Origin of the sequence: Salinibacterium sp. SWN167 (genome assembly GCF_015864665.1) — a bacterium.
In the GTDB taxonomy this organism is placed as follows: Bacteria; Actinomycetota; Actinomycetes; order Actinomycetales; family Microbacteriaceae; genus Rhodoglobus.
Map to the genome: position 1 here is coordinate 799,997 of NZ_JADYWU010000001.1, position 55,216 is coordinate 855,212.

The 55,216-nt window shown below is 59.3% G+C and carries 64 protein-coding genes and 1 pseudogene (2 of these 65 cut by a window edge); 54 read left to right on the top strand and 11 right to left on the bottom strand.

Features of this window, described 5'->3' with window-relative positions; translation table 11 throughout:
- The 15 genes and pseudogenes from rpsC to I6E60_RS03815 form a co-directional block, all read left to right on the top strand.
- Positions 1–337: the final stretch of a 30S ribosomal protein S3 gene (gene rpsC / locus I6E60_RS03745; protein WP_197106458.1), read on the top strand. 479 nt of this gene lie to the left of the window's left edge; 337 of the gene's 816 nt are visible here — the last part of the coding sequence; its start codon lies off the left edge, out of view; the stop codon is at positions 335–337.
- 2 nt (positions 338–339) lie between these two features.
- Positions 340–759, top strand: a complete 420-nt coding sequence (gene rplP, locus I6E60_RS03750) for a 50S ribosomal protein L16 (protein ID WP_009773124.1) — start codon at positions 340–342, stop codon at positions 757–759.
- Entirely contained in the window at positions 759–1,091 is a 333-nt protein-coding gene (gene rpmC, locus I6E60_RS14605) for a 50S ribosomal protein L29 (protein WP_197178965.1), read from the top strand. The genes rplP and rpmC overlap by 1 nt, the downstream gene beginning before the upstream one ends.
- A gap of 2 nt (positions 1,092–1,093) precedes the next feature.
- The gene (rpsQ, locus tag I6E60_RS03760; protein WP_197106456.1) at positions 1,094–1,393 is read left to right on the top strand and encodes a 30S ribosomal protein S17; all 300 of its coding nucleotides are present in this window, start codon (positions 1,094–1,096) and stop codon (positions 1,391–1,393) included.
- Complete coding sequence (rplN, locus tag I6E60_RS03765; protein ID WP_100388198.1) at positions 1,393–1,764, top strand: 50S ribosomal protein L14; 372 nt, start codon at positions 1,393–1,395, stop codon at positions 1,762–1,764. Before rpsQ ends, rplN begins: the two co-directional genes overlap by 1 nt.
- Before the next feature lie 2 nt (positions 1,765–1,766).
- Positions 1,767–2,102, top strand: a pseudogene (gene rplX, locus I6E60_RS03770) (50S ribosomal protein L24); the annotation flags it as partial.
- A 95-nt stretch (positions 2,103–2,197) separates the two neighbouring features.
- Complete coding sequence (rplE, locus tag I6E60_RS03775) at positions 2,198–2,788, top strand: 50S ribosomal protein L5 (protein WP_197123105.1); 591 nt, start codon at positions 2,198–2,200, stop codon at positions 2,786–2,788.
- Between the two features lie 73 nt (positions 2,789–2,861).
- Positions 2,862–3,260 (top strand): 30S ribosomal protein S8, encoded by a 399-nt coding sequence (gene rpsH / locus I6E60_RS03780; RefSeq protein ID WP_197123108.1) that lies wholly within the window; start codon positions 2,862–2,864, stop codon positions 3,258–3,260.
- Between the two features lie 6 nt (positions 3,261–3,266).
- Entirely contained in the window at positions 3,267–3,803 is a 537-nt protein-coding gene (gene rplF, locus I6E60_RS03785; protein ID WP_197106452.1) for a 50S ribosomal protein L6, read from the top strand.
- Between the two features lie 2 nt (positions 3,804–3,805).
- Complete coding sequence (gene rplR / locus I6E60_RS03790) at positions 3,806–4,177, top strand: 50S ribosomal protein L18 (RefSeq protein ID WP_197123110.1); 372 nt, start codon at positions 3,806–3,808, stop codon at positions 4,175–4,177.
- The gene (gene rpsE / locus I6E60_RS03795) at positions 4,174–4,899 is read left to right on the top strand and encodes a 30S ribosomal protein S5 (RefSeq protein ID WP_197123112.1); all 726 of its coding nucleotides are present in this window, start codon (positions 4,174–4,176) and stop codon (positions 4,897–4,899) included. The genes rplR and rpsE overlap by 4 nt, the downstream gene beginning before the upstream one ends.
- On the top strand, positions 4,899–5,084 hold the full coding sequence (gene rpmD / locus I6E60_RS03800) for a 50S ribosomal protein L30 (protein ID WP_009773114.1): 186 nt from the start codon (positions 4,899–4,901) through the stop codon (positions 5,082–5,084). Before rpsE ends, rpmD begins: the two co-directional genes overlap by 1 nt.
- Positions 5,084–5,686, top strand: a complete 603-nt coding sequence (gene rplO / locus I6E60_RS03805) for a 50S ribosomal protein L15 (RefSeq protein WP_197123113.1) — start codon at positions 5,084–5,086, stop codon at positions 5,684–5,686. Before rpmD ends, rplO begins: the two co-directional genes overlap by 1 nt.
- Before the next feature lie 124 nt (positions 5,687–5,810).
- A complete protein-coding gene (gene secY, locus I6E60_RS03810) occupies positions 5,811–7,133 on the top strand; it encodes a preprotein translocase subunit SecY (protein ID WP_197123115.1) in 1,323 nt (440 codons plus the stop codon).
- Positions 7,130–7,729, top strand: coding sequence for an adenylate kinase (locus I6E60_RS03815; protein ID WP_197123117.1), 600 nt, complete (start codon positions 7,130–7,132; stop codon positions 7,727–7,729). The genes secY and I6E60_RS03815 overlap by 4 nt, the downstream gene beginning before the upstream one ends.
- Positions 7,730–8,516: 787 nt before the next feature.
- Here I6E60_RS03815 and I6E60_RS03820 read toward each other — a convergent pair.
- Complete coding sequence (locus tag I6E60_RS03820) at positions 8,517–10,451, bottom strand: transcription antiterminator (RefSeq protein ID WP_197123119.1); 1,935 nt, start codon at positions 10,449–10,451, stop codon at positions 8,517–8,519.
- A gap of 23 nt (positions 10,452–10,474) precedes the next feature.
- On the opposite strand from I6E60_RS03820, the gene I6E60_RS03825 reads away from it, so the two are divergent.
- The 12 genes from I6E60_RS03825 (at position 10,475) to I6E60_RS03880 (ending at position 18,620) form a co-directional block, all read left to right on the top strand.
- Entirely contained in the window at positions 10,475–10,912 is a 438-nt protein-coding gene (locus I6E60_RS03825; RefSeq protein WP_231601117.1) for a PTS sugar transporter subunit IIB, read from the top strand.
- The gene (locus tag I6E60_RS03830) at positions 10,905–11,171 is read left to right on the top strand and encodes an HPr family phosphocarrier protein (protein WP_197123123.1); all 267 of its coding nucleotides are present in this window, start codon (positions 10,905–10,907) and stop codon (positions 11,169–11,171) included. The genes I6E60_RS03825 and I6E60_RS03830 overlap by 8 nt, the downstream gene beginning before the upstream one ends.
- 57 nt (positions 11,172–11,228) lie before the next feature.
- Positions 11,229–12,758: a PTS mannitol transporter subunit IICB gene (locus I6E60_RS03835; protein ID WP_197123125.1), complete on the top strand. Its 1,530-nt coding sequence runs from the start codon at positions 11,229–11,231 to the stop codon at positions 12,756–12,758.
- Between the two features lie 11 nt (positions 12,759–12,769).
- Positions 12,770–13,207, top strand: coding sequence for a PTS sugar transporter subunit IIA (locus I6E60_RS03840; protein WP_197123127.1), 438 nt, complete (start codon positions 12,770–12,772; stop codon positions 13,205–13,207).
- Complete coding sequence (locus I6E60_RS03845; protein ID WP_197178969.1) at positions 13,204–14,337, top strand: mannitol-1-phosphate 5-dehydrogenase; 1,134 nt, start codon at positions 13,204–13,206, stop codon at positions 14,335–14,337. The genes I6E60_RS03840 and I6E60_RS03845 overlap by 4 nt, the downstream gene beginning before the upstream one ends.
- 144 nt (positions 14,338–14,481) lie before the next feature.
- Positions 14,482–14,703, top strand: coding sequence for a translation initiation factor IF-1 (gene infA / locus I6E60_RS03850; protein WP_010203795.1), 222 nt, complete (start codon positions 14,482–14,484; stop codon positions 14,701–14,703).
- A 75-nt stretch (positions 14,704–14,778) separates the two neighbouring features.
- On the top strand, positions 14,779–14,895 hold the full coding sequence (gene rpmJ, locus I6E60_RS03855; protein ID WP_197106440.1) for a 50S ribosomal protein L36: 117 nt from the start codon (positions 14,779–14,781) through the stop codon (positions 14,893–14,895).
- A gap of 196 nt (positions 14,896–15,091) precedes the next feature.
- The gene (gene rpsM / locus I6E60_RS03860; RefSeq protein ID WP_197106439.1) at positions 15,092–15,466 is read left to right on the top strand and encodes a 30S ribosomal protein S13; all 375 of its coding nucleotides are present in this window, start codon (positions 15,092–15,094) and stop codon (positions 15,464–15,466) included.
- 51 nt (positions 15,467–15,517) lie between these two features.
- Positions 15,518–15,916 (top strand): 30S ribosomal protein S11, encoded by a 399-nt coding sequence (rpsK, locus tag I6E60_RS03865; protein ID WP_197106438.1) that lies wholly within the window; start codon positions 15,518–15,520, stop codon positions 15,914–15,916.
- A 163-nt stretch (positions 15,917–16,079) separates the two neighbouring features.
- The gene (locus I6E60_RS03870; RefSeq protein WP_129072180.1) at positions 16,080–17,075 is read left to right on the top strand and encodes a DNA-directed RNA polymerase subunit alpha; all 996 of its coding nucleotides are present in this window, start codon (positions 16,080–16,082) and stop codon (positions 17,073–17,075) included.
- Between the two features lie 38 nt (positions 17,076–17,113).
- Positions 17,114–17,626, top strand: a complete 513-nt coding sequence (gene rplQ, locus I6E60_RS03875; RefSeq protein WP_197123131.1) for a 50S ribosomal protein L17 — start codon at positions 17,114–17,116, stop codon at positions 17,624–17,626.
- A 73-nt stretch (positions 17,627–17,699) separates the two neighbouring features.
- Positions 17,700–18,620 carry a tRNA pseudouridine(38-40) synthase TruA gene (locus I6E60_RS03880; RefSeq protein ID WP_197106436.1) on the top strand — a complete coding sequence of 307 codons (921 nt, stop codon included), beginning with the start codon at positions 17,700–17,702 and terminating at the stop codon, positions 18,618–18,620.
- A gap of 45 nt (positions 18,621–18,665) precedes the next feature.
- Here the strand turns inward: I6E60_RS03880 and I6E60_RS03885 are convergent, their stop codons facing one another.
- Positions 18,666–19,718: a LacI family DNA-binding transcriptional regulator gene (locus I6E60_RS03885; RefSeq protein WP_197123133.1), complete on the bottom strand. Its 1,053-nt coding sequence runs from the start codon at positions 19,716–19,718 to the stop codon at positions 18,666–18,668.
- Positions 19,719–20,000: 282 nt separating this feature from the next.
- Between I6E60_RS03885 and I6E60_RS03890 the strand changes: the two genes are divergently transcribed.
- The 11 genes from I6E60_RS03890 to glmM all read left to right on the top strand — a co-directional run bounded on the left by I6E60_RS03890 (position 20,001) and on the right by glmM (position 30,854).
- Positions 20,001–21,032: an autoinducer 2 ABC transporter substrate-binding protein gene (locus tag I6E60_RS03890; protein WP_197123135.1), complete on the top strand. Its 1,032-nt coding sequence runs from the start codon at positions 20,001–20,003 to the stop codon at positions 21,030–21,032.
- Between the two features lie 91 nt (positions 21,033–21,123).
- The gene (locus tag I6E60_RS03895; RefSeq protein WP_197178971.1) at positions 21,124–22,638 is read left to right on the top strand and encodes a sugar ABC transporter ATP-binding protein; all 1,515 of its coding nucleotides are present in this window, start codon (positions 21,124–21,126) and stop codon (positions 22,636–22,638) included.
- Between the two features lies 1 nt (position 22,639).
- Positions 22,640–23,656 carry an ABC transporter permease gene (locus I6E60_RS03900; RefSeq protein ID WP_197155504.1) on the top strand — a complete coding sequence of 339 codons (1,017 nt, stop codon included), beginning with the start codon at positions 22,640–22,642 and terminating at the stop codon, positions 23,654–23,656.
- Between the two features lie 8 nt (positions 23,657–23,664).
- Positions 23,665–24,708 (top strand): ABC transporter permease, encoded by a 1,044-nt coding sequence (locus tag I6E60_RS03905; RefSeq protein ID WP_197123140.1) that lies wholly within the window; start codon positions 23,665–23,667, stop codon positions 24,706–24,708.
- Positions 24,705–25,268 (top strand): RpiB/LacA/LacB family sugar-phosphate isomerase, encoded by a 564-nt coding sequence (locus I6E60_RS03910; RefSeq protein ID WP_197123142.1) that lies wholly within the window; start codon positions 24,705–24,707, stop codon positions 25,266–25,268. Before I6E60_RS03905 ends, I6E60_RS03910 begins: the two co-directional genes overlap by 4 nt.
- A 25-nt stretch (positions 25,269–25,293) precedes the next feature.
- Entirely contained in the window at positions 25,294–26,043 is a 750-nt protein-coding gene (locus I6E60_RS03915) for a glutamine amidotransferase (RefSeq protein ID WP_197123144.1), read from the top strand.
- A 20-nt stretch (positions 26,044–26,063) separates the two neighbouring features.
- The gene (locus I6E60_RS03920; RefSeq protein ID WP_197178973.1) at positions 26,064–27,479 is read left to right on the top strand and encodes a rhamnulokinase family protein; all 1,416 of its coding nucleotides are present in this window, start codon (positions 26,064–26,066) and stop codon (positions 27,477–27,479) included.
- A 61-nt stretch (positions 27,480–27,540) separates the two neighbouring features.
- Positions 27,541–28,317 (top strand): class II aldolase/adducin family protein, encoded by a 777-nt coding sequence (locus tag I6E60_RS03925; RefSeq protein ID WP_197178975.1) that lies wholly within the window; start codon positions 27,541–27,543, stop codon positions 28,315–28,317.
- A gap of 172 nt (positions 28,318–28,489) precedes the next feature.
- Entirely contained in the window at positions 28,490–28,936 is a 447-nt protein-coding gene (gene rplM / locus I6E60_RS03930) for a 50S ribosomal protein L13 (protein WP_010203785.1), read from the top strand.
- A 41-nt stretch (positions 28,937–28,977) separates the two neighbouring features.
- Positions 28,978–29,466: a 30S ribosomal protein S9 gene (rpsI, locus tag I6E60_RS03935; protein ID WP_197123150.1), complete on the top strand. Its 489-nt coding sequence runs from the start codon at positions 28,978–28,980 to the stop codon at positions 29,464–29,466.
- A 26-nt stretch (positions 29,467–29,492) separates the two neighbouring features.
- Positions 29,493–30,854: a phosphoglucosamine mutase gene (gene glmM, locus I6E60_RS03940; protein ID WP_197178978.1), complete on the top strand. Its 1,362-nt coding sequence runs from the start codon at positions 29,493–29,495 to the stop codon at positions 30,852–30,854.
- Positions 30,855–30,919: 65 nt separating this feature from the next.
- Here glmM and coaA read toward each other — a convergent pair whose 3' ends face one another.
- The gene (gene coaA, locus I6E60_RS03945; RefSeq protein ID WP_231601775.1) at positions 30,920–31,867 is read right to left on the bottom strand and encodes a type I pantothenate kinase; all 948 of its coding nucleotides are present in this window, start codon (positions 31,865–31,867) and stop codon (positions 30,920–30,922) included.
- Between the two features lie 55 nt (positions 31,868–31,922).
- Between coaA and glmS the strand changes: the two genes are divergently transcribed.
- From glmS to I6E60_RS14345, 9 genes are all read left to right on the top strand, one after another.
- Complete coding sequence (glmS, locus tag I6E60_RS03950) at positions 31,923–33,773, top strand: glutamine--fructose-6-phosphate transaminase (isomerizing) (RefSeq protein WP_197123156.1); 1,851 nt, start codon at positions 31,923–31,925, stop codon at positions 33,771–33,773.
- An 8-nt stretch (positions 33,774–33,781) separates the two neighbouring features.
- Positions 33,782–34,156 (top strand): holo-ACP synthase, encoded by a 375-nt coding sequence (locus I6E60_RS03955; protein WP_197178980.1) that lies wholly within the window; start codon positions 33,782–33,784, stop codon positions 34,154–34,156.
- Complete coding sequence (gene alr, locus I6E60_RS03960; protein ID WP_197123160.1) at positions 34,149–35,249, top strand: alanine racemase; 1,101 nt, start codon at positions 34,149–34,151, stop codon at positions 35,247–35,249. Before I6E60_RS03955 ends, alr begins: the two co-directional genes overlap by 8 nt.
- Complete coding sequence (gene tsaE / locus I6E60_RS03965) at positions 35,246–35,818, top strand: tRNA (adenosine(37)-N6)-threonylcarbamoyltransferase complex ATPase subunit type 1 TsaE (RefSeq protein ID WP_307784372.1); 573 nt, start codon at positions 35,246–35,248, stop codon at positions 35,816–35,818. Before alr ends, tsaE begins: the two co-directional genes overlap by 4 nt.
- Positions 35,802–36,422 carry a tRNA (adenosine(37)-N6)-threonylcarbamoyltransferase complex dimerization subunit type 1 TsaB gene (gene tsaB / locus I6E60_RS03970; RefSeq protein ID WP_197178981.1) on the top strand — a complete coding sequence of 207 codons (621 nt, stop codon included), beginning with the start codon at positions 35,802–35,804 and terminating at the stop codon, positions 36,420–36,422. The genes tsaE and tsaB overlap by 17 nt, the downstream gene beginning before the upstream one ends.
- A complete protein-coding gene (gene rimI / locus I6E60_RS03975) occupies positions 36,419–36,910 on the top strand; it encodes a ribosomal protein S18-alanine N-acetyltransferase (RefSeq protein WP_197123164.1) in 492 nt (163 codons plus the stop codon). Before tsaB ends, rimI begins: the two co-directional genes overlap by 4 nt.
- Entirely contained in the window at positions 36,910–38,031 is a 1,122-nt protein-coding gene (tsaD, locus tag I6E60_RS03980) for a tRNA (adenosine(37)-N6)-threonylcarbamoyltransferase complex transferase subunit TsaD (protein WP_231601118.1), read from the top strand. The genes rimI and tsaD overlap by 1 nt, the downstream gene beginning before the upstream one ends.
- A 99-nt stretch (positions 38,032–38,130) precedes the next feature.
- Positions 38,131–38,409 carry a DUF4190 domain-containing protein gene (locus tag I6E60_RS03985; RefSeq protein WP_197123166.1) on the top strand — a complete coding sequence of 93 codons (279 nt, stop codon included), beginning with the start codon at positions 38,131–38,133 and terminating at the stop codon, positions 38,407–38,409.
- 75 nt (positions 38,410–38,484) lie between these two features.
- Complete coding sequence (locus I6E60_RS14345; protein WP_231601119.1) at positions 38,485–39,456, top strand: DUF4190 domain-containing protein; 972 nt, start codon at positions 38,485–38,487, stop codon at positions 39,454–39,456.
- 53 nt (positions 39,457–39,509) lie between these two features.
- Here I6E60_RS14345 and I6E60_RS03995 read toward each other — a convergent pair whose 3' ends face one another.
- Positions 39,510–40,700 (bottom strand): class I SAM-dependent methyltransferase, encoded by a 1,191-nt coding sequence (locus I6E60_RS03995; RefSeq protein WP_197123168.1) that lies wholly within the window; start codon positions 40,698–40,700, stop codon positions 39,510–39,512.
- A 124-nt stretch (positions 40,701–40,824) separates the two neighbouring features.
- On the opposite strand from I6E60_RS03995, the gene groES reads away from it, so the two are divergent.
- The 5 genes from groES to I6E60_RS04020 all read left to right on the top strand — a co-directional run bounded on the left by groES (position 40,825) and on the right by I6E60_RS04020 (position 46,379).
- Positions 40,825–41,121, top strand: coding sequence for a co-chaperone GroES (groES, locus tag I6E60_RS04000; RefSeq protein WP_197123170.1), 297 nt, complete (start codon positions 40,825–40,827; stop codon positions 41,119–41,121).
- 138 nt (positions 41,122–41,259) lie between these two features.
- Positions 41,260–42,204 (top strand): EamA family transporter RarD, encoded by a 945-nt coding sequence (gene rarD, locus I6E60_RS04005; protein ID WP_197155487.1) that lies wholly within the window; start codon positions 41,260–41,262, stop codon positions 42,202–42,204.
- Positions 42,205–42,260: 56 nt separating this feature from the next.
- A complete protein-coding gene (locus I6E60_RS04010; protein WP_197178982.1) occupies positions 42,261–43,547 on the top strand; it encodes an ABC transporter substrate-binding protein in 1,287 nt (428 codons plus the stop codon).
- 130 nt (positions 43,548–43,677) lie between these two features.
- Positions 43,678–44,937 (top strand): ABC transporter substrate-binding protein, encoded by a 1,260-nt coding sequence (locus tag I6E60_RS04015; RefSeq protein WP_197178983.1) that lies wholly within the window; start codon positions 43,678–43,680, stop codon positions 44,935–44,937.
- Positions 44,938–45,107: 170 nt separating this feature from the next.
- Positions 45,108–46,379: an ABC transporter substrate-binding protein gene (locus tag I6E60_RS04020; protein WP_197123178.1), complete on the top strand. Its 1,272-nt coding sequence runs from the start codon at positions 45,108–45,110 to the stop codon at positions 46,377–46,379.
- Positions 46,380–46,836: 457 nt separating this feature from the next.
- Here the strand turns inward: I6E60_RS04020 and I6E60_RS04025 are convergent, their stop codons facing one another.
- The 4 genes from I6E60_RS04025 to I6E60_RS04040 are packed head-to-tail and all read right to left on the bottom strand — an operon-like array spanning position 46,837 to position 50,805.
- On the bottom strand, positions 46,837–47,574 hold the full coding sequence (locus I6E60_RS04025; protein ID WP_197123180.1) for an ABC transporter ATP-binding protein: 738 nt from the start codon (positions 47,572–47,574) through the stop codon (positions 46,837–46,839).
- Positions 47,571–48,515 carry an ABC transporter ATP-binding protein gene (locus I6E60_RS04030; protein ID WP_374189214.1) on the bottom strand — a complete coding sequence of 315 codons (945 nt, stop codon included), beginning with the start codon at positions 48,513–48,515 and terminating at the stop codon, positions 47,571–47,573. The genes I6E60_RS04025 and I6E60_RS04030 overlap by 4 nt, the downstream gene beginning before the upstream one ends.
- A 19-nt stretch (positions 48,516–48,534) precedes the next feature.
- The gene (locus I6E60_RS04035; protein WP_197123184.1) at positions 48,535–49,515 is read right to left on the bottom strand and encodes a branched-chain amino acid ABC transporter permease; all 981 of its coding nucleotides are present in this window, start codon (positions 49,513–49,515) and stop codon (positions 48,535–48,537) included.
- A 9-nt stretch (positions 49,516–49,524) separates the two neighbouring features.
- Positions 49,525–50,805, bottom strand: a complete 1,281-nt coding sequence (locus tag I6E60_RS04040; protein ID WP_197123186.1) for a branched-chain amino acid ABC transporter permease — start codon at positions 50,803–50,805, stop codon at positions 49,525–49,527.
- Positions 50,806–51,085: 280 nt separating this feature from the next.
- Here I6E60_RS04040 and guaB point away from each other — a divergent pair, with 280 nt between their 5' ends.
- Complete coding sequence (guaB, locus tag I6E60_RS04045) at positions 51,086–52,588, top strand: IMP dehydrogenase (protein ID WP_197123188.1); 1,503 nt, start codon at positions 51,086–51,088, stop codon at positions 52,586–52,588.
- Between the two features lie 88 nt (positions 52,589–52,676).
- Here the strand turns inward: guaB and I6E60_RS04050 are convergent, their stop codons facing one another.
- From I6E60_RS04050 to I6E60_RS04060, 3 genes are read right to left on the bottom strand one after another with little or no spacing between them, the layout of a single operon-like run.
- The gene (locus I6E60_RS04050; protein WP_197123190.1) at positions 52,677–53,495 is read right to left on the bottom strand and encodes an ABC transporter permease subunit; all 819 of its coding nucleotides are present in this window, start codon (positions 53,493–53,495) and stop codon (positions 52,677–52,679) included.
- Positions 53,492–54,406 carry an ABC transporter ATP-binding protein gene (locus I6E60_RS04055; protein WP_197123192.1) on the bottom strand — a complete coding sequence of 305 codons (915 nt, stop codon included), beginning with the start codon at positions 54,404–54,406 and terminating at the stop codon, positions 53,492–53,494. The genes I6E60_RS04050 and I6E60_RS04055 overlap by 4 nt, the downstream gene beginning before the upstream one ends.
- Positions 54,390–55,034, bottom strand: a complete 645-nt coding sequence (locus I6E60_RS04060) for a TetR family transcriptional regulator (RefSeq protein ID WP_197178984.1) — start codon at positions 55,032–55,034, stop codon at positions 54,390–54,392. Before I6E60_RS04060 ends, I6E60_RS04055 begins: the two co-directional genes overlap by 17 nt.
- Positions 55,035–55,158: 124 nt before the next feature.
- Between I6E60_RS04060 and I6E60_RS04065 the strand changes: the two genes are divergently transcribed.
- Positions 55,159–55,216 carry the beginning of a GuaB3 family IMP dehydrogenase-related protein gene (locus I6E60_RS04065; RefSeq protein ID WP_197178985.1) on the top strand. 1,064 nt of this gene lie beyond the right edge of the window, so 58 of the gene's 1,122 nt are visible here — the first part of the coding sequence; its start codon is at positions 55,159–55,161; its stop codon lies off the right edge, out of view.

Genomic DNA, 55,216 nt, shown 5'->3' on the forward strand with positions numbered 1-55,216 from the left:
TCGTTTGGGTGGCGCAGAAATGAGCCGCTCAGAGTACTACCGCGAAGGTCGCGTTCCGCTGCACACGCTGCGCGCAAACATCGACTACGGCTTCTACGAGGCTAAGACCACGTTCGGTCGTATCGGTGTCAAGGTGTGGGTCTACAAGGGCGACATCACCAACAAGGAGCTCGCTCGCGAGCAGGCTAACCAGAAGTCGTCGCGTCCAGAGCGTCGCGATGGTGGCGACCGTGGCGGTCGTCGCACCGGTGGCCCTTCGTCCGCACCGAAAGCTGAAGCACCCAAGGCAGAAGCCCCCAAGGCCGACGCACCGGTTGCAGCAGGAGTTGAGGCATAACAATGTTGATTCCGCGTAAGGTCAAGTACCGCAAGCAGCACCACCCCTCCCGTAGCGGCCACGCTACTGGTGGAACCACGGTGTCGTTTGGCGAGTACGGTATTCAGGCTCTGACGCCCGCATACGTTACGAACCGCCAGATTGAGGCAGCTCGTATCGCAATGACGCGTCACATCAAGCGTGGTGGAAAGGTGTGGATCAACATCTACCCCGACCGCCCGCTCACCAAAAAGCCCGCTGAAACCCGCATGGGTTCCGGTAAGGGCTCGCCCGAGTGGTGGGTCGCCAACGTCAAGCCAGGTCGCGTGCTCTTCGAGCTCAGCGGCGTGGACGAGACGACTGCGCGCGAAGCACTCACTCGTGCAATTCACAAGCTGCCCCTCAAGGCACGCATCATCAAGCGCGAGGAGGGCGACGCATAATGGCGATCGGATCCAAGGAGCTAGCCCCTGTCGAGCTAGACACTTTTGAAGACGAACGACTCGTTGACGAGCTGAAGAAGTCGAAGGAAGAACTTTTCAACCTTCGTTTCCAGGCCGCAACTGGTCAACTGGAAAGCCACGGACGTATCCGCGCTGTAAAGCGCGACATCTCCCGCATCTACACGGTTATCCGTGAGCGCGAGCTGGGCATCCGTGCAACCCCCGCTGCTGTCGAGGCTCCCGCCAAGGAGACCAAGAAGCGCAGCACCAAGAAGGCGGATGCAGCGGCTGAGACCGCAGCAGACTCCACTGACGAGACGAAGGAGGCGTAGTCATGGCCAAGGTTGAAGACAAGAAGACCGCGGAGACGACCGCCGAGGTCGCTCGTGGGTACCGTAAGACCCGTCGCGGACTGGTTACGAGCGACAAGATGGATAAGACCATCGTTGTCATCGTTGAAGACCGCGTAAAGCACCCGTTGTACGGCAAGGTTGTTCGCCGTAACTCCAAGGTGAAGGTTCACGACGAGGCCAACACGGCCGGCGTCGGTGACTCCGTACTTATCAGCGAGACCCGTCCGCTCAGCGCTACGAAGCGCTGGCGTCTGGTCGAGATCCTCGAAAAGGCTAAGTAATGCTTCAGCAGGAATCCCGAGTAAAGGTTGCCGATAACACCGGCGCCAAGGAGCTCCTCACGATTCGCGTTCTCGGTGGCTCAGGCCGTCGCTACGCAGGTCTCGGCGATGTCATCGTGGCAACCGTCAAAGACGCAATTCCTGGCGGCAACGTCAAGAAGGGTGAGGTCGTCAAGGCCGTCATCGTTCGCGTCATCAAGCAGACTCGTCGTCCAGACGGCTCATACATCAAGTTCGATGAGAACGCGGCTGTAATCCTCAAGTCCGATGGCGGAGACCCCCGTGGTACTCGCATCTTCGGGCCGGTTGGCCGCGAACTTCGTGACAAGAAGTTCATGAAGATCATCTCGCTCGCACCGGAGGTGCTGTAGATATGGCAAAGATTCGCAAGGGTGACCTCGTACAGGTCATCAGCGGCCCGACCGAAGAGCGTGGCGGAAGCCGCGGCAAGCAGGGTCGCGTTATCAGTGTTATCGCTGGAAAAGACCGCATTGTCGTGGAGGGTGTCAACTTCGTCACCAAGCACGTCAAGGTTGGCCAGACTCAGCGTGGAACCAAGACCGGTGGCATCGAGACGATGGAGGCACCGATTCACGTGTCGAACGTCGCCCTCGTTGACCCCGAGACCAAGCTCCCGGCTCGTGTTGGCTTCACTGTCGGCACCGATGACCGTGGCAAGACCACGCGCGAGCGCTTCTTCAAGAAGTCGCGCCGCGTAGAGACCAAGAAGTCCAAGGCAGCTAAGGCTGAGCCCAAGGCTTCGAAGAAGGATGCCGAGAAGGCAACCGAGAAGGACGCAGACTAATGACGACGACTGCACCTGCTGCTGGCAAAATCCAGCCGCGCCTCAAGCAGAAGTACCGCGATGAACTCGCGGCTCAGCTCAAGAAGGACCTTGGACTTTCCAACGTCCACCAGGTTCCGGGGATCGTCAAGGTCGTCGTCAACACTGGTGTCGGTGAAGCTGCTCGCGACGGAAAGATCATCGATGGGGCCGTCAAGGACCTCACCGCGATCACTGGTCAGAAGCCTTACGTAACTAGCGCTCGCAAGTCGATTGCTCAGTTCAAGCTTCGTGAAGGACAGCCCATTGGCGCACACGTTACCCTCCGTGGTGACCGCGCTTGGGAGTTCCTCGACCGTCTGATCACGCTGGCGCTTCCGCGTATCCGTGACTTCCGCGGTCTGTCGGACAAGCAGTTCGATGGCAACGGTAACTACACCTTCGGCCTCACGGAACAGTCCATGTTCCACGAGATCGACCAGGACAAGATTGACCGCGTTCGTGGTTTCGATATCACTATCGTCACCACCGGTAAGAACAACGAAGAAGGTCGCGCATTGCTTAAGGCTCTGGGCTTCCCCTTCCGCACCGCTGAGAACGCATCTAACTAACCAAGTAACACCGATCGACCAGGTCGGCCTTCGTGTAACGGATGCCGAAACCAGTTGAGACAGGAAACACATAATGACAATGACAGATCCGGTCGCTGACATGCTGACCAGACTGCGCAACGCCAATTCGGCGCACCACGACAGCGTTTCAATGCCTAACAGCAAGCTGAAGTCGCGCCTGGCTGAAATGCTCAAGGCCGAGGGATACATCCTCAGCTGGAGCACCGAGGACGCTCGCGTGGGTTCGACCCTCACGATCGAACTCAAGTACAGCCCCACTCGCGAGCGTTCCATCAAGGGAATCAAGCGCGTCTCGAAGCCTGGTCTTCGTGTATACGCTCGCTCGACCGAAATCCCCAAGGTTCTTGGCGGACTCGGTGTGGCTATTTTGTCCACCTCCTCAGGTCTTTTGACCGACAAAGAGGCGACTCAGAAGGGCGTAGGTGGGGAAGTCCTCGCCTACGTGTGGTAACCCAAAATGTCACGTATCGGAAGACTTCCTATTGATGTCCCCGCTGGTGTCACACTCACCATCAACGGCCAGGACGTCACTGTAAAGGGCCCGAAGGGTGAGCTCGCGCTCACCGTCAAGGCACCTATCGCTGTAGCACTCGAAGAGGGTCAGGTTCTCGTAACCCGTCCCGATGACGAGCGCGAATCGCGTTCACTGCACGGCTTGACTCGTACGCTCATCGCTAACCAGATCATCGGTGTTACCGACGGTTACACCAAGGGCCTTGAGGTCGTTGGTACTGGTTACCGCGTCACCGCAAAGGGCAGCTCAATCGAGTTCGCTCTCGGGTACTCGCACTCGATCACCGTTGACCCGCCCGCAGGCATCAGCTTCGCGGTCGAGGGCAATAACAAACTAGTTGTCAGCGGCATCGACAAGCAGGCGGTTGGCGAAGTAGCAGCCAACATTCGTAAATTGCGCAAGCCAGAGCCCTACAAGGGCAAGGGTGTGCGCTACGCCGGCGAAGTTGTTCGTCGCAAGGCCGGAAAGAGTGGTAAGTAGACATGGCTCTCGGAACCAGAGGTAAGAGCAAGTCGGCCGCTAAGGGCCGTCGTCACGCACGTCTCCGCAAGAAGGTCGTGGGCACCGAAGTGCGCCCCCGTCTCGTGGTTACGCGTTCAGCACGTCACGTATTCGTCCAGGTTGTCGATGACTCCAAGGGCGTTACCGTCGCTTCGGCGTCGACTATGGAGTCGAGCATGCGTACGTTCGATGGTGACAAGACCGCCAAGGCACGCAAGATCGGTGAGTTGGTGGCCGAGCGTGCCAAGGACGCCGGTGTTGAAGCCGTCGTATTTGATCGTGGTGGAAGCCGCTACGCAGGTCGCGTTGCAGCAATCGCCGACGGAGCGCGAGAGGGTGGATTGAACCTGTGAGCGACAACGTGGACAACAAGACAACTAACAAGGAGCAGGCCGTGGCCGCTGAGGCGACTACCGCCATCTCCGTACCCGAGGTCGTCGTAGACGCCCCCGCGACCGACGTAACGAGCGAGCCCCGCGAGGCTCGTCGTGGCGGTCGCGAGCGTGGACCCGACCGTGGTGGACGTGGTGGCAACAACAGCCGCGACAACGACAAGAACCAGTTCCTGGAGCGCGTCGTCACCATCAACCGTGTATCGAAGGTCGTCAAGGGTGGTCGTCGCTTTAGCTTCACCGCTCTCGTCGTCGTCGGTGACGGCAACGGAATGGTCGGAGTCGGATACGGCAAGGCTCGTGAAGTTCCTCTCGCGATCTCCAAGGGTGTCGAAGAGGCGAAGAAGAACTTCTTCCGCGTTCCTCGCGTCGGCGCTACCATCCCTCACTCGGTCCAGGGCGAGGCAGCCGCAGGTGTAGTCCTGCTGCGTCCCGCATCCGCTGGTACCGGTGTTATCGCTGGTGGACCCGTTCGTGCCGTACTCGAGTGCGCCGGTATCCACGATGTACTGAGCAAGTCGCTCGGTTCCTCGAACACGATCAACATCGTTCACGCAACGGTTGAGGCACTCAAGCAGCTCGAAGAGCCGCGTTCGGTTGCCGCTCGTCGTGGGCTCGATGCAGAACACGTAATCCCGGCACGCTTGCTGCGCGCCGAGGCTGAAGCTAAGGCAGGTGTCTGATGGCTGGTCGCCTGAAGGTAACCCAGATCAAGTCCAAAATTAGTGAGAAGCAGAACCAACGCGACACGCTGCGCAGCCTTGGGCTCAAGCGCATCGGTTCCGTGGTTGTGCGCGAGGACAACTCGCAGAACCGTGGTTACGTCAACACGGTTGCTCACCTTGTCAAGGTCGAGGAGATTGACTAATGGCTGACGAGAAAGAAACCCCAAAAAAGGCTGCAGCTGCGAAAGCTCCTGCTGCCAAAAAGGCTCCTGCTGCGAAGGCATCCGCCACGAAGGCTCCTGCGAAGTCGACCGCCGCTAAGGCATCGACCACCACGAAGTCCTCGAGCGACGATGTTGCAAGCCGCCCGCAGGTTCTGAAGATGCACCACCTCCGTCCCGCTGCCGGTGCTAAGAAAGACCGCATGCGTGTTGGTCGTGGTGAAGGCTCCAAGGGTAAGACCGCGGGCCGTGGAACCAAGGGAACCAAGGCGCGTTACAACATGCGCGTTGGTTTCGAAGGTGGAAACATCAACTTCGTAATGCGTGCACCTAAGCTGCGCGGATTCAAGAACCCATTCCGCGTCGAGTACCAGGTTGTAAACCTCGAAAAGCTCGCGGAACTGTACCCCAAGGGAGGCGACGTAACCGTTGCTGACCTCGTGTCGAAGGGCGCGGTTCGCAAGAACGAAAAGGTCAAGGTTCTTGGTCAGGGTGATATTGCGGTTAAGCTGAACGTTGTAGTTGACAAGGTCTCCGGCTCTGCCGAGCAGAAGATCGTTGCGGCCGGCGGTTCGGTTCAGTAACTGTCACTACGACAAACGTTAGTGTCGCGTTAGTCACACCGGTGACAAACGCAGGCAGGTTGAGTGGGGAATCCCGCAGGGGGTTCCCCACTCGCCCGTAGTACATAGATAAATCGGAGGCCTTGTGTTTAAAGCTGTCGCGCGGATCATACGGACGCCTGACCTTCGCAGGAAGATCGGGTTCACGCTAGGCATCATTGCGCTGTTTAGACTTGGCTCCTTCATCCCCGCGCCGTTCGTTGACTTCGCCAACGTTCAGGCATGTCTCGCCTACAACTCATCGAGTGGCGGACTGTACGACCTCATCAACCTCTTTAGCGGTGGGGCACTCCTTCAACTTTCCGTATTTGCACTCGGAATCATGCCGTACATCACGGCCTCGATCATTGTGCAACTACTTCGTGTGGTCATCCCACACTTTGAAACTCTTCACAAAGAGGGCCAGTCTGGCCAGGCAACGCTGACTCAGTACACGCGTTACCTCACAATCGCTCTCGCGATTCTCCAGTCCACGACATTGATCACTGTCGCGCGAAGTGGTGCACTGTTCCAGTCGGCTGGTGCTCCCGAATGTAGCCAACTCATCACCAACGATGCGTGGTACGCGATCTTGCTCATGGTCATCACCATGACCGCAGGAACCGGCCTCATCATGTGGATGGGAGAGCTCGTCACTGAGCGCGGTATCGGTAACGGTATGTCGCTGTTGATCTTCACCTCGATCGCTGCAACGTTCCCGAGCGCACTCTGGGGCATCTACGTGGCTAGCGGCATCGAGACGTTCGTTCTTGTGCTGCTCATGGGCATCCTAATCATGGCGGCCGTTGTATTTGTCGAGCAGTCGCAACGGCGCATCCCTGTGCAGTACGCCAAGCGCATGGTGGGCCGTCGTACCTACGGTGGTAACAACACCTACATTCCGATCAAGGTCAATATGGCCGGCGTGATCCCCGTGATCTTCGCTTCGTCGTTGCTCTACCTCCCCGCCTTGATTGCACAGTTCAACCAGCCACAAGCTGGCGAAACCTCTGCAGCATGGGTTGTCTGGGTCCAGAACAATCTGGTTTCAGGCGATAGCCCGATCTACATGATCGGTTACTTCCTGCTGATTGTGGGCTTCACCTACTTCTACGTTGCGATTACCTTCAACCCTGAAGAAGTCGCAGATAACATGAAGAAGTACGGTGGCTTCATTCCTGGTATCCGTGCCGGTCGACCGACCGCCGAATACCTCGATTACGTCTTGACTCGCGTCACCTTGCCTGGTTCTTTGTACCTAGGCCTCGTGGCAATGATCCCTTTGATTGCATTCGTAGTCATCGGGGCCAACCAGAATTTCCCATTCGGCGGAGCTAGCATCCTGATTATCGTTGGCGTCGGTCTTGAGACCGTCAAGCAAATCGATTCGCAGCTGCAGCAGCGCCATTACGAAGGTTTGTTGCGTTGACACGACTTCTCTTGATTGGTCCCCCTGGTGCTGGAAAAGGCACCCAGGCCGCTCGTCTTGCCGAGATCTACGGCGTTCCTGCAATTTCTACTGGTGACATTTTTCGCAGCAATGTGAAGAACGGCACGGAGCTCGGGAACAAAGCCAAAGCATTTATGGATGCCGGCGACAATGTTCCTGACTCGCTCACGAACGCATTGATTCGTGATCGTCTCGAAGAGCCAGACGCCAAGCAGGGCTTCCTGCTCGACGGCTACCCTCGCACGACCGATCAGGTCCGCGAGCTTGACGAATTTCTGGCAAGCCACGGTGCTGCGCTTGATGTTGTCGTCGAACTCGAAGCGGATCCTGATGTCGTTGTGGACCGCCTTCGTAAGCGCGCGCTCGAACAGGGCCGCAGCGATGATACCGAAGAGGTAGTTCGTCACCGTCTTGAGGTCTACAGCGAACAGACTGCTCCGCTCGTGAAGGTCTACGCGGACCGCGGCGTGCTTGTCACGATCGATGCTCTTGGCGAAATTGACGCGGTCACTGCGCGAATCACCGAAGCTCTTTTCGATCGCGGTATTTCTGCCACTGATGCGGGTTCTCGCTAAAACTCTGATTGGTGGCTAGCGCCGTTAGCAGCGTGTTCTGCGCCGTGAGTTGTTATCCATCCTGACGATTAGGGGATAGCGGTCGCTATCCACAGCGTCGGGAAACCGGCTGAGCGGCGCGATTTCATCATCGCGATCGTCGTTCTGGCCCTAGCTTTCGTCATCGCCGCAGAGCTTCATCAGGCTTGAGCAGGCTACGGACACATCGAACAGAAGGATCGAGTGATCGGGGCGCGAGTCGAGCTCATCGTTGAAAGTTGGGCCTGAAAGCGCGGGCGGGAGGCGCGCGAGGTGCGTGAGGATTCCCTCTGCCTCGAAACAACAAGCGCCGAACTAACAGAGGTGTTCGCCGTGGCGGCAACAATCACCGCGACAAATAGTGCCGGCACGACAATGGAATCCGTTGCCAACTCTCTCTCGGCATGTGCTTCGCGTTTTATACTCTCGACGACGCAGACGCCCTTTGCGGTCAAGATGTTGCGGGATGCGTGACATTCGTCGATCTCTCCACGGCGCGCTACGACGCCCAGACAAATCAAAAGCCCTATATGAACGAATGGCAGCGCACTGGGCTGGAGTAGGAGATCGTGGCGGTTTGCTTCGCTCTTACAAATCTCGAGGGCTGGGCAGTCGAACAGACGGTGTGGGGTGACGAATACGAATACTGGGAGCTCGCCGCCTACTGATTCGCCTGCACAGGCGGACGAAAAAAAGACGGTTCGCGACTGGCGCATCGCAATCGGGTTCACTCCGCGCACGATCTCGCAGAAATTATTGCCCCTGATCGCTAGCTTTCGATGCCTCGAACTAGTTCATCGATAAATGTGGGAAAGTCGACCGCTTTCTTGACGAGTTGCTGCACATACTCACGGTCAGAAAAGACCGTTACGAATTGGTCGAACACTGTTTGGAACGTTGTGCGACCGGCAGCGCTGAAGGCGATCAAGGCGATCACGTTGACCTTGTTTTCACCCCATGGCATCGGCGTTTCATTGATGACGATGCTGATTGCCGTGCGGTGAGCGTTCATGGTCATCGCATGGGGAACAGCCAGGGTGTCGGTGAAGGCCGTGGATGACATGCGTTCGCGTTCGATCGCGCCTGTGATGTAGCCGTGGTCAATAACGCCGGCTTCGATCATCCGATGTCCAAGGGCGGCGATCATCGCTTCCTCGCTCGGGGCGGTAAAGTTGCGCAAGAACAGCGCGGGGTCAAAGAAGCGCAGGAGTTCATCGGTGAGTTCACGCCGGCGACGCAGCCGACGGATGCGACCGATCGTGCGACGGATCGCATCCACATCGGTTTCGGTCAAGAACGGTTGAATCAGCACAACGTTGTCAGCGAACGACCGCAGATCGATGGTGGTCAAAACGAGATCGGTGGAGAGCTCAGCGAGGTCGACATCGGTTCGAGTGATCACGATGCGAAGTTGCAGCTCGTCGCCGAGCACGGCTTCGATTCGCTCTCGCAAGATGACGTGGAGGTCATGGTAGTTGGGGCATACGAGCGCGGCTGTCAGTCGCACCTCGCGCTTCGCCTGACGCTCGAGGTGCGAGCCAACGTGAAGGGCAATGTAGGAAATCTCGTCGTCGTGAATCGTGATGCCTTCATCGCGTTGCACTTCCGCCGCGATGAACACTGCGAGTTCGTAGATCATCGGATAAGTGGTCTTGATTGACCGCGTCATGGGGTTGCGCGAGTAGGAGAGGTCTTGCGCGCGAAGGATGAGATTGCGCACGTGCAATGACAGCCTCATGATGAAGTCGTCGTCGTCAAGGTCAATGAGGTATTCCTCGCCAACGTGCTTCACGGTGCGGCGAACGCGAGAGGTGAGTTCCTCTAGATCGACATCCGCAGGCGAATCGGGGCTTGCGACGCGGGTAATGACGCGCGTAGTGAGCAGGAGCTCGATCTCATTAAGGTCGTCTTCTCGCAGATTCGCGCCGAAGTGCGACGTGATGAGCGCCGCGAGGTCGATGGAAAAGGCTGCCGATTCTTTGGAGAGGGTTGGCGCGGTGCTCAGAGCTGGGGGAGAGCTTGCGTCATCCGCAGTGTCCTGATCGCGCGGGAGCGTGCGGTCTGCAGCAATTGCAACGTGGAGCAAGACATGGTTAATCCCATATTCGTTGACAAAATACCCGTGGGAGTCGAGGAGCTCGAGCAGTGAAGTCTTAAACGAGCGGAGATCGGACGACTCAAATTCACGCTGAATACTCTCGAGTTCAAGAAAACCCTGGGATTCTTCGTGACGGAACATCTTGCTGAGCAGCCGACGAAGGTTGGGCTCCGTTCCTGACAAGATGACGAGCGGCCCGCGCCGAGTGAGCGTTAACCCTGATTCCTCTACGGCTGCCTTGATCTTTCGCAGGTCGGCTTCGATAGTCGACTCGCTGACGAAAAAGCTATCGGCGAGGGCGTGAATGTCTGTGCCGTCAGGAGCATCGCCAAGGCGACGAACAAGATGGTACTGGCGATCGCGGGGGCGTTCTGCCTCGCGATTTGATGCGCCCTTGAGGAACTCTGCGTAGTTCTCGCGGTTGAGGCGATAGCCGGCCGTCGATGACTCGATGACCTCAAGAGGAAGCGCTGAGGACTTCACCGCAGTGACGTAACTGCGCACGCTGCGCGTAGTGACGCCAAGTTTGTCAGCAAGCTCGGCAGCGGTCACCCACGCCTCGGCTTGAGCGAGGTAGTCGATGAGTCGTGCGTGATTGGCAAGCATGAGAACTCCATTCTTGCCTATGAATGTTTCCGCGGGGGCGGAATCTTCTCTACTGGAACTCAGGGGACCTTCCCAGCCACTATAGATATCGAAGGTGTGAAGAAGGTTTATCGCGAGGAGGCGATCAGGTGTCTACAGTGCTGGTTTTGTGCGGAGCAGGTGCCTCGAGCACCTTTTTGGCACACGCACTTCGTCGACAGGCGACTGTTCGCGGTCTGCCTCATACCTTTACCCCCGCGAGCGTTGCAGCGCTGAGTATGCCTCTCACTTCTGTGGATGTCGTGCTGGTGAGCTCCCACGTTGCAGATTTCTTCGACCAGGCAGCAATTGCCGCCGCCGCGATTGGTGCGAAAGCGATCCAACTTCCGGCCCTGAACTTTGATGCAGCTGGCGCAAATATTGCCCTCGACCTCCTTGATTCCTTCCCTCAAGTAACGACAGAAAGCAGCAACAATGGCTGAACAAACTATTCGGGTGGCTTCGGCACACGGGCTTCACGCTCGTCCCGCATCACTCTTCACCCAGGCGGCAGCTGCCTCTGGACTCGACGTCACTATCGCCAAAGGCGACAAGTCGGTAAATGCCTCAAGCATCCTGAGCGTCATCTCGCTCGGCGTCACGCATGGCGACGAGGTCACCATTGCCGCTGAAGGCGAGGGCGCCGATGCCGTTATCGCCACCCTGACCGAAATTCTCAGTACCGATCACGACGAGAGCTAGTCGTGTTCGGCCGCTTCCCTCGCAGTATCCTCACATCACAGATATCGGAGTAAAACAATGACAACGTCGTCTACGACCGCCAAGAGTGGCGGTGCGCGCGTAGGGGTCCAGAAATTTGGAACCTTCGTTAGCGGAATGGTGATGCCCAACATTGCGGCATTCATCGCTTGGGGCTTTATCACTGCACTGTTCATCCAAACAGGTTGGTTGCCGTTGCTCGGCATCGACCCGGTCTGGGTTCAGCAGCTTGGTGGCTGGAGCCTTGACCCCGAGGTAACAAACACGGGCCTCGTCGGTCCGATGATCATTTACCTACTTCCCTTGCTCATCGCTAACACCGGTGGCCGCATGGTTTACGGAACCCGCGGTGGAGTTATTGGAACCATCGCGACGATGGGTGTCATCATTGGCGCCGGTATCCCGATGTTCCTGGGCGCCATGATCGTTGGTCCCGGTGCTGCGTGGGTCATGAAGAAGATCGACTCACTCTGGGAGGGAAAGATTCGTCCTGGTTTCGAGATGCTCGTCGACAACTTCGCTGGTGGAATCGTTGGCATGCTGCTCGCGATTGCGTCATTCTTCCTGATCGCTCCGCTCGTCACGGCGATCAGCAACGGTCTCGAAGCGGTTATCGCGTTCCTTGTTGACAACAGCCTGCTGCCTTTGGCAAGCGTTTTCGTTGAGCCCGGCAAGATCCTCTTCCTGAACAACGCCATCAACCACGGTGTCTTCACGCCGCTGGGAACGGCCGAGTCTCTTGAAAAGGGACAGTCGATCTTGTTCCTCATCGAAGCAAACCCTGGCCCCGGCCTCGGTATCCTGCTTGCCTTCTTGGTATTCGGTGTTGGTCTGCTGCGTGCGAGCGCTCCTGGTGCCATCCTGATTCACTTCGTCGGTGGTATCCACGAGATTTACTTCCCGTACGTTTTGGCTAAGCCGCTGCTCGTTGTTGCAGCAATCGCTGGTGGAGCAACTGGTGTTCTCACGAACGTCATCTTCCAGTCGGGTCTGCGCGCTCCGGCATCACCGGGCTCGATCATTGCGGTTCTCGCCCAGACGCCTCCCGGAAGCATCGTTGGCGTATTGCTGTCGGTTGTATTCTCCGCGGCTGTCTCATTCCTGGTCGCTTCGATCATCATTCGTGCGGGTCGTAAGCGCGACCTGGAAGCTATGGCCAACGGTGACGATGCTCTCGCAGCAGCCGTTGCTAAGAACGAGGCCAACAAGGGCAAGGGCAGCTCGGTAAGCGACCTGCTCGGAGCTGGTGCTGCAACTGCTGGTGCAACTGCTGGTGCAGCAACTGCCACGAAGATCCAGAACGTTGTGTTTGCGTGTGACGCAGGCATGGGATCGAGTGCCATGGGAGCAACCGTTCTCCGCAACAAGTTTGCGAAGGCCGGCATCGAGGGCGTCAACGTGACGAACAAGGCAATCGCGAACCTCGATGGTTCGGAAGACCTCATCATCACGCAGAATCAACTGACTGACCGTGCCACGGAGAAAGTTCCCGGCGCAATCCATGTTTCAGTTGATAACTTCATGAACAGTCCGAAATACGATGAAGTCGTAAACATGGTTAGCGAATAACAGGAGAAATCATGAGCAAGGTACTCGAGCTAGACCAGATCAAAGCGGCTGGCACCGCTCGCACCAAAGAAGAAGCCATCGCTGAGGCGGCGGAGATTCTGATTGCTGCTGGCGCGGTAACGCCCGAGTACCTTGGTTTCATGAAGGCCCGTGAAGAGTTGACTTCAACGTTCATGGGTAACTTCCTAGCCATTCCGCACGGCACGAACGAGGGCAAGGACACGATCTTGTCGTCTGCGCTCTCGTTCGTGCGGTACGCGGATCCCATCGATTGGGATGGCAACGAGGTTCGCTTCGTTGTCGGCATTGCAGGCAAAGATGGCGGACACATGGACACCCTCGCTGCGGTAGCCACAATCTTTAGCGACAATGACGAAGTGCAGAAGCTCATTGACGCATCGAGCGAAGACGAGTTGCTCGGTCTTCTCTCTGAATTGAACAACGCATGAAGGCCGTACATTTTGGAGCTGGCAACATCGGGCGCGGCTTCGTCGGTCTGATCCTGCACAAGGCTGGCTATGAGATCGTATTTGCGGATGTCGCAGCGGAGCTCATCGACAGCCTCGCCGCAGCGGACAGCTACCAGGTGCACGAGGTGGGCGCGGAACCCCGCACTGAGACTGTCGACAACTTCCGCGCACTCAACAGTGCGAGCAATGAAGCTGGCGTGATCGAAGAGATCGCCACCGCCGACATGGTTACGACTGCTGTCGGCCCCAACATCCTCAAGTTTGTCGCTCCCTTGATCGCTCAGGCGATCAAGGCTCGCGCTGATGATCTGCCGCCTCTGCAGGTGCTGGCGTGTGAGAACGCGCTCTATGCCACGAACAATCTGCGCGCCGAAGTTGCGGTCGCTGTCGATGCTGAAACGCTCGCCGCGAAAGCTATTTTTGCTAACACTGCGGTCGACCGCATCGTGCCAGCCCAGGATCCCGCTGCAGGACTCGACGTCACGGTAGAAGACTTTTTCGAGTGGGCTATTGAGAGCGCACCGTTTGGGGACAACGTTCCCGACATTGCCGACGTGCATTTCGTCGACAATCTTGAGCCCTACATCGAGCGCAAGCTCTTCACCGTCAACACTGGCCACGCTACCGTGGCGTACCACGGCTATCTTCGCGGGGCGGAGACACTTTCCGCCGCGATGGCGATCCCTGAGGTTGCGGCGGAGGTCGATGCCGTCTTGGCGGAGACCAGCGCCATGCTTGTCGCCAAGCACGGCTTTGATGCTGCTGACCACGCCGACTATGTCGCGACGTGTACTCGTCGATTTAGCAACCCTCACCTGCCGGACACTCCGGAGCGCGTTGGCCGTAGTCCGCTGCGCAAGTTGTCGCGCAACGAACGCTTTATCAGCCCTGCCAGCGAATTGGCAGCATCGGGAACGACTCCTCACGCGATCCTGCGTGCGGTCGGTGCCGCGATGCAGTTCACCGTGGCTGAAGACCCCGAAAGTGTGCGGATGATGGAGCTGCGGTCGTCGCTCACCGCCCCCGAATTCGTCACCGAAGTTATGGGACTGCGCGAGGGCGATGCTCTCTATGCCGCTGCAGTCGAAACTGTTAGCGCGCAATCTTAGCCCCAACTTGGTGAAACGCCCGGGATTAGCGTAGGCTTTCTCTTTGGTGTTTCAGGCCGTTTTTTTCGCGCCTTGGCTTTCTCGAAAGTCACTCACCACAATCTACGCAGACCAGCGAACCCCACTTATAGCGACGAAGAGGCTATGGCCAAAAAAGACGGTGTCATTGAGATCGAAGGAGCAGTAGTCGAGGCTCTGCCCAACGCGATGTTTCGTGTTGAGTTGACGAACGGCCACGTTGTGCTCGCGCACATCTCCGGCAAAATGCGACAGAACTACATTCGAATCCTTCCGGAGGACCGTGTAGTTGTAGAGCTGAGCCCGTATGACCTGACTCGCGGCCGCATCACCTACCGCTACAAGTAGACCGCGCTGGAAAGTAACGTCCACGCTGCCCTTGCGGGCTAGTGGAACGACGACAGCGATTCACAAGGAAAAATAATGAAGGTTAACCCCAGCGTTAAGCCCATCTGCGACAACTGCCGCGTAATTCGCCGCAACGGTCGCGTCATGGTTATCTGCAAGTCGAACCCGCGTCACAAGCAACGCCAGGGCTAAGGTTCCGCGAGCAGATCGCACAGTTGCACGGGGTGGGGCGAGCAATCGCCACACACCGCAGCGCACATAACTAAATACGAGAACTAGCAACACCAGATCTGAGACTTGTGAAAACAAGTAACAGGGACACCATCGGTTGGAGGCCGGTGCACAGGTGCTGTTACAGACCTCTACTCATCAAACAGGAGAAGCCACTATGGCACGTCTAGCAGGCGTCGACATCCCACGCGACAAGCGTGTAGAGGTCGCACTGACTTACATTTACGGTGTTGGCCGCACGAGGGCACTCAAAACCCTCGCCGACACTCAGATCAGCGGAGAGATCCGTGTTCAGGATCTCACCGATGACCAGCTCATCGCGCTGCGCGACTACATCGAAGGAAACTTTCAGGTAGAAGGTGACCTCCGCCGTGAGGTTGCAGCAGACATCCGCCGCAAGGTTGAAATCGGAAGCTACCAGGGTATCCGTCACCGCAAGGGACTGCCCGTTCACGGTCAGCGCACGAAGACCAACGCTCGTACCCGTAAGGGCCCGAAGCGCACCGTAGCCGGCAAGAAGAAGGCCCGATAGACCCTGGGTTCAACCCCAGTGTCGTCGCCATCAACGTTTTAGGAGAAAACAATGGCAGCACCAAAATCGGCCGCTCGTAAGCCGCGTCGTAAAGAAAAGAAGAACATTGCTGTGGGCCAGGCTCACATCAAGTCAACGTTCAACAACACCATCGTGACCATCACTGACCCCACCGGCGCAGTTCTTGCCTGGTCGTCGTCAGGTGTCGTTGGCTTCAAGGGTTCGCGTAAGTCGACCCCTTATGCCGCACAGATGTCTGCTGAGTCGGCTGCACGCCAGGCTCAGGAGCACGGTGTCAAGAAGGTTGACGTTTTCGTCAAGGGACCGGGTTCGGGTCGCGAAACTGCGATTCGCTCGCTGCAGGCCGCTGGCCTCGAAGTGGGTTCGATCAACGACGTAACACCGCAGACGCACAATGGTTGCCGTCCGCCCAAGCGTCGTCGCGTTTAGTTTCACGCCGTACTAGCGGGGCAACTCGTTAGTGCTGGCGTCGTGGCGAGGGCCCATGTGGCCCTCGCTCACAGTTCCAGCGCACAACTCAATACAACGTCGGGCCAGCCACCCGTCGCCCACAAGTGTCATATAGCGGACACTTCGCCGAAAGGAATTACCAGTGCTGATTGCACAGCGTCCCACCCTTGCTGAGGAGAACATTTCCGAATTCCGTTCACGGTTCGTTATCGAGCCGCTCGAACCTGGTTTCGGTTATACCCTCGGAAACTCACTCCGTCGCACCCTTCTTTCGTCGATCCCCGGAGCAGCTGTCACCAGCATCCGTATCGATGGAGTTCTTCACGAATTCAGCACCGTCGCCGGTGTCAAAGAAGACGTCACTGAGGTCATCCTCAACATCAAGAACCTCGTAGTCTCCAGTGAGCACGACGAGCCGATCACCGCTTACCTGCGCAAGCAGGGTGCTGGTGAAGTTACCGCAGCGGACATCTCAGCACCTGCCGGTGTAGAGATTCACAACCCGGAACTCGTCATCGCAACGCTCAACGACAAGGCCAAGTTTGAACTTGAGCTGACGATCGAGCGTGGCCGTGGCTATGTCACCGCAACTCAGAACCGCAGCGAGTTCAGCGAAGCCGGCCAAATTCCGGTCGACTCGATCTACTCGCCCGTTCTCAAGGTCACCTACCGCGTCGAGGCAACTCGTGCCGGTGAGCGCACTGACTTTGACCGTCTGGTTGTAGATGTTGAAACCAAGTCGGCAATCACCCCTCGCGATGCAGTGGCTTCGGCCGGTCGCACGCTGACCGAACTGTTTGGACTCGCTCGCGAGCTCAACACGGCCGCAGAGGGTATTGAGATTGGTCCTGCACCGGTTGACGCCGTGCTTTCGACCGAACTCAGCATGCCGATCGAAGATCTTGATCTTTCGGTGCGTAGCTACAACTGCCTCAAGCGCGAAGGCATCAACACCGTAAGTGAACTGGTTGCTCTTTCGGAGACCCAGCTCATGAACATCCGTAACTTCGGTCAGAAGTCGGTTGATGAAGTGCGCGACAAGCTCGTCGAGATGGGACTGTCGTTGAAAGACAGCGTTCCCGGATTCGACGGAGCACACTTCTACGGCGGATACGCCGACGACGAGACCAACGCTTGAGCCACTGGCTCGAAACTTTGACACTGGAGAATTAGAAAATGCCTACACCTACTAAGGGCCCGCGTCTCGGCGGTGGACCGGCGCACGAGCGCCACATGCTTGCCAACTTGGCCGCAGCCCTGTTCACGCACAAGAGCATCAAGACAACGGAAATGCGCGCGAAGCGTCTGCGTCCCGTTGCTGAGCGCCTGATCACGTTCGCGAAGAAGGGTGACTTGCACAACCGTCGCCGCGCGCTCGGAATCATTGGCGACAAGACTGTCATCCACGAACTCTTCACGGTCATCGCACCGCAGGTTGAGAACCGCGATGGTGGTTACACTCGCATCACGAAGCTTGGTTTCCGCAAGGGAGACAACGCTTCGATGGTTCAGATGGAACTCGTTCTTGAGCCCGTAACGCCCAAGAAGAAGGCCCCGAAGGCTGCCGCTAAGGCTGAGCCCAAGGCTGCTGCAGAAGAGCCCGCCGCCCAGGAGGCTCCCGTTGAAGAAGTAGCAACCGAAGACGTCGCCGTCGAGGACGCTGCTGCAGAGACTGCAGAAGAGAAGTAACTTTCTTCGTTCGAGAAAACCCCGGCTCCGCTTCGTGCGGGCCGGGGTTTTCTTCGTGAAATAGGGTTGGACTATGACTGAAACGGCACCCGCCATCCCGGCGCTTGAGTCGGATGCCGCGCCCTTTGCCCGCCTGCGGCTAGATATCGCCTACGACGGTACGAACTTCTTTGGGTGGGGCAAGCAGCCTGTGCTGCGCACCGTGCAGGGCACCATTGAAGACGCCCTGGCCGTCATCTTTCGGCGGTTTGGGGTTACACCGCAACTGGTCGTTGCCGGACGCACGGATGCCGGCGTTCACGCGACAGGCCAAGTGGCTCACCTTGACCTCACAGAGACTCAGCTGCGCAGCCTCGACCGCCCGCGTCGCGGCAACATGGGCGGCCGGCGATATGACGGACCGGCCTCGCTGGCACGACGGATCAATGGCATCACGGGCCTTGAGTCCGACATTTTCGTGACCCAGTCAGTGATCGCAGCGGACGGGTTCGATGCCCGGTTCTCGCCCCTCTGGCGACGCTACGAGTACCGCATCGCCGACAACGAGTCACCGCGTGACCCGCGTCAACGCAATCACACACTCTGGTACCCGGCCACTCTCGACGTGGACGCGATGAACGTGGCGGCGAAAGAGCTTCTCGGGCTCCATGATTGGGCTGCCTATTGCAAGCCCCGCGAAGGTGCCACGACGGTGCGCAGCCTTGAGCGATTCAGCTTTACCCGCACCGATGAGGGCATCATCCTCGCCGAAGTGCGCGCCGATGCGTTTTGCCACAGCATGGTGCGGTCGCTCGTGGGAGCCGGAGTCTTTGTGGGACAGGGCAAGATCGATGCTTCGCGCCCCGCCGACATCCGTGATGAACGTTCGAAGGGCAGCGAATACAAGGTCATGCCGGCTAAAGGACTCACGCTTGTTGAGGTCGGGTATCCGCCAGATGAAGAACTGCACGCGCGCGCAGAACTCACGCGATCACGTCGCGAGTTGATCGACTAGTCACCGCTGCGGCGCGCTGCGCTGCCGCCGTTGTTACCGACCGCGTCAGTGCTGCGCGGGTGCCCGAAGGTCGGTGGAACGTCGTACGACAAGCTCGGGCGGGAGCACTTCTTGACGGTGGGTGTGGGAATCTTCTCGCGCTGAGTGCTCAATGAGCAATCGTGCGGCGCGCGTGCCGAGCTCGTCAATGGGCTGGCGCACTGACGTGAGCGGCACAACCCAATCGCGAGCGAAGTCAATGTCGTCGTACCCGACGAGCGCAACGTCCTCTGGCACGCTGAGTCCCGCGTCGATAAGTCCGCGGTAGACGCCGAAGGCGAGCATGTCGTTTCCGCAAAATACGGCGTCGGGGGAGTCTCCCTCGAGAAGCAGTTCCGCGGCTCGTCGACCATCTTGGATGCCGATCCCTGACGTACTGACTTCGATCAAAGACACTTCTGGATCCATGCCGGCTGCAATGATCGCTTCGCGTGCGCCTTGGGCGCGATCGGCGAACTGACGGAGCCCGGTTGGTCCTCCGACGACAGCGATGCGGGTGTGGCCTAGCTGCAGCAGGTGTTCGATTGCGAGGCGCCCTCCTGCGACGTTGTCGACGGAAATGGAGCAGTGTTCTGGACCGCCGTTGTAGTCGATCAACACAACGGGCAGATCGCCCGGGAGGTCTTTGTAGGGGTCGGAGTCTTCGTCGAGGCTCGCGGGTGCCAGTAGTACGCCGCGGACTCGCTGGGCGGCCAACATTGCGAGAAGTCCAGACTCGCGGGTCGTGTCGCCTTCGGAGTTACAGAGCATCACCACGTGGCCCGATTCGCGGACGGTGCGCTCGATGACGTGCGCGGCTTCCATATAGAAGGGGCTTTCGATATCCAGAACAACAAGCCCGATGACGTTGCTCGAGGCTCCCGTGAGCACGCGGGCTTGCTGGTTGGGCACGAAGCCAAGTTCGGCAATCGCTTTCTCAACGGCGGCGCGGGTGCGCGGGTGAACAGTGTCGGGGCGATTGATCGTATTCGACACGGTGCCTGTCGACACCTGGGCCAGTGCGGCGACATCGCGGATCCCGGCGGGCGACTTCGATGTCGCAGTGTCGGGGGTACTCATGGATAGCTCACTTCTTGTGCATGGTTCGGGTGCTGCAGGTTTCTCACTCTAAGGGCATTGCCGGGGTGCACCGGGTATGGGTGCAGTCGAGCTTCTCGTAATCGCATCGTTGTGATCATCTCCGCCTAGCGGTTGCATATCGGTATTTGTCCAGTGTACGTTTGAACCGCTTTAAAAAATGAACCGGTTCAAAATTCTCGACCGGGCGCAATGACGCGAAAGTGCTGAGGCTCTAGGCGCTGCGTCCGCGCAACACTGCACTCACACCAAAAGGAGAAACACATGAAGCAACGTCGCTTTGCAGGCCTCGCGATCGGTCTCGTGGCCGTCGTAGGACTCGGCCTCGCTGGATGTTCCGCTGACGCCGACACATCTACCGCATCCGGGGAAGACGCCTACACAATCGTTATCGTCCCCAAGGACTCGACTAACCCGTGGTTCGTTCGCATGGAAGAGGGCGTCAACAAGTTCGCGGCTGATTCCGGCAACGATGTTTACCAAAAGGGCCCCGCTGAAACGGACGCCACACTGCAGGTTCAGGTCATCCAAGACCTCATCGCTCAGGGTGTAGACGCCATCGGCGTCGTACCGGTTGACCCCGGAGCACTTGAGACCGTCTTGAAGCAGGCCATGGACGCCGGCATCGTTGTTGTCACCCACGAAGGTGCCAGCCAGGAAAACACGATGTACGACATCGAAGCCTTCAACAACACCCAGTACGGCGCATTCATCATGGACAACCTCGCCGAGGCTATGGGCGAAGAGGGCACCTACGCCACGATGGTTGGCCACGTAACCAACGCGTCGCACAACGAGTGGGCTGACGGTGCTGTTGCCCGTCAAATGGAGGCTTACCCGAACATGACGCTGCTTGCTGCCGAGCCGCGCGTTGAGTCGCAGGACGACGGAGAGGTTGCCTACCAAGCAGCCAAGGAACTCCTCAAGAAGTACCCCGAAGTAACCGGCATCGTCGGAACCTCGTCGTTTGACGCTCCTGGTGTCGCTCGTGCGATCGAAGAACTCGGCCTCACCGGCAAGGTCTTCGTGAGCGGAACTGGCATGCCGGCCGCTAACAAGTCGATCCTCGAAAAGGGCCTCGTCAAGACGCTGACCCTCTGGGACCCGGCAGACGCTGGTTACGCTCTGGCATCGCTCGCCGAGCAGATCCTCGACGGCGAAGACATCGCTGACGGCGTGAACCTCGGAGTCACCGGTTACGAAAACATGACCTTCGCTGAAGGTAGCGACAAGGTTCTCGAAGGTAACGGCTGGGTTGTTATCGACAAGGACAACGTAGACAGCTTCGGCTTCTAAACAGTTCCGTTTACGCGACCAGGGCAGAGCGAACATTCGTTCTGCCCTGGTCGCACCCCCAGATTTATTCACGCGCGGAAAGGACCGGACGATGGTAGATAACGTCATCGCGGTACGCGATATCGGTAAGGCTTTCGCTGGCGTTCAAGCGCTTGATGGCATCACCTTGGAGATCGCTCCCGGAGAGATTCACTGTCTCGCTGGAGAGAATGGCAGTGGCAAGTCCACGCTGATCAAGGTCATGTCTGGTGTACACGCCCCCGATACCGGAACCATCGAACTGAACGGCAAGACGTTTTCGAAGCTGTCGCCCATCGAGGCGATCTCGAACGGCGTTCAGGTCATTTATCAAGACTTCTCCGTTTTTCCGAACCTCACGGTGATGGAGAACTTGGCGCTCAACGCCGAGCTCGCAGCCCACCGCACTTTCGTGAGTTGGAAGCGGATGCGGGCCGTCGCTGAAGAGGCGATCGCCAAAATTAACTTTACGATCGACCTCGACGAGAAGGTCGGCCAGCTTTCTGTGGCACAGAAGCAACTCGTCGCTATCTCCCGCGCGCTCATGAGCGACGCAAAACTCATCATTATGGATGAACCAACCACGGCTCTGACGAAGCGCGAGGTTGACGCGCTCTTTGCCATCATCCTCGATCTCAAGGCCCGTGGAATCGCGACGCTGTTCGTAAGCCACAAGCTGGACGAAGTGTTCGAGATCAGTGAACGCTTCACGATCATCCGCAACGGTAAGTCGGTTATCACGTGCTTGCCGGAGGAACTGGATCACGCGACGTTCTCGCACCACATGACCGGCCGCGAGTTCGACGACGACCACTTCGTTCCTGAACACGTCTCCGAAGAGCCCATCTTGGAAACGCGGGGACTCGGCGTCGATGGAGCGTTTGCGGATGTTGACCTCACACTGCGTAAGGGCGAAATCCTGGGAATCACCGGGCTGCTTGGCTCCGGACGAACGGAACTCGCGCTCTCGCTCTTCGGTTCGAAGCCTGCCGATTCGGGCAAGATCCTGATCAACGGTGAAGTTGTCGAGGTCGGCAGCGTGCGCGCCGCGATCGCTCACGGTATTGGCTACGTTCCCGAAGACCGCCTCACCGAAGGTCTCTTCCTCGAGCGTTCCATTAACTCAAACATCGTGATCTCCGAGATCGATTCGTTCGTCTCGAAGTTCGGGGCACTCGATCAGCGCAAGGCGGATGCCGAAGGTCAGCGCTGGGTCGACGAGCTCAAGATCGCAACGCCCAACCCTGCTAACCCGGTGAACACTCTTTCCGGAGGAAACCAGCAGCGCATCGTGCTCGCGAAGTGGCTCGCCACTCATCCAAAGATTTTGATTCTCAACGGCCCAACGGTCGGTGTCGATATCGGATCGAAGCACGACATCCATCGCATTTTGCGCACGCTTGCCAGCGAAGGCCTCGGCGTCATCATCATCTCCGATGACATCCCTGAGGTCATCCAGAACTGCAACCGGGTCATGGCGATGAACGCAGGACGAATCGTGGCAGAAATTGACCCGCGCAGGACGACCGAATCCGAGCTCGCCGAGCTCATGTCGAAAGACCCGAGCACTATTGACGGGAAGGGCTGAGATGGCCAAGTTAGTGCGAAAGCTCACTAAATCAAACGAGTTCTACCTTTTGCTCGTGATCATTGCCGTGAGCATTGTCATCCAGTTGCGCAGCGGGCAATTCTTCTCCGCGAACAACCTGGTCGACCTCGCCAATGCGATGGTCGTTCCCGGCATCTTTGCGGTTGGCGCCTTCATGGTGCTGGTCGCTGGCGGAATCGATGTCTCATTTCCGGCGCTGGCGTCGCTTTCCGTCTACGCCACCACCCGCGTGCTCGTGGATGCGGGCTACACCGGGGGAGTTTGGTTGCCGTTCCTGATGGTCATTGTGGTCGGGGCAATCCTCGGGGCGTTCAACGGACTGTTCACCTCGAGGTTTGTGGTGCCTGTGCTCATCATCACCCTCGGAACCGCCAGCGTCTTCTCCGGAGTCATGCAGGGCGTGTTCAAGTCGGTTCAGATTCCGAACCTGCCGCAGGGGATGAGCGACTTCGGCCGCTCGACACTGTTCGTGGCGACGAACCCTGAGTCAGGGCTCACCTCGAACATGCCGGTTGCATTCCTCATCTTGGTTGCTGTCGTTGCTGTTGCCTTCGTCGTGATGAGGTACACCACCTTCGGCCGCGGCCTCTACGCGATTGGCGGCGACGAAAGTGCTGCTGCTCGCGCAGGTTTCAAAGTGCGCAAGATCAAGTTCTGGCTCTTCGTCATTGTGGGAATCATTGCCAGCCTCGCTGGACTGGTGCGCACGAGCATGATGGACCAAATGCATCCGACGAACCTGCTCGGTATGGAGCTCATGGTTATCGCCGCGGTCGTGCTCGGTGGTGCCTCCATTACGGGAGGAACCGGAACCCTGACCGGAACGATGCTGGGCACGCTGTTGATTGTGATCGTGCAAAACAGCATGATCTTGGTCGGCATCCCCACCTTCTGGCAGGGCTTCGCGCTCGGCACCCTGATCCTCGTCGGAACAGGTATTTCGGCCGTGCAACTCACCCGATCACGCAAACGCGCACCCGCGCTGGTTCAAGGATAGGGACGGCCATGTCTGCTCTAACGACTCTTACGCCTCTTCGGGATCGTCTCACTCGCGACCCCCACGTCACGCGCCTCGCCGTGATTCTCGTTCTGCTCTTGACGTTCTTCATGCTCGTCAAGACTAAGAACTTCTTTGGAATTGCCACGTGGCAGTCAATGGCTGTGCAGTTCCCCGAGTTTGGCCTCATGGCTCTCGGGGTGATGCTCACCATGATTATTGGAGGTATCGACCTCTCTGTGGTCGGCGTCGCCAATATGACAGCAATCGGCAGCGCGACCCTCATGATGTCGATTGCACCCACCGGCTCCGACAGTCCCCAGGGCTACCTCGCTGTTGTCGCGGCGATCGCGTTCTCGCTCATTGTGGGAGCGATAGCCGGCGCCTTCAACGGGTTCTTGATAGCCAAAGTGAAGATCCCCGCGATTCTGGTGACGCTCGGAACCTTTGAGCTCTTTACGGGTATCGCGGTCATCATCACGGGAGGAAAGCCCGCCAGTGGCCTTCCCGCCCAGTACGGCGAGATCATGGCGCAGCGCGTCTTCGGAATCATTCCGATGCCGCTCATCATCTTCATCCTCGCCACTGTCGTGATCGCTCTGATCATGTACAAGACCGCATTCGGCACCAAGCTCTACATGCTCGGCTCGAACGAAACAGCGGCGCAGTTCAGTGGGCTCAAGACCGACAACCTCATCATCCGCACCTATATGACCTCGGGCATTTACGCCGCGGCCGCCGGTCTCGTGATGCTGGCCAACTACAACTCGGCGAAGGCTGACTATGGCTCCACGTACACGCTGCTCGCAGTGCTCATCGTGGTGCTGGGCGGAGTGAACCCGAACGGTGGATCAGGTCGATTGTCGGGAGTGATCCTTGCGGTCGTTGTGCTGCAGGTTCTCTCATCGCTGCTCAACACCTTCCCGAATATCAGCAACTTCTACCGCCCGCTGATCTGGGGCGGAGTGCTGCTGCTCGTCATCGTGGTGAATCAATGGACTAAAAAGAACAGGCTCTCTCGTCTGTTCGGTGTGAAAGGAAACAAATCATGAAACTGACTAAAGACCGCCACGTTGTTGTAGGCGCTGACTTTGCTGGATTCCCTCTCAAAGAGGCCGTCAAGCGGCACCTTGAGGCGCGCGACTGGACTGTTACTGACCTGACCCCCACTCTCGACGACGCTCCGATGTACCAGCGAGCTGGGTTCATGCTCGGAGCCAAGCTTGCCGAGGGCGAGTTTGAAAAGGCTCTTGCGTTCTGTGGCACCGGAATGGGCATCCACGTTGCTGCGAGCAAGGTGCCTCACGTGCACGCCGCCGTCTGTGAAAGTGCGCCATCGGCGTTGCGTGCGGCCACGGCGAACAACTGCAACCTCATGGCGATGGGCGCGTTCTACATTGGCCCGCGCCTCGGAATGGCCATGGCGGATGCGTTCCTTGATAACAGCTTTGGTGACGGCTACGAGAACTGGGAAGGCTTCGGCGACTACCACATGATCGGCTACGAAGAGTGTGAAAACTTCGACTACCAGGCCTACAAAGACAACGGTTTTGAGATCGTCGACGAGCGCAACGTGGCCATGGGGCCAGAGCCTCGCGGCCTCGCTTACTAACTGATCGATAGCCAGAGGGAGACACATGGCGAAGGTATTGCTCGCAGGAGAGTCATGGTCGACGACGTCGATCCACACGAAGGGTTTTGACTCCTTTGTCACTTCCGCATATGCCGAGGGGGCAGATGATTTCATCGCTGCTCTGAAGTCAGCGGGTAACAGCGTTGAGTTCCAGCCCAACCACGTTGCGGCCGAACGATTCCCGACCACCGCTGAGGAGCTCAGCCAGTACGACGTTGTCGTGCTCAGCGACATCGGGGCTAATACGCTCTTGCTGCCCAACGGCGTCTTTGCCAAGGGCGAGCGGATTCCGCATCGCCTCGAAGTGTTGGCGCAGTGGGTGCGCGACGGAGGATCGCTCTTGATGGTTGGCGGCTACCTCAGCTTCCAAGGCATCGAAGCGAAAGCGAACTACCGCAACACTGCCTTGGCGAGCGTTCTGCCGGTCGAAATGGAGATTGGCGACGACCGCGAAGAGACTCCGCAGGGTGTCGAAGCCGTGTCCCTCGACAACCATTCTGCCACCGCCGGCCTGCCGACCTCGTGGCCCGCAGTGCTCGGTCATCATCGCTTGGTTGCCCGCGACGGTGCCCAGACCCTGGCGACTGTCGGGGCGTTCCCTCTTCTTGTCGTGGATGCCGAAGGTGCCGGCCGCGTTGCCGCTTTTGCAAGCGACATGGGCCCGCACTGGCTGCCGACCGAGTTCTTGGAATGGGACGGCTTTGCTCCCATGTGGAACCAGTTGATCTCGTGGCTCGCTCGCGAGACTGACTAAGCACAGGCAAGTAGGACTAAATGGTGGGCCACGTTGTTGCGCTCGACTTTGGCGCGACTAGCGGCCGTGTAATTCTGGGCGAGGTCGGCCCTGACCAGTTGCGCACGGCAACGCACGCGCGATTCACTAACCGTGCGGTGAGCGTGCGCGGCTGCCTGCATTGGGACGTTCTCTCCCTGTGGCAGGGCGCGCTCGACGGGCTCACTTCGGCGATCCGCGAAGTGCCCACGGTGTCGTCTGTCGCGACCGACACGTGGGGAGTCGATTACGGGCTGCTGCGCGACGGACAGCTTCTCGGCAATCCACGGCACTATCGCGATGAACGAACCGACGCCGCGGTCGAGCGCGTGCAATCGCTGAGCCCGCAGGCTAAGCAATATGCGGCAACCGGCATCCAGTTCATGCCGATCAACACGATCTACCAGCTTTCAGCCGACGCGGCAGAAAATCGGCTCGAGCTAGCTGACACCGTTCTCCTCATGCCCGACCTCTTTACCTACTGGCTGAGTGGGATCAGCATCGCCGAGACCACGATGGCCTCAACGACCGGACTGCTCGATGTGCACACTCGGCAGTGGAGCGACAGCCTGCTCGACGTCGCCGGAGTGCGGCGCGAACTGTTGCCCGAGCTCGTGATCCCGGGTACTCGCGTTGGCGAGCTGGACGCGGATGTCGTCGCCCAAGTGCGCGCAGAGTCACCCATCGAAGTGGTCGCCGTTGGCTCGCACGATACGGCGTCGGCGGTGACGGCGATTCCGATGCAACCGGAGACGGCAGCGTTTATTTCGTGCGGCACGTGGGGACTGGCTGGTGTCGAGTTGGAGAGCCCCGTTGTTACTGAGGCGACCCGTACCGGTGGATTCACCAACGAGGTCGGCGTCGATGGACGCATTCTTCTCATGCGCAATGTCATGGGGTTGTGGATTTTGAGTGAAGCAGTGCGCCAGTGGGAACGCGACGGCGAAGCGATCAGTTTGCCCGAACTTATTGAGGCAGCCGCCGCCGTCTCCGACGCGATGCCCGTAGTTGACGTCAACGATCCTCGATTCTTGGCGCCAGGCAATATGCCTCGACGAATCACTGAGTGGTGCACGGAGCGCGGCATCCGCGCACCGGGCAATCGCGCCGAGATGGCACGCTGCATTATTGAATCTCTCGCTCAAGCTTTCGCGGATGCCGTGCTCAGCGCTGGATTGCTCGGCGACGTCCCGGTAAAGACGATCCACATCGTTGGCGGCGGATCCCTCAACCGTTTGCTGTGTCAGCGCACCGCTGACCGCGCGGGAATCCTGGTTCTCGCGGGCCCAGTCGAGGCGACAGCGCTCGGAAGTGTCCTTGTTCAAGCGCGCGCGATGGGGCACATCTCGGGCAGTCTCGACTCGCTTCGCGATCTCGTGCGACGCACACATCATCCCGTCAGCTACACGCCTCGCTGACACCGCAACTCTCCCTGAATTCGTCTCACCCCTGAATTCGCCCAACATAAGGACTGAAAAGATGACCGCACGAATTGCTCCCGACCTCGTTAGCGCCGATCTCCTCGGACTCACCACCCGCCTCGGCCTACCCGAGCGCGACCTCGTGATTCTCGCTGAAGGCAACACGAGCGAATTGATCGCTGATGGCACGATTATCGTCAAGACGTCGGGTTCCTCGATGCAGAACGCAACGGCAGCAAACTTTGTCAGCGTCGAAATCGAACCTCTCCTCGAGGTGCTGCGTGATCCGAATGCCAGCCAAGACCGATTGACGGCCGAACTGGATGCCGGTGAGATCGACGGTCAGCGGGTGCGGGCCTCCATTGAGACCCTCATTCACGTGGCGGTGCGCGCGTATGCACCGGCGCGGTACGTGGCTCACACCCACCCGACCGCGGTCGTTTCGTTGCTCGCGAGCGTGCACGCTGAAACCTCGTTCGTCGATGCCGTTTACTCAGACGAGCTCATGGTCCTGGGGCGTAGTCTCTACATTCCGTATGCTCAGCCCGGTATCGAACTTGGCCAGCTGTTTTTGACACGACTCGGTGAGCACGTCGAACAGTATGGTGAAGTGCCGTCGTTGATTCTGCTGGGAAACCACGGCATCGTCGCGATCGCTGACTCGGCGGAGGGGGCTGAGGCGATTTCCCTGATGGCGGTCAAGAGCGCCCGGGTTCGTCTCGGTGCGTTGCAAGCCGGCGGAATCGCGAGTTTGAGTGCGGAAGTGACTGCCCACTATTTCGACCGCCCCGACTTCCGTGAGCGCCGTGCTGCTCTCACGGGCACCACCAAATAGTCGCTGAGGCGTTTGCCGCCGGGCCGCAGTTCCGCTAGTGTTGACCCTTGGTGTCTGCACTATAGGGTGCGACATCCGATCATGAGCCCTCCAACCGGCATTGTTTCTTCTGAAACAACCATCGGAGCGGGATTCACGAACACCTCACTCGATCAATGAAAGCAGCACTATTGTGACGCGTACATATTCGCCCAAGCCCGAAGACGTCAAGCGGGAATGGGTCATCATCGACGCCGCCGACATCGTTCTCGGCCGTCTTGCCAGCCACGCAGCCATCTTGCTTCGTGGAAAGCACAAGGCCACCTTTGCTCCTCACATGGACATGGGTGACTTCGTCATCATCATCAACGCTGAGAAGGTTGCCCTCACCGGCTCCAAGCTCGCGAAGAAGAAGGCTTACCGCCACTCCGGTTACCCGGGTGGGCTCACGGCCACCACGTACTCCGAGATGCTGGAGAAGCACCCCACTCGCGCCGTTGAAAAGGCCGTCCGTGGAATGCTCCCCAAGAATTCACTCGGTCGCGCTCAGCTGTCCAAGCTGAAGGTTTACGCGGGTACTGAGCACCCTCACGCTGCTCAGCAGCCGACTCCGTACACCCTCACCCAGGTCGCTCAGTAGCGCCCGCGCTTTACTAAGCAAAGATAAAAGGACTTATTACAGTGGCTAAGATCGAAGATTCAATCACCGAGGGTGCACCCGAGTCGTACACGACCGAGTCGGCAGCAGTTGAGGCGCCCACCGCGCCTCGCCCCGTTCTCACCGTTCCCGGCGCAGCCGTCGGACGTCGCAAGCAGGCAATCGCCCGCGTGCGTCTCGTTCCCGGTTCGGGCACCATTACGGTCAACGGCCGTGAGCTCGCCGAGTACTTCCCCAACAAGCTTCACCAGCAGCTCATCAACGACCCGTTCAAGGTTCTTGATCTGCTCGGCGGTTACGACGTAATCGCACGCATCACCGGTGGTGGCCCCTCGGGTCAGGCCGGCGCACTGCGTCTCGGTATCTCTCGTTCGCTCAACCAGATTGACGAAGAGAACAACCGTGCAATCCTCAAGAAGGCTGGCTTCCTTACCCGTGACGCTCGCGTCAAGGAGCGTAAGAAGGCTGGACTCAAGAAGGCTCGTAAGGCTCCGCAGTTCTCGAAGCGCTAACCCGCTTTCCCTGCTAGCGGCAACGCATGGCACGTCTTTTTGGTACAGATGGTGTTCGCGGTTTAGCGAACAGTGATCTTACTGTCGAGCTTGCACTCGGCCTGGCTCAGTCGGCAGCAGTCGTACTGGGTCAGGGTCGAGTTGCTGATGGCCGGCGCGCTTCTGGCCGCCGTCCCGTCGCAGTTGTTGCACGCGACCCCCGCGTATCCGGCGAATTCATATCCGCCGCAGTATCCGCGGGGCTCGCGAGCTCGGGCGTCGATGTTTTCGACGCCGGGGTAATTCCCACCCCGGCAGCTGCGTTTCTCGTTGCCGATTTCAAAGCCGACCTCGGAGTAATGATCTCCGCGTCGCACAATCCCGCCCCGGACAACGGAATTAAGTTCTTTGGTCAGGGCGGCACCAAACTTCCCGATGAGGTTGAAGACCGCATCGAAGCAGCCCTCGCCGCACCGAGCCTCGCTCCCACCGGTATTGAGGTTGGTCGCATCCGTCGTTTCGCCGATGCTGAAGACCGCTACGTCGTGCACCTCTTGTCGACGCTGCCGAACCAGCTCGACGGCATCCACGTCGTTCTTGACTGTGCTCACGGTGCAGCCGCTGGGGTCTCGCCCCAGGTTTTCACGGATGCCGGCGCCAAGGTCACCGTGATCGGTGCAGACCCCGACGGCATCAACATCAATGAGGGCGTTGGATCGACGCATCTCGACAACCTTGCCTCCGCAGTCCTCGCGCACGGTGCCGATGTCGGCATCGCCCACGACGGCGACGCTGACCGTTGCCTCGCTGTGGACAAAGAGGGCAACATCGTCGATGGCGACCAGATTATGGCAATCCTGGCTGTCTCGATGGCTGAACGTGGGGTGCTGAACGACCGCACGCTCGTCGCGACCGTGATGAGTAACCTCGGACTTCGTCGTGCCATGGCCGAGCACAATATCAAGATGCTCGAAACCAAGGTCGGTGACCGCTACGTGCTCGAAGCACTCGGCGAGCACGGTTTGTCCCTCGGCGGAGAACAATCGGGCCATGTCATCATGACCAAGTTTGCGACCACGGGCGACGGCATCCTCACCGGACTTCACCTCGTGGCCGAGATGGCTCGCACCGGCAAAACACTGGCGCAACTCGCTGCTGTCATGACGGTCTACCCGCAGGTTCTTGTGAACGTTCGCGGGGTTGACCACCACGCACTCGGTTCCAACACGGCCATCGCTGACGCGGTTGCTGCTGTGGAAGCTGAACTGGGCGACACCGGCCGAGTGCTCTTGCGGGCATCCGGCACTGAACCCATGATTCGTGTCATGGTCGAAGCCGAGCACCATGAGGTCGCTCAGCAGATGGCAGATCGCCTTGCCGCTGTTGTGCTTTCTGAACTCGGCAACTAACGAGTTTTCTCGCCGCATCGGCTGCGCTCGACAGTTCCTCGTGTGCCCGGCGAGGCCTCAATGCTCTACGTCTTGCGCAGCAGCACCTTCGACACCGCATGGTTCGCATCCTTGCGCAGAATGAGTGACGCCCGTGGTCGGGTGGGGCGAACATTCTGGATGAGGTTGGGTTCGTTGGTGCGCTTCCACACTTCTTGAGCGCGTGCCCGGGCTGCGCTCTCGCTGAGATCGGCAAAGCGGTGAAAGTAGGATCGCGGATTGCTGAACGCGCCGCGCTGGAGCCGCAGGAAGCGTTCCTCGTACCAGTGCGCAATGTCGCTCGTACGCGCATCCACGTAGATGGTGAAGTCGAAGAGGTCGCTGACGGCGAGGCTATTGCCGGGGCTTGGTGGTTGCAGCACGTTGAGGCCTTCGACGATGAGTACGTCGGGTTTGCGCACGGTCACTGCTGCATCCGGGATGATGTCGTAGGCCAGGTGGGAGTAGAACGGTGCGCGCACAACGGGTTCGCCGGCTTTGATTTTGCTGACGAAGCGGAGCAGCGCCCGACGGTCGTAACTTTCGGGGAACCCCTTGCGTTCAAGGATGCCGCGGCGTTCAAGCTCAGCGTTGGGGTGCAGAAAGCCGTCGGTGGTGAGAAGTTCGACGCGCGGGGTGCCTTCCCAACGGGAGAGCAGCTCGCGGAGCAGCCGGGCGATCGTGGACTTTCCCACGGCGACAGACCCAGCGACACCAATGACAAACGGCGTTCGTCCGGTGGATGCTCCCAAAAACTGGGTGGTCGCAGAGTGCAGCTGTTGGGCATTCTCTGCGTACAGGTTAAGGAGGCGGCTGAGGGGGAGATACACCTCAGCAACTTCGGTGAGGTCGAGTTCGTCGCCGAGTCCGCGCAGCTCAATGAGCTCCGCCTGGGTCAGGGGAACTTTCATTTTCGGGGCAAGTTCAGCCCAATCGCTCCGATCAATTTCAAGAAAGGGAGAGATGTGACCGTGTCCGGAGCCATTTTCATGCATCCCTAACATCCTATCTGCGCACGGATACCCAGCTTGGGGAACTAAACTCGTCTCCATGTGTGGAATCGTCGGTTACGTTGGTAACGAAAAAAGCCTTGAGGTTCTCCTCGGCGGTCTCAAGCGTCTTGAATACCGGGGTTACGACTCCGCCGGTGTCGCGATTATCGACGAGGCTGGAGTGCTCGGAACGCGCAAGCGTGCAGGCAAGCTGCAGATGCTCTTGGATGATCTTGAAGCCGACCCTTTGGGCAATGGCGCCACCGGAATCGGCCACACCCGCTGGGCAACCCACGGTGGCCCCACCGACGTGAATGCTCACCCGCACTTGAGCCGCGACTCTAAGCTCGCGCTGATCCACAACGGCATTATCGAGAACTTCTCTGAGTTGAAGAACGAGTTGCTCCTCGAGGGCGAAACGTTCATTAGCGAGACCGACACTGAGGTTGCAGCCCTTCTGATCGGGCGCGAGTACGACAAGACGGGTGACCTCACCGCTGCGATGCAGAGCGTCGTTTCGCGTCTTGAGGGCGCTTTTACTCTCCTCGCCGTACACCAGGACCAGCCACGTGTTGTTGTCGGCGCTCGCCGCAACTCTCCGCTCGTCATCGGTTTGGGCGACGGCGAGAACTTCTTGGGCTCTGACGTTGCGGCTTTCGTAGAGTTCACGCGTCGCGCGGTTGCGATTGGCCAAGACCAGATCGTTACGATCCGTCCCGACTCTGTAGATGTCATCGACTTCGACGGCAACCCGGTTGAGGTCGAGGAATTTGACATCGCGTGGGACGCCTCAGCATCCGAAAAGGGTGGCTGGTCGAGCTTCATGGCGAAGGAAATCAGCGAAGAGCCGGATGCCGTAGCTAACACCATTCTTGGTCGCGTTCAGGATGGGCTGGTCAAGCTCACTGAATTCGAGCCTCTCGGTGATGACGTGATTGCGAACATCGACCGCATCGTCATCATTGCGTGTGGAACCGCGGCGTACGCGGGAATGCTCGGCAAGTACGCCATCGAGGCGTGGGCGCGCGTTCCTGTCGATGTTGAACTCGCTCACGAGTTCCGCTACCGCAACCCAATTTTGACTGACCGCACGCTTGTGATCTCGATCAGCCAGTCCGGCGAAACGATGGACACGCTCATGGCGGTCAAGTTCGCGATGGAGTCCGGCGCGAAGGTCGTCTCGGTGTGCAACACGCACGGCGCAACGATTCCGCGTGAATCGCACGCTGTTGTGTACACGCACGCTGGTCCTGAGGTTGCTGTGGCATCCACGAAGGCTTTCGTCGCGCAGGCCACGGCGCTGTACTTGATTGGTCTGCACATTGCGGGCGTGCGCGGCACGCTCAGCGATGAGGAGATTCGCGAGAATGTCGCCGAGTTGCAGGCGATTCCCGACAAGATCTCCGAGGTTTTGGTCACGTCGCAGTCGATCAAGCAGCTGGCTCACTGGATGACAGACACCCAGTCAGTGCTCTTCCTCGGTCGCCACGTTGGCTACCCGATCGCCCTTGAAGGCGCGCTCAAGCTCAAGGAACTCGCGTACATTCACGCGGAGGGTTTTGCTGCTGGCGAGTTGAAGCACGGCCCGATCGCGCTCATTGAGCCTGGTCAGGTTGTCTTCGTGATCGTTCCGAGCCCCCGCGACCCGAACTCTTTGCACAAGAAGGTTGTCTCCAACATTCAGGAGATCCGTGCTCGAGGCGCCCGGGTTATTGCGATCGCCGAGAAGGGCGATGCCGCAGTGCTGCCGTTCGCCGATGAGGTTATTCCGATTCCGTTGGCTGGCTCGTTCTTTGAGCCGCTGCTTGCTGTCATTCCGTTGCACATCTTCGGCATGGAGCTTTCTGCTGCGAAGGGACTCGACGTCGATCAGCCTCGCAACCTCGCGAAGTCTGTCACCGTCGAATAGGTTTCACCGTGATTGTGGGGATCGGTGTGGATGTCGTTGATGTCGCCCGCTTCGAGCGAGCGTTGCAGCGCACACCGACCCTCACATCGCGTCTGTTCTCTGAGGGCGAACAACTCAAAGACGGTAAACCGCGACCCCTGCGCTCGCTAGCAGGGCGTTTTGCGGCGAAAGAAGCACTCATCAAAGCCCTCGGCGATTCGGCGGGAGTCACTTGGCACGACATGCGGGTGGTTTCTGACCAGCTCGGCAATCCTTCGCTCGAGCTCCACAATTCGACCAAAGCCATTGCCGAACGTCGCGGAATCACCTCGGTGCACCTGTCGATGAGTCACGACGCCGGAATCGCGATCGCCTATGTCATCGCGGAGGCACACCATGGCTGATCTTCGACTCGCCACTATCAACACGGCGGCCATCACCCACAACGTTGCGACCCTGCGGGCGCTCGTTGCGCCGGTGCAGGTGATGGCTGTCGTCAAAGCCAATGGCTACGGCCACGGTGCTATTGAGAGTGCCCGCGCGGCTCTCGCGGGAGGCGCCGACTGGCTCGGCGTTGCTGATCTGACCGAGGCCTTTGCCGTGCGCGGCGCCGGAATCGACGCTCCGCTGCTGGCGTGGTTACACCAGCCGGGGGCAGCGTTTGGCGAAGCGGTTCGCGCGAATATCGACCTCGGCGTGAGCAGCACCGAGCAGCTGCATGAGGTTGCCGCGACATCCGATACTGCGTTCGTGCATTTGAAAGTCGATACAGGCTTGCATCGCAATGGCGCCTTCCTCGAAGAGTGGCACCAGTTCTTCGAAGCGGCGGTTGTTCACGAGCTCGCGGGTCGCGTTCGCGTGCGGGGTCTGTGGAGTCACCTCGCCAACGCGGGTGCCGAGCACGACGCTGACCAGATTGAGCAGTTCTCGGCCGCGGTCGCCATGGCCGAGTCTGTAGGGCTCCGCCCCGAACTGCGCCACCTAGCAGCGTCAGAGGGCGCGATCAAACATCCTTCTGCTCGTTTTGATCTCGTTCGTGTCGGCATCAGCAGTTATGGGCTGTCACCCGCCGCCGATGTGGATGCTGCGGCACTCGGTCTCGTACCCGCCATGACCCTCAGCGCTCCTGTCGTGTCGGTGAAGCGCGTTACTGCCGGTTCTGGGGTTTCCTATGGCTACTCCTACCGGTGCGAGCAAGACACCACGCTCGCGCTCGTGCCGCTCGGCTACGGCGATGGGGTTCCCCGTCATGCCTCCAATCGCGGACCGGTTTCCATCAATGGCGTCGTCGGTCGAGTTGCGGGTCGTGTCGCGATGGATCAAATTGTTGTCGACATGGGCAACGCGAACGTCGCAGTCGGCGATCGGGCAGTCCTTTTCGGCGACCCAGCACAATCGGTGCCGACGGCGGATGACTGGGCGGCAGCCGCTGACACTATCAACTACGAAATCGTGACCCGCATCGGTTCCCGTGTAACCCGCAGGTATGAGTCGTGACCACACTGACAATCGCTTCTCCCGACCGCATGGCCGAGCTGGGTGCCGTCATCGCCGCGCAACTTGTGGCGGGCGATCTGGTGATGCTCAATGGCGAGCTCGGTGCCGGAAAGACCACGCTGACGCGCGCGATCGGGGAGACTCTCGGCATCCGCGGCACGGTCACGAGCCCCACTTTTGTGCTGGCGCGCACGCATCCGAGACTCGACGATTCGGGAGCAGAAGTTTCGCAGGCGGAGGCGCCACCGCTCGTGCACGTCGACGCATACCGTCTTGGTAGTGCCGTAGAGCTCGACGACCTCGACATCGACTTTGAGTCATCCATTGTGGTCGTCGAATGGGGCGCTGGCTTGCTCGATGGCGTGAGCGAAAGCTGGCTCACCGTCGACATCGTGCGCCCGGTGGGCGCCGGGGCGGCAGATGAGGACCCCGATTCAGACGGCGTCGACGCCTCCAGCGATCACGCCGACGATTTTGCTGACGAGGCGATCGAGCCGCGCACCGTCACCGTCACGGGAAGTGGCCCGAGATGGGCAGACATGGAGTGGCTCAATGCTGTTAGCGATTGATACCTCGGCGGGCACGAGCGTTGCGATCGTCGACGCTCAGGGCGTGGTGAGAGCGGAACACAATTCTTTGGATACTCGCAAGCACGCCGAAGTCATTGGCGACTTCATCCGCGGCTGCCTGACCGACGCTGAGTGCGCTGTAACCGACCTGACCGGTGTCGTGGCGGGAATGGGCCCCGGGCCCTTTACGGGCCTGCGCGTTGGTATTGTGGCGGCTCGAGCTTTTGCCTTTGGCGCTGGCCTTCCGTTGCTGCCTGTCGTGACGCATGACGCACTAGCGCTTGGGGAAACTGAACCGATCGTCGTGGCCACCGATGCCCGTCGCAAGGAACTGTACTGGTCAACGTACGAGGGATCGGATGCCGCGGGGTTGCCCGTGCGCGTTGCTGGCCCGGCGCTCGCTCCCGCCGCCGAGCTCGCCGCTAGCGTCCCGAGTTTCGAACACTTTCAACTGAGGGATTCGCAACCCGTGCACGCCTCGAACTTGGCACGGCTCGCATTCCTGCTGCGCGAACACCACCGTCCTTTTGCCGGCGAAGAGGCGCTCTACTTGCGTTCGCCAGACGTCACACTCTCCGCCGGACCGAAACGAGTAACCGCATGAGCTGGCAATTGCGCCGCGCGACCGAGAACGACCTCGACGCCATCATGGCGATTGAGACCAGCGAGTTCGCGAACGATGCCTGGTCGAGTGACATGATGCGTGCGGAGATTCGCGACAACCACGGGTACTACGTGATCGCGCATCCCGTGGGGGAGCCCGCGGTGGTCACGGCCTATGCGGGATTGCGTTCGCCGTTCCGGTCGCCACAGGCTGACATTCAGACGATTGCTGTTTCTCCGGATGCGCGGCGTCAGGGAATCGGTCGTGCGCTGATGCACGCGCTGATGGTGGAAGCGCGCGATCGCGGGGCGAGCGAGCTCTTTCTTGAGGTGCGCGACGATAATCCCTCTGCGCAGCGACTGTATGACTCGCTCGGCTTCGAGCGCATTGCGGTGCGACCGAACTATTACCAACCGGATGGGGTTGATGCCATCGTGATGCGACTCACTATTCCTGAGCCCAAACTTTCTCCCGCGGTGGGTGCCTGATGTCGAATCCGGCTCCGAATCCAGCTTCAGCGGTAGCAAGCTCTGCTCTCTCGGGTCAGCTTCCCGCCAACACCACAAATCCACTCGTGCTTGGCATCGAGACGAGCTGTGACGAGACCGGAATCGGTATCGTGCGCGGCAATCAATTGTTGGCCAATGTGATCTCGTCGTCGATGGATGAGCACGCTCGCTACGGGGGCGTGGTTCCCGAAGTTGCGGCTCGCGCGCACCTCGAGGCGATGCAACCAGCGCTCGAGCAGGCGCTCGCCGAAGCCGGCGTTGAACTGTCCGAGCTGGACGCGATCGCGGTCACGAGCGGCCCGGGGCTTGCAGGCGCTCTCATGGTTGGAGTTGCGGCTGCCAAGGCGCTTTCGGTAGCCACGGGCAAGCCCTTGTATGCGGTGAATCACTTGGTTGGTCACGTCGGCGCCGATGTCTTGCGCGATGATGGAACTGAGATTGAGCTTCCGACGATTGCTCTGCTGGTATCTGGTGGTCACACCTCTCTGCTGCTGGTGCGGGATCTCGTTTCTGATGTTGAGCTCCTCGGCGAGACGATTGATGACGCTGCGGGCGAGGCATTCGACAAGGTCGCGCGCTTGCTCGGATTGCCCTATCCCGGTGGACCCCAGATCGATCGAGTTGCTATCGGCGGCAATCCAAAGGCGATCCGTTTTCCGCGCGGACTCACCCATACCAAAGATGTTGATCGTCACCGTTACGACTTCTCGTTCTCGGGTCTCAAAACCTCGGTCGCTCGTTGGGTTGAGCGCGAGCAGGACGCAGGCACCGACTTTTCGATTGCGGATGTCGCAGCAAGTTTCCGCGAGGCCGTCGTTGATGTACTCCTCACCAAGGCTGTCGCGGCCTGCGTTGATCGCGAGGTGCCGCGCCTGTTACTCGGGGGTGGTGTCGTGGCGAATTACCGCGTTCGTGAGCTAGCCGCCGCGCGGTGTGCGGAGGCGGGGATCGAGCTGCGGATTCCTCCGTTGTCGCTGTGTACCGATAATGGGGCGATGATTGCAGCACTGGGCGCCCAATTAATTATGGCAGGCAAAGAGCCCTCAACTTTGGGCTTCAGCGCTGACTCCACGCTCCCCGTAACGCAGATTCAGGCGTGATGGCGAAGTAAAATCTGGGTTACTCGCGTTGACAGGGTTCTTTCAGGCTGAGAATATAGGTGCGCCGCAATTGGCCCATGAACTAAGGAGCATTTCGCCATGTCAGAACCCACCCCCTACGCTGCAGCACCTGCAGGCGCAGCGCCCGCGAAGTGGAATGTTCTCTCGATCATCTCCCTCGTGACATCGGTCTTCGGTCTCAGCCTCGTCGGCATCATCCTCGGGCACATTAGCCTGAGCCAGATCAAGAAGACCGGTGAGCAGGGTAACGTTCTCGCCATCATCGGCCTCATCCTCGGATACCTCGGCTTCGTTGTCTTCCTCTTCCTCGCCATCGGCTTCGTCATCGCCCTCGGCGCCGCAGGAACTTCGTACTAAGCAGCAACGCACGAAAAGGGCCCGCACGCGAGTGCGGGCCCTTTTCTGTGGGGAGAGTCTTGCTAAAGTGTGCCCATGGCTACCAACAACTCAGACGACTCAATTCCGTCGATCTCAACGCCCGGCGCGTCCTCAACTTCTGACGAGACCCTGGCGAAAGCCACCCCCTCGGCCAAGAAGCCCGCAGCGAAGAAGTCGCCTGCCTCTAAGGCGACCGCTGCTAAGTCCACTGCTGCATCCAAATCGACTTCCGCGGCCAAGGTAACCGCCGCGCCTAAGGTCACTGCGGCGCCGAAGGTCAGCGCTGCTAAGAGCACGACTGCCAAGCCAGCAACGGCGAAAGCAACGGCGACAAAGGCGACCGCAGCAAAGTCGACAACGGCTAAAGCTGCAACCACCAAGGCTGCGGCGACCAAGGCTGCCGCTGCTCAGACAGCAGCGGTTAAGGCAGCCAACGCAAATGACTCAGCGACACCAGCCACACCATCTGCTGCAACGCCTGCCACCACTACTGCCACATCCGCGGCGGCAGTGACGGCTGGCAGCGCAGCAGCGAGCGTGCCGCCCGTCCCGCCAGCGCCGAAGCCCGCCGGGGCATCAACGGCTGCATCGAGTGCTCCCGTAGCTCCGGCTGTTCCTCCCGCAGCACCAGCCGCTTCTGCGGCGCCTACGGCTGGTGACCCTTACGCGGCTCCGAGTGGAACTCCGGTTCCCGGCTATGCAGACACGACTACTCCTGGGCAGGCTTCGTTCACCCCCGTTCCGGCTGGCCCCCCTCAGGGGCTTTCCATCGCCTCGATGGTCACCGGAATCGCTGGATTGTTGTTTTCCTTCATCTTCATGGGATTCTTGCCTGCGCTGGCCGCGGTTGTTCTCGGCCACCTTGCCCAGAAGAAGCAGAAGTATGCCCGCCCGTTCTGGCTCACCGGTCTCATCACGGGTTACGTTGGAATCGGCCTCAGCCTGATCGTCGGCATCTTTATTGCGATTGCCTTCTTGCTGCCGTTCATCTTCGTTGGTGGAAACGGCTATGGCTACGGCTACTAAGTCTTAACACGTGCCGATTTTCCCGCCTCACTAGTGAGGCGGGAATTTCAGTATTAGGCCGCAGTTGGTGTCACTCGTTGAGCAAGCAGTGCGCGGCGTTTGCCAGCAACGCGCGTCAGAATCAGTGTCGCGCTGTTTTCGCCCTTGAGCGAGAGTGACGTTCTAAAAGTCGCGGGGTCGATGTCGACCCCGCGCTTTTTGATTTCCAACGTGCCGATCTTTCGCGCCGCCAATTCTTTTTTGAGCGAACGCTTGTCGAGAGTGAAGTCCTCGACGATCTCGAAGCAGCTTGCGAACGGGCTCGCGACAGCAGCATCCGCACTGAAGTAAGCGATGGAGGTGTCGAGCATTCGCCCGTTCAGTTGTCGTGCAAGATCCCCGATGAGGCGGGCACGGATGACGGCGCCATCGGGTTCGTAGAGAAACTGTCCGAGTTCTCCAGCGGGTTCGTCTTCGCTGTCGGCGGCTGCCGTGAGTTCAGCAGTGCCATGGTCTCCGATCACGAGGGCTGCGCGCCGAATGCCGGGGCGGGCGACAGCCCCGAACCACAGTCCTAGCTCGACAACTTCGCGTCCAACAGAGATCCACTGGGCTTCGGCGGTGTCAGGGATGAGGTCGCGGTCAATTCCGGGGCCGAGTTTGATGCCCGTTGGATAGCGCTCAGCGAGACCGAACGCAAAGTCGAGGGAGGGCGTCCAGTCGGCGGGGTTAGTGAGACGCACCCGGGCGTCGCGGCGGGCGGGGTCGAGGTAGATACCGTCAATGCCAGCGAGGTCAGTAGTTTCGGCATCGCCGTGAACGACTTGGGCATTGCTCCACGGCGCGAGGTTGAAGCTGGCAATAGCGGCGGTGGTTTCGTCACGCTCAACGGCGGTGACGTTGATCTCGAGGGCGGCGATGGCGAGAGCATCCGCTCCAATGCCACAGCCGAGGTCGGCTACCCACTTCACTCCGGCCTTCGAGAACCGGCCGGCGTGCTGGGCAGCGACGGAAAGGCGAGTTGCTTGTTCGAGGCCGGCCTCGGTGAAGAGCATCCGGTCGGCAAACGGGCCAAACTTGCTGGCGGCTTTCGCGCGAAGTTTGGATTGGCTGAGCACGGCAGCAACCAAGCCGGGGGTGTGGCCGGCCTTGCGAAGCTCGGCGACGGTGCGCACGATTTCGTCACTCGAGTGCCAGGTCGGCAGCGAGTCCAAGAGGCGAAGGCCCTCGGCTGAAAGTAGCTCGCGCAATTCGCTCTGATTCATTCTCTAACCGTATCCGCATCCGTATTGGCACTCACGTTGATCGAGTGCCAACCAAGCCGTATAGTTGATCTGGCACTCCTGTACGGAGTGTGCCAGCCCAAGCACTTTTAGAAAGAGGTCAAACGTGTCGGTGTCCATTAAGCCGCTCGAGGATCGCATTGTTATCAAGCAGGTCGATGCAGAACAGACCACCGCGTCTGGGCTCGTCATTCCTGACACTGCGAAAGAGAAGCCCCAAGAGGGTGAAGTAGTCGCTGTAGGTCCCGGTCGTATCGACGACAACGGAAACCGCGTGCCGCTCGACATCGCAGTTGGTGACAAGGTCATCTACTCCAAGTACGGCGGAACCGAGGTGAAGTACGGCGGAGAAGACCTTCTCGTACTTTCGGCTCGCGACGTTCTCGCTGTCATCGTTCGCTAAGTAGTCTCTCGCTCACGCGATACTAACTTTCTCGTCTCCCGTTCGCGGTGAGGCGTCTCGAAAGCCCAGGGCCTCGGCTCTGGGCTTTCGCCGTTCCCGGTGGCATGTGCGGGCAGCATCCGACCCTAGGATTTAGTAGTGACCTCCACTTCTTCGGCGACTGATCGCGTCTCGCCCAGCGGCCTCGGCTTTGCTGTGTCTGCCTACGTTTTGTGGGGCGCGATGCCGATCGTGTTTTTCTCGCTCAAAGAGTCGGGTGCGATCGAGATTGTCGCGTGGAGAATCGTGTTGTCTCTGGTGTTTTGCGCGGCGCTTCTGGTGGTTACGCGGGGATACGCACGGGTCATGGCGATCGTCCGCGATCGTCGCACCTTCTGGATGTTGGGCTTGGGCGGCGCCTTTGTTGTCGTCAACTGGCTCATTTATGTTTACGCGAGCCTGAACGGCCACATCGTTGAGGCTGCTCTCGGGTATTTCACGAACCCGATCGTCACGGTGCTCCTCGGGGTGCTCGTTCTGCGCGAGCGCCTTCGCCCGCTGCAATGGGTCGCCCTGGCAATTAGTGCGCTCGCCGTTCTCGTCTTGGCCATCGGCTACGGCAGCTTTCCGTGGATCGCGTTGGGCCTCGCGTTCAGTTTTGGCCTTTACGGTCTCGTGAAGAAAAGCGTGGGGCCTAAGGCGGATGCCGTGGGCGGCCTCGCCGTCGAGACAGCATTTTTGACGCCGGTTGCGATTGTTGTTCTGCTCGTGCTTGCGGCCAACGGGCAGCTCGCAGCGGGCACGGCGGGACCGGGACACCTCACTTTGACGCTCTTTTTGGGTGCCATCACCGCGATCCCGTTGATTCTGTTTGCTGCTGCAGCGCGGCGATTGCCGCTCACCTATATGGGCTTGGCCCAGTACTTGGCACCAATCCTTCAACTCATTGTTGGTGTCTTTGTGTTCCACGAGGCGATGCCGCCGGAGCGCTGGTTGGGCTTCGCGATCGTCTGGATTGCGCTCGCTATTTTGACCTACGATCTCTTCCGCCACTCTTCGCGCACGCGGCTTGGTTCGGCGGCTGAAGCACCGGGCGCACCGTAGTATTCCGTTGAAGGTGCCTGATCGCCCGAGGTCAGCGCGCTGAGAGAGGTTAGGCAATGACGAGGATTCGAGCGACTCGACGTGTGGCTGTGGCGGTAACGATCGCGGTGGCTCTCGCTGCGTGCAGTACTCCTACACCGACCCCCGCTCCGATTGTGGCGTCGACGCCCACGGTCGTTCCCACTTCCGTAGCCACGCCGAGCGGTGATGGTGTTCTTCGTATCGGCACGATTTTTCCGACGAGTGGCACGTTTTCGTTTCTGGCTGCAGCGCAGAAAGCTGGTGTAGCCGCCGCGGTCAAGGAAATTAATGCTGCTGGCGGAGTGAACGGTGAGCCGGTCGAGATCGTCGCGGTCGATTCGGGCGAGGCTAAGAACACGAAGCTTGAGTCGAACTTCAAGACCTTGGTCTCTAAGGATGTCGATGTTGTGATCGGCCCGTCATCGTCGGTGCTGGCGCAGCGAGCAATCCCGTTGGCCATAGACGCGAAGATCCCGCTCATCTCGCCCGCCGCAACGCTGTCGAGTCTCGACGACGTTTTTGATGACGGCTACTTCTTCCGCACCATCCCGGCCTACGACCAGCAGGGCTATGCGCTCGCTGAAACTTTGGCTGGTGGCGACACAACGCAGAGAATCGCTTTTGTCTATGTCGACGATGAGGAGGGCGTAGCGCTGCACGACACGTTCGTCGAAGCGCTCGCCGAGTATGACACCGAACTCGTCGCGGATGAGGTCTTCACGAGTTCAACTACGAAGTTCGACACGATCACCGCCAGCGTGAAGAAGGCAGAACCCGACATCGTGGTGATCGGGTCGACCTATGAAGCTGAGAAGGCAACGAAGGCCGCCATCGAGAAGATCGTCGCGGCCGGATATAAGGGATCGGAGCTCTGGCTCACCTCGCTGAACACGGGCGACTATTCGCAAGCGTTCAAAAACGGCACGCTCAAGGGTATTCGGGGAGTTATTGAGGGAGCGCAGCCGTCAAAGACTTTTATCGCCACTCTTAAGGACACCAACTCGAAGCTGACGACTTACCGCTACGGGGCAGAAGCCTACGACGCCACGATGCTGGCGGCGCTCGCTGCAATCGTGGCGGGGGACGATGCAGGTGAGGCCATCGCCGGTTCGCTTTACGATGTCTCGAAAAGCGGTGTGAAGTGTCTGAGTTTTGAGGAATGCCTCGAAGTGCTCAAGACCACGAACGACATCGACTACGACGGTGTTTCTGGCCCTGTGAACTTCACTCCCGGTGGCAACGTAGAGCCCGCATTCTGGGGTTATTACACCTACGACGGTGAAAATAAGTTCGTCTATAAGAGTGGCTCAATCGTCGGCTAGTTCGAGTGCCGCCCGGATTGGGGGCGAGATTCTGACCCTAAATGGCCCGCGCTGAGTTCTCCTTTTCAGCATTGGCCAGTACCGTAACAATGCCGCTCTCTGTTGTGGGTGGTAGATAGGAGCGACTGTGATGACATCCATGCCCTATGGATCACGCGTGTCGCTGCGAGCCCGACGCGGGTTCACGGCAGTTGCAGGCGTGCTCGTTGCGGCCCTCATGCTGAGCGCATGCTCGGTTGAGGAGCCCGTTGAGGAGACCCTTACCCCCAAAGATTTGACTCTCACCGTCGGAGCCTTGGTGCCCGAGTCGGGAGCGCTCGACAAGTTCGGTCCGGCAGTGTCTGCTGCGATCGCATTGGCTGCTCAAGATGTGAATGACGCCAATGCCAAGCTCACGGTGAACGTGGAGTCGGCCGATTCCGGCGACTCCACGGGAACGACCGCCGAGGATGCCGTCACGGAGTTGCTCGCTGCTCGTGCAACGGTGATTATCGGCGGACTCTCCAACGGTATTTCCAAGAAAGTGATCGACACGATCACCGAAGCGGGCGTTGTCGAGATCTCGCCTGCGAACGATTCTCCTGACTTCTCTAACTACGGTGACAACAACCTGTACTGGCGCACCTCGCCGTCTTGTGCGCTCGAAGGCACCGCACTGGGCAATGAGATGGCAGAGCGTATTGGTGAGGGATCAATCGCGATCCTCTCCGAAGACACGCTGTGTGAACCGCTTCTTCCGCGTGCTCTCAGCGAAGCGTTCTTGCGCGGTGGAGGCGAATTGCTTTCTCAAGAGATGATCGATGAAAGCGCGACTGATCTCGATGAGAAGATCGAGCGAGCAATCGCTGCAGAGCCGGATGCCGTGGCGATCGTGGGCTCGAAGCGGGCCGAGAAGATTGCTAAGGCGTTCATCGCTGCCGGTTACTCAGGCGACCAACTCTTCTTCACCGGATTGTCGCTTGGCGAGCGTGACTCGGGATTTGCGGATGGCAGCCTCACGGGCTCGATCGTGACGCATCCCGGTCTTGATATCTCGACGATTTCGGGCTTCACGGATCGACTGTTGGAGATCAACCCCAGCCTCAAAGACTTTAGCTATGCCGCTGAGAGTTACGACGCCGTGATTCTTGCGAGCCTGGCCGCGTTGGCCTCGCAAAAGATTTCGGGCGAAGCGATCTCGAGCAAACTGCAAGAAGTCTCCGGCGGCAGCGGTGACGGCGAAGTCGCGACAACGTTTGCGGATGCGGCGAAGATTGTGCTCGATGGTCGCACCGTAGATTACGACGGTGTTTCAGGCCCGATAACCCTCAATGACAATGGTGATCCACAGGGCGCCATCATTGGGATTTACCAGTACGGTAGCGACAACGTGTACACCCGGATTAAGTAAGAAACACCCGTGTTTCCCAAAGTCTACGAATGGTAACGATTCCCAAGAGCGTTACAAGGCTGTAGTACAGACGTATTGTGCGGATGTGCCGGGTGGGCATAGCTTGACAGTGTGGTGACACGGTAGTGCCACATTTGATTCCTGAACACATTCGAAACGCAAGGAGCAACATGAGCGTATTCGCGAAGGCTACGGCCTCCCCATCACGGTCCAAGCGGACCCTGTTGAGCGGTCTCGCAATCGTCGGTGCAAGCGCACTGGTTTTGGCCGGCTGTGCAACTGACGGTGGAGAAACCTCCACTGGATCCGAGGGTGGCGAACTGTCCCTCAAGCTTGGAACGGCACTGCCCGTAACCGGTAACCTCGCATTCCTCGGCCCGCCCGAGATCGCGGGAACCGAGTATGCAGCGTCGCAGGTCAACGAAGCCGATGCTGGCATCCAGATCGACCTTATTCAGGGCGACTCCGGTGACACCGACAACAAGGCATACGAGACTGAAATCCCTCGCCTGCTCGGTGAAGACGTTTCCGCAATTCTTGGTGCAGCATCCTCGGGTGTTTCACTTCAGTTCATTGACCAGGTTGTTGGCGCTGGAGTAATCCAGTTCTCGCCGGCAAACACCTCGGCCGCATTCTCGACGTACGACGACAAGGGCTTGTACTTCCGTACCGCTCCTTCCGACGTACTTCAGGGTGAGGTTCTCGGTAACCTGATCGCTGCCGATGGTCACGAGACCCTTGGCATGATCGTTCTCAATGACTCCTACGGAACCGGTCTTGCCGGCTACACGCAGGAAGCATTCGAAGCCGCCGGTGGCGAGGTAGTTTCACAGCCCACCTACAACACCGGTGACACCACGTTCGATGCTCAGATCTCTGAAGTTCTTGCTTCTGACCCTGACGCCATCGCACTGATCACGTTCGAAGAAGTTTCGACCATGCTTCCGAGCATCGTCAGCAGCTTCCCGGCCGAGAACCTCTACTTCGTAGACGGTAACCTCGCCAACTTCGGTGACGAGTTTGCTGCTGGAACCCTCGAGGGCGCCAAGGGAACTCTTCCCGGCCTGAGCGTCGACACGATTGCTGACTTCACGTCGGCCGTCAACGACTTCTGGGTCGAATCCGGACAGCCTGAGCTCGAAGAGTTCAGCTATGCAGCAGAGTCCTACGACTCGGTAATCCTTCTTGCTCTCGCATCGCTCGCAGCCGGTTCCACCGACTCCGCAGCAATCGCTGAGAAGCTTCAGGAAGTATCGGGTGGTTCGGGCAACGGCGAGAAGTGCACCACTTTCGCTGACTGTGCAGAAATCATCAACGGTGGCGGCGTAGCTGACTACGACGGCATCTCTGGTCCGATCACCTTCGATGAGCTCGGTGACCCCACCGAAGCTCAGGTTGGTATCTACCAGTACGGTGAAGACAACACCTACAGCGCTTACTAAGCCTCACTGAGACTTAGCTTTCGCTAAGAGAAGGCCTCAACCCTCACGGGTTGGGGCCTTTTTGCGTGCGGGGGACTGCGGTGGCGCGTAATGGGTTTTCGCTGTGGACCGGGTGTGCCCTTCTGAAGCGTGTTCACGAAGTCGGGTGCAGCGTTGCCCCACGGATGCGTCGTTGAGCCGTGGGGCGGTGCTGAAAGCGTTTCACGGCCATCACTGCACTCGAGTCAAACGTGAAACTGCATCAGGTCGCCCTGTAAGCGCCTTACTTCGTCCCGGCGCATTCGTGGATGGTTCGGTACGAAACGACCGCTCAGGACGTCTCTGAGCGCTGCGGGCGCTGTGGTGGGGGAGCAGGACGCCGCTGTGTGGCCCCGATTGAGCCCCACGGCCGCTCCCGGAGCACCAAAAAGGCCCCACCCGGACGAATCCGGATGGGGCCTTGTGAGAAGCGTATTGGCTAGGTGCCGAGGGTTCCAAGGTAGAGCCCGATGACCTTGGGGTCATTAAGGAGCTCACGTCCGGTGCCTTCGTACGCATCGTGACCCTGGTCGAGAACGTAACCGCGGTCACAGATCTGCAGACAACGACGTGCATTCTGCTCCACCATGATCGTGGTCACGCCGGCCTTGTTGATCTCCGAGACGCGGATGAACGCCTCATCCTGCTTCACCGGTGAGAGTCCAGCAGACGGCTCGTCGAGAAGGAGAACGTGCGGATCCATCATGAGTGCGCGAGACATGGCGACCATTTGGCGTTCTCCACCCGAGAGTGAACCCGCGCGCTGCTTGAGGCGCGACTTCAACTCGGCGAAAATGCCAGTCACAAATTCGAGACGCTCATCGTAGATCTTGGGGTTTTGGTACAGCCCCATCTGAAGGTTCTCTTCGATCGTCAGGCTCGGGAACACGTTGTTGTTTTGCGGAACAAAACCGACTCCACGGGCGACAAGCTTGTTGGCTTTGAGGCCGGTGATGTCATCGCCGTTGAGGCTAATCGATCCGCCGCGCACCTGCACCTGACCGAAAATGGCCTTCAGTAGGGTCGACTTGCCGGCACCATTCGGACCAATAATTCCGATCAGTTCACCCGGGTTAGCGACCAAATTGCAGTCGTTGAGGATGTCGACGCCGGGCAGGTACCCTGCGGTCAGGCCCTTGACGTGGACAACCGCATTCTCGGTAGGGATTGCGTTCACTTGCCGGTCTCCTTGCGGTTAGCGATGTTTTCGTCGAGGTGTTTGACCTCCGCGGCAAGTTCGATCGCTTCAGTGTTGAGTTCGCCTTCGATGCGGCCCGTAACGATTCCCAGGTCGACATCTTGATGCGAACCGAGGTATGCATCGATGACGGCTTGGTTCTTCATGACCTCATCCGGGGGACCTTCAGCAACGACCTGACCTTCAGCCATCACGATTACCCAGTCGGCGATGTGACGCACCATGTGCATGTCGTGCTCCACGAAGAGCACGGTCATGCCCTCTTCCTTCAGGTCGAGGATGTGGTCGAGCAGCGACTGAGTCAACGCGGGGTTGACACCGGCCATGGGCTCATCCAGCATCACCAGCGTCGGCTGGCTCATGAGGGCGCGAGCCATCTCGAGCAGCTTGCGCTGTCCACCGGAAAGGCTGGCGGCGAAGTCAGAGGACTTGGTGTCGAGCTTGAACTTCTTGAGCAGAACGATTGCGCGCTCTTCGATCTCGGCTTCTTGCTTGCGCCAGAGGCTGGGGATCATGGCGCGGAAAATGTTCTCCCCGATCTGATCCTTGGCACCGAGTTTCATGTTCTCAAGAACCGTCAAGAGCCCGAGGGCCTTCGTCAGCTGGAACGTGCGCACCTGGCCGAGGCCGGCCACTTTGTGCGCGCCCATTCCGGCGAGCGGGTGCCCATCGAAAGTCCACTTGCCTTCATCAGGCTTGTCGAAGCCGGTCAGAAGGTTGAACAGCGTCGTCTTACCGGCACCGTTCGGGCCAATCAATGCGGTAATCGCATTGCGGGGGATCTCGACGTGGTCGACGTTCACCGCAGTGAGGCCACCGAATGTTCGACGAATTCCGTCAGCGATGATGATCGGGTCAACCTTGGCAACACCAGGAACGATGTCGCCCTTGTGGAGTCCGGTTGTCTTTGCTCGCTGCACCGGCGCAGCCGATGCGTCATTACTTGACAAAGGTCAGCTCCTTCTTGTTGCCGAGGATGCCCTGCGGTCGATAGATCACGAGCAACATCAGTGCCACACCCACAAGGATGAAACGCACCGTCTGCGACTGCGTCGTGGTCATGAACGGCAAGAGGCCGACGTTGACCATGGCGGGAAGCAGGTTGCTCAGGAGGGTTTGCACACCCCAGAAGATCACCGAACCGATAATCGGTCCGAAGATCGTTGCAGCTCCACCGAGCAGCAACGCGGTATAGACGAAGAACGTGAGCGACGTGACGTACACACCGGGGTTCACCGAGGCCGGGAGGGCGTAAATGATTCCACCCATGGCGCCGAAGACACCACCGAGCATGAGCGACTGCAACTTGTAGGAGAACACGTTCTTGCCGAGGGCGCGCACGGCATCCTCGTCTTCACGGATTCCCTTGATCACTCGGCCCCACGGGCTGCGCATGACAGCCCAGAGGATGAAGGCAGCAAGTGCCAGAATTGTGATTCCGAAGATACGAACCCACCAACCGTTGGCGTTGTACTCCCACGGGCCGAAGCCGTAGGTGCCATCGGGAATCGGGTTGAACGCACGGAAGCTCTCGTGGTATCCGCTCAGTCCATCGGCAGAACCGGTGTACTTGTCGAATGTCGTGGTCAGGAACAGCAGACGCACAACCTCGGCGGCCGCAATGGTCACGATGGCGAGATAGTCACCGCGCAGTCGCAGGGTAGGGATACCGAGGATCAGGGCGAAGACAAGCGAGCCACCGACACCGACGAGCATGCCGCCCCACCACGGAAAACCGAAGGTGAGGATCGAGATTGCGTAGCCATAGGCGCCGATCGCCATGAAGGCGGCCATACCCATGTTGAGCAAACCGGTGAATCCGAAGTGCATGGCGAGACCGAGCGCCGCAAGGGCATACCCGATCGTTGCCGGTGCAATCAGTGATGACCCGGTGTTGGAGAGAATTTGCAGAATATCCATGAGCGGCCCCTAACCTATTCTCTCTTTGCGACCCAAGATGCCTTGTGGTCTGAACAACAAGACGATGATGAGCACGCCGAGCGCACCCACGTACTTCAGGTCTGATGGGATGAAGAGGCTAGACGTCTCAACAAGAACGCCGACGATGATCGAGCCGACGAGCGCACCGAATGCTGTTCCGAGTCCACCCAGGGTGACTGCGGCAAACACGAGCAGCAAGATCTGCGCTCCCATGTCCCAACGGATGCCCGGGCGGAAGTAGGCCCAGAGAACACCGGCAAGACCGGCCATGGCGGCAGCGAGGATCCAAACCACACGGACGACTTGGTCGACGTCGATTCCCGATGCCGCTGCCAGAGACGGGTTGTCAGAGACGGCGCGAGTTGCCTTACCGATCTTGGTCTTGACGAGCCACCACGCGAAGATCACGATCACGACGATGCTGATGACCATGCTGATCATGTTGGTTTGGCTGAGCGATACCGATCCGAAGAGCGGGATATCGGGGGAGTCGGAGCCGGGTAGTTGCTCGGTTCCTCCTCCACGGAAGTACTGGAACGTATAGCGAAGTGCCAGCGACAGACCGATTGACACGATCATGAGCTGAACGATACCGACGCCCTTCTTGCGCAGCGGTTTCCAGAGCGCGGCATCGAGTGACCACCCGAAGCCGGCACTGAGGAGTACGGCGAGCGGTATCGCAATCCAGACAGGCCAACCGAGGTCGACCGACACAATGAGCGCCATCACCGCACCGAAGGTCACCATTTCTGCGTGCGCAAAGTTGGAGAGCCCGGTGGTTCCGTAAACGAGCGAGATGCCGATGGCAGCGAGGCCGAGCATCAGTCCGAAGTTCACGCCATTGACGATTCGTTCAACGAATTGATCGAAGAAGCTCGTGACGTTGCGTTCACCGCGGCCGATAAAGAAGTTCATGACGGTCGAGCCACTCGGGCCGATCATCGCCTCTTTAACGTTAGGGGTGTCGTCGTCGCCGACCTCGTCGATTACCGCAATGCCCTCGGGCAGCGTTTCTTCGTTGAGGGTGACAGTGAATTCGTCACCGTCGGGAACTCCGACTTTCCAACGACCATCAGCATCCGTGGCTACTTCAACCTCGTAGCCGCCGCCAGAGATGGTGAGAAGTACACCCTCTAGTGCCACGCTTTCGAGCTTGACGTTACCGATGATGCTGTTGTCGTATTCGTCGACGTTTACCTCGTCGGCCATTGCAGGCATGGCCATCAGAGAGAAGGCGGCAGAAAGTGCGACGATGAGTGCTACAAGCACTCCTCGTCTATTTTTCCGTCGCGTGCGGCGATAATCCGCTGTGTTCACAGGACCTCCAGGAAGGGACCCAGCCGGACTCAAGAATCCCGCGGGTTCTGATGTGCCGACGGCAATGACGGCACCGGCCGATTGCGGTCCGACATACAAATGCTTGTCGGGTACAAAGCGGTGAAGCCATTATGCGGGGGAATGTTCTGGCACGAAACCCGTTAATATTGATTGGCCGGAGATTTAACACAAGATCACCGGTTTCGCGCTCCTGCCGTAAGGAAGATTTAACATGGAACAACCAGACCCCTTCGGCTTCGTCGGCCTCACCTATGACGACGTAATGCTTTTGCCCGGTCACACCGACGTAATTCCAAGCGATGCTGACACCAGTTCACGTCTTACCCGCAGAATCCGCGTATCTTCGCCGCTTATCTCGTCGGCCATGGACACGGTCACCGAGGCCCGAATGGCGATTGCCATGGCCCGCAACGGTGGTCTGGGAGTGCTTCACCGCAACCTTTCCATCGACGATCAAGCGGCTTATGTCGACAAGGTCAAGCGCAGCGAATCGGGAATGATTACCAATCCGGTAACAACTACGCAACAGGCCACTGTTGCGGAAGTTGACGCGTTGTGCGGTCAGTTCCGTGTGTCGGGTTTGCCCGTTATTGAAGAAGACGGAACGCTCGTCGGAATCATCACGAACCGTGACATGCGATTCATCGAGCCAGCGGACATGGATTCCGTGCTCGTGCGCGACGTCATGACAACATTGCCGCTCGTTACAGCTCCGGTCGGGATCGACCGCGACGGCGCCATCGCGATCTTGAACAAGCACAAAATCGAGAAGCTGCCCCTCGTTGATGACGCGGGCAAGCTCAGCGGACTCATCACGGTCAAAGACTTCGAAAAGACCGACCAGTACCCCAACGCCACCAAAGACGAAGAAGGCCGACTGCGCGTAGGAGCGGCAATCGGTTTCTTCGGCGACGCATGGGAGCGCGCCGAGCGTTTGCGCGATGCTGGCGTCGACCTCATCGTTGTCGACACCGCCAACGGCGAATCCGCTGGCGTCATCGACATCGTGCGTCGCCTCAAGGCTGATTCCTCGTTCGACGCCATCGACATCATCGGCGGCAACGTCGCTACTCGCGCGGGAGCTCAAGCTCTCATTGACGCAGGGGTGGATGCGGTCAAGGTCGGCGTTGGCCCCGGCTCCATTTGTACGACCCGCGTCGTTGCTGGCGTCGGTGTGCCCCAGGTTACCGCCGTCTACGAAGCGTCACTCGCCGCTCGTGAGGCCGGCATTCCGGTGATCGCTGACGGTGGACTCCAGTACTCGGGCGACATCGCCAAGGCGCTCGTTGCTGGTGCTGAGACTGTCATGCTTGGTTCGCTGCTCGCCGGAACCGACGAAAGCCCCGGCGACCTCATCTTCCTCAACGGCAAACAGTTCAAGAGCTACCGCGGCATGGGTTCGCTCGGCGCGATGCAGACGCGCGGCAAGAAGACGTCATACTCGCGCGACCGCTACTTCCAGGCGGATGTCCCGTCGGACGACCAACTGATCCCCGAGGGTATCGAGGGCCAGGTTCCCTATCGCGGTCCCGTCTCAACGGTGATGTACCAGTTGCTCGGTGGCCTGCGCCAGTCGATGTTTTACACGGGAGCTCGCACCATTGAGGAGCTCCAGCAGAAGGGCAAGTTTGTGCGGATCACCGCCGCAGGCTTGAAGGAATCGCACCCCCACGACATCCAGATGGTCGTTGAGGCACCGAACTACCGCCGCTAGAAACTACGCGACCGAAACACACTGAAGGCCTGCTGGAGCGATTGCTTCCAGCAGGCCTTTCGCGTTGGGGAGGGCGAGACCTGCCCGGCTAGGCGGACACGTCGCGGCGGTTGAAGACGAACCCACCGAGAACGAGCATGACGGCAGAAATTCCGAAGATGAGCCCGAGGGCACCCCAGTCGGCTCCCTCGCTCAGCGGAGAGTTGCCGAACGCCCAGTAGTAGGGCGAGAGGTTGTGCAGCCATTCGACACCGGCGCTTTGGTTGCCAAGCGAGTTGAGGATGTACCCGAGCAGGGAGATTCCTGCGGCGGCAGCAGAGGCAAAACTGCGACGACCGGTGATGGCGCCGACAGCGAGACCAAAGCTGGCCGCGAGCACTCCCACACCGAACAGCGCCGCACATCCGCCGATCACATGGGCAGGCTCAAGGTCGATCCCCGAGGAATCGTTGAGCGCGAGAATCAGCAGCGCCGAAACGATGCTCAACCACAGCAGGCGCAGGATTACTCCGAGGCTACGCTCGACCATAATCTGCACGCGGGAAACCCCATGGGCGAGAGTGAGTTCGAGCGAACCCGACTCCTCATCGCCCGCGATCGCCGCCGAGCTCCACAGGGTGGCGGCAATCGTGAAGAGCACGAACCCGATGAGGCCAAGGTACGTCGCCTGCACGTAGCCGGCGCCGCTGGCGAGGTCTTGGAAACCAAGAGTGCTCGCGAGTCCATCCGGCAGCGAGGCAATGATGTCTTCGAAGCCCGCGTTGTCTCCCGAGAACGAGGAATACAGCGGCACATAGAGAAAAATCGCTCCCGTGACGCCGGCCGTCCAGCCGAGTAGGCCTCGCCATGAGTCGGCAAGGTTGCGCCGAGTGAGGGGCAGAAAGCGCCCGGTCATGCTCTGACTCATTTGTTTGCCTCATTCGAGTAGAGGTCGATAACCGACGATTCGAGATCTTGCTCTTCCACCCGCAGATCTACCACGTGGAAGGGGGCGATCGCCTTGACGAGGGCGTCGATGTGTCCCTCGACCGTGCCGGTGACCTGAATCACCTCGCCATCAGCGACGGTGAGGTTAGCCAGTTGCGGCAGGGCAAGCAGGGCAGTGCGGATGTCGTCGGCTGCGGCATCCGTGAAGTCAATGACAACGCGGCGGATGGCGCTCGCGCGCAGGCTGGCGACGTCGCCCACTTTCACCACGGTGCCGTTGCGGAGTACCGCAACCTGATCGGCAGCGTTCTGGATCTCGCTCAAGACGTGAGAGCTGAGGAACACTGTCTGACCATTGTGTTGAGCTTCGCGCACCATCGAGAGGAACTCTTGCTGCACAAGAGGATCGAGACCACTCGTCGGTTCGTCGAGCACCAGCAGTTTCGGCTCATGCATGAACGCCTGCACGAGGCCGAGTTTTTGTTTGTTGCCTTTGGAGAGGGTACGCACGTGGCGGGTGAGGTCGAGCCCCAACCGCTCAGCGAGCGAATCGATGCGGCCGGGCGCTACAGGGCCGCTGATTTCGGCGTAGTGCTTGAGCAGCGAGCGGCCAGTGACGCGGCCCTCGAGGAGTAGTTCGCCCGGCAGGAATCCGATGTCACGGCGCAGTGCAGCACCGCCGGTGATGGGGGACTGCCCGAGCACGGTGGCACTGCCCGAGGTGGGGCGAATGATGTCGAGCAGTAGCCGCATCGCGGTCGTCTTGCCGGCACCGTTAGGGCCGATCATGCCGAATACGCTGCCGGTTTCCACGGCGAGATCCAAGCCGTCGAGGGCAGTGTTTTTGCCGTAACGCTTGGTCAGCGCCTGAGTTTCAATGGCGTAAGTCATGGGTGGGGCCGGAGCCTGGTCCTTCCTGGGAGGGAATCGTTGAGGGGGTGTAGATGCCGTGGGTATAGAGCTCGAGGGCGGCATTGCCCATGCGGCTGAGGCTGTCGAGGCTGAGTTGGCTGCTACCGAGACTGCGGGCGATGTGGCTTTGCAGAGTGAGGGTCGACAGGCTGTGGGTAACGAGGAGCACGGCGCGCGCGTGCTCGTCGGCGCTGGGCGTGATGGCTCCGCTCGCCACTCCGTCAGCGAGCATGGTGTGGGACATGGCGACGAGGCGGTCGAACAGGTCTGCCCCGGCAACTGAGTCGTCGGTGAAGAGGCGGCCCAGGTAGATAAGCCAGGGCTCGAAGGTGGGCAGATCGGCGTACCACTCGCTCACTGCCGCGCTCACGTCGCCTTCGCCCATCCCGACTTTGCGGTGGGTGACCTCGGTGATGATGAAATCGTCACACGCGACCTTGAGCTTGCGCATGCTTCCAAAGTGGTGGATGACAAGGCCAGCACTCACTCCGGCTTCGGTCGCGACACCACGGGCGCTCGTCGCGGCAAACCCGTTCTGTCCGATGAGCCGGATTGCGGCGTCGCGGATGCGAGCCTTCGTGGTGGAATCATCCGATCTTGAACGCATGTTTAACAAACTAAACGCTTGTTCAATTGTTGTCAATCGTGCGTGTCCCACGCGCTCTTCCACTAAATGGGCGGCTCCCCGCAGCAGCGGTGTCTCACAATCGCTGGCCGGGTAGTCTTGACGGGTGAATGATTTCGAGATTGGCCGCGCCAAGCGCGCTCGCCGCGTCTACTCCTTTGATG

Coding starts and splice junctions, on each gene's coding strand:
- rplP (WP_009773124.1), top strand. CDS start 340: ATGTTGATTCCGCGTAAGGTCAAGTACCGCAAGCAGCACCACCCCTCC.
- rpmC (WP_197178965.1), top strand. CDS start 759: ATGGCGATCGGATCCAAGGAGCTAGCCCCTGTCGAGCTAGACACTTTT.
- rpsQ (WP_197106456.1), top strand. CDS start 1,094: ATGGCCAAGGTTGAAGACAAGAAGACCGCGGAGACGACCGCCGAGGTC.
- rplN (WP_100388198.1), top strand. CDS start 1,393: ATGCTTCAGCAGGAATCCCGAGTAAAGGTTGCCGATAACACCGGCGCC.
- rplE (WP_197123105.1), top strand. CDS start 2,198: ATGACGACGACTGCACCTGCTGCTGGCAAAATCCAGCCGCGCCTCAAG.
- rpsH (WP_197123108.1), top strand. CDS start 2,862: ATGACAATGACAGATCCGGTCGCTGACATGCTGACCAGACTGCGCAAC.
- rplF (WP_197106452.1), top strand. CDS start 3,267: ATGTCACGTATCGGAAGACTTCCTATTGATGTCCCCGCTGGTGTCACA.
- rplR (WP_197123110.1), top strand. CDS start 3,806: ATGGCTCTCGGAACCAGAGGTAAGAGCAAGTCGGCCGCTAAGGGCCGT.
- rpmD (WP_009773114.1), top strand. CDS start 4,899: ATGGCTGGTCGCCTGAAGGTAACCCAGATCAAGTCCAAAATTAGTGAG.
- rplO (WP_197123113.1), top strand. CDS start 5,084: ATGGCTGACGAGAAAGAAACCCCAAAAAAGGCTGCAGCTGCGAAAGCT.
- I6E60_RS03820 (WP_197123119.1), bottom strand. CDS start 10,451: ATGCTTGCCAATCACGCACGACTCATCGACTACCTCGCTCAAGCCGAG.
- I6E60_RS03825 (WP_231601117.1), top strand. CDS start 10,475: ATGTTTCCGCGGGGGCGGAATCTTCTCTACTGGAACTCAGGGGACCTT.
- I6E60_RS03830 (WP_197123123.1), top strand. CDS start 10,905: ATGGCTGAACAAACTATTCGGGTGGCTTCGGCACACGGGCTTCACGCT.
- I6E60_RS03835 (WP_197123125.1), top strand. CDS start 11,229: ATGACAACGTCGTCTACGACCGCCAAGAGTGGCGGTGCGCGCGTAGGG.
- I6E60_RS03840 (WP_197123127.1), top strand. CDS start 12,770: ATGAGCAAGGTACTCGAGCTAGACCAGATCAAAGCGGCTGGCACCGCT.
- I6E60_RS03845 (WP_197178969.1), top strand. CDS start 13,204: ATGAAGGCCGTACATTTTGGAGCTGGCAACATCGGGCGCGGCTTCGTC.
- infA (WP_010203795.1), top strand. CDS start 14,482: ATGGCCAAAAAAGACGGTGTCATTGAGATCGAAGGAGCAGTAGTCGAG.
- rpmJ (WP_197106440.1), top strand. CDS start 14,779: ATGAAGGTTAACCCCAGCGTTAAGCCCATCTGCGACAACTGCCGCGTA.
- rpsM (WP_197106439.1), top strand. CDS start 15,092: ATGGCACGTCTAGCAGGCGTCGACATCCCACGCGACAAGCGTGTAGAG.
- rpsK (WP_197106438.1), top strand. CDS start 15,518: ATGGCAGCACCAAAATCGGCCGCTCGTAAGCCGCGTCGTAAAGAAAAG.
- rplQ (WP_197123131.1), top strand. CDS start 17,114: ATGCCTACACCTACTAAGGGCCCGCGTCTCGGCGGTGGACCGGCGCAC.
- I6E60_RS03880 (WP_197106436.1), top strand. CDS start 17,700: ATGACTGAAACGGCACCCGCCATCCCGGCGCTTGAGTCGGATGCCGCG.
- I6E60_RS03885 (WP_197123133.1), bottom strand. CDS start 19,718: ATGAGTACCCCCGACACTGCGACATCGAAGTCGCCCGCCGGGATCCGC.
- I6E60_RS03890 (WP_197123135.1), top strand. CDS start 20,001: ATGAAGCAACGTCGCTTTGCAGGCCTCGCGATCGGTCTCGTGGCCGTC.
- I6E60_RS03895 (WP_197178971.1), top strand. CDS start 21,124: ATGGTAGATAACGTCATCGCGGTACGCGATATCGGTAAGGCTTTCGCT.
- I6E60_RS03900 (WP_197155504.1), top strand. CDS start 22,640: ATGGCCAAGTTAGTGCGAAAGCTCACTAAATCAAACGAGTTCTACCTT.
- I6E60_RS03905 (WP_197123140.1), top strand. CDS start 23,665: ATGTCTGCTCTAACGACTCTTACGCCTCTTCGGGATCGTCTCACTCGC.
- I6E60_RS03910 (WP_197123142.1), top strand. CDS start 24,705: ATGAAACTGACTAAAGACCGCCACGTTGTTGTAGGCGCTGACTTTGCT.
- I6E60_RS03915 (WP_197123144.1), top strand. CDS start 25,294: ATGGCGAAGGTATTGCTCGCAGGAGAGTCATGGTCGACGACGTCGATC.
- I6E60_RS03920 (WP_197178973.1), top strand. CDS start 26,064: ATGGTGGGCCACGTTGTTGCGCTCGACTTTGGCGCGACTAGCGGCCGT.
- I6E60_RS03925 (WP_197178975.1), top strand. CDS start 27,541: ATGACCGCACGAATTGCTCCCGACCTCGTTAGCGCCGATCTCCTCGGA.
- glmM (WP_197178978.1), top strand. CDS start 29,493: ATGGCACGTCTTTTTGGTACAGATGGTGTTCGCGGTTTAGCGAACAGT.
- coaA (WP_231601775.1), bottom strand. CDS start 31,867: ATGCATGAAAATGGCTCCGGACACGGTCACATCTCTCCCTTTCTTGAA.
- glmS (WP_197123156.1), top strand. CDS start 31,923: ATGTGTGGAATCGTCGGTTACGTTGGTAACGAAAAAAGCCTTGAGGTT.
- alr (WP_197123160.1), top strand. CDS start 34,149: ATGGCTGATCTTCGACTCGCCACTATCAACACGGCGGCCATCACCCAC.
- tsaB (WP_197178981.1), top strand. CDS start 35,802: ATGCTGTTAGCGATTGATACCTCGGCGGGCACGAGCGTTGCGATCGTC.
- rimI (WP_197123164.1), top strand. CDS start 36,419: ATGAGCTGGCAATTGCGCCGCGCGACCGAGAACGACCTCGACGCCATC.
- tsaD (WP_231601118.1), top strand. CDS start 36,910: ATGTCGAATCCGGCTCCGAATCCAGCTTCAGCGGTAGCAAGCTCTGCT.
- I6E60_RS03985 (WP_197123166.1), top strand. CDS start 38,131: ATGTCAGAACCCACCCCCTACGCTGCAGCACCTGCAGGCGCAGCGCCC.
- I6E60_RS14345 (WP_231601119.1), top strand. CDS start 38,485: ATGGCTACCAACAACTCAGACGACTCAATTCCGTCGATCTCAACGCCC.
- I6E60_RS03995 (WP_197123168.1), bottom strand. CDS start 40,700: ATGAATCAGAGCGAATTGCGCGAGCTACTTTCAGCCGAGGGCCTTCGC.
- I6E60_RS04010 (WP_197178982.1), top strand. CDS start 42,261: ATGACGAGGATTCGAGCGACTCGACGTGTGGCTGTGGCGGTAACGATC.
- I6E60_RS04015 (WP_197178983.1), top strand. CDS start 43,678: ATGACATCCATGCCCTATGGATCACGCGTGTCGCTGCGAGCCCGACGC.
- I6E60_RS04020 (WP_197123178.1), top strand. CDS start 45,108: ATGAGCGTATTCGCGAAGGCTACGGCCTCCCCATCACGGTCCAAGCGG.
- I6E60_RS04035 (WP_197123184.1), bottom strand. CDS start 49,515: ATGGATATTCTGCAAATTCTCTCCAACACCGGGTCATCACTGATTGCA.
- guaB (WP_197123188.1), top strand. CDS start 51,086: ATGGAACAACCAGACCCCTTCGGCTTCGTCGGCCTCACCTATGACGAC.
- I6E60_RS04050 (WP_197123190.1), bottom strand. CDS start 53,495: ATGAGTCAGAGCATGACCGGGCGCTTTCTGCCCCTCACTCGGCGCAAC.
- I6E60_RS04055 (WP_197123192.1), bottom strand. CDS start 54,406: ATGACTTACGCCATTGAAACTCAGGCGCTGACCAAGCGTTACGGCAAA.
- I6E60_RS04060 (WP_197178984.1), bottom strand. CDS start 55,034: ATGCGTTCAAGATCGGATGATTCCACCACGAAGGCTCGCATCCGCGAC.